Genomic DNA, 47863 nt, shown 5'->3' on the forward strand with positions numbered 1-47863 from the left:
GTGCGGAACGCTCCGGGCGAGTGACCGAGGGCCGCCCGGGCCCCGAGCCGGCGTGCGCCGGGCGGCAGGCCATGCCGTCACCACGCCCGCCCGACGGCCAACTCCCGTACGTGCCGCACGATCGCGCTGCCGGGCGGTGCCGCAAGGTGCTTCAGGCCCGTCGATCGCGCTGCCTGGCGGTACCGCAGGCGCTTCAGGCCCGTGCGGAACGCTCCGGGCGAGTGACCGAGGGCCGCCCGGGCCCCGAGCCGGCGTGCGCCGGGCGGCAGGCCATGCCGTCACCACGCCCGCCCGACAGCCAACTCCCGTACGTGCCGCACGATCGCGCTGCCGGGCGGTGCCGCAAGGCGCTTCAGGCCCGTCGATCGCGCTGCCCGGCGGTACCGCAGGCGCTTCAGGCCCGTGCGGAACGCTCCGGGCGAGTGAACGAGAGCCGCCCGGCTCCCGAGCGGGGGCACGCCGCGCGGCAGGCCATGCCGTCACCACGCCCGCCCGGCGGCCAACTCCCGTGCGTGCCGCACGATCGCGCTGCCGGGCGGTGCCGCAAGGTGCTTCAGGCGTCGCCGTAGGCGCCGGGAGCCGGCCGCGCGGACCGGCGAGACGTTCAAGCTTGAAGTAAACGCGGGTAACGACACAGGTCGGTGAAGTAAGCGCATACCGACCGCTCAGTTTGGTGAAAAGCCCACACGCCCCGGAACGCCACGAGTAGCGTGCGTCGCCACCCCCCGCTCCCTGCGGTCCGCCGCCACGGACCCGAGCCGGCAAGGAGATACGGGATGCCCGAAGCATTTCTGTCGTCGCACTCGTCGCCCGAGCACATACCGCCGAACTCCTCTTCACCGCACCACTCGTCGCCGCCGTACCCGACCTATCCCTGGCAGCCGCCGCCCGACGGGCCGGGCCGGAGGCGGATGCCACGCCACCAGCCGGTCGGGCGCCACAGCGATCTGCGCGTTCTGCGCAGCGCCTACCGCCGGCTGCGGCGCGTGGCCACGCTCACCGCGCCGGGCTACTTCACGCTCTTCCTGGTGCTTTCGGCGTTCGCACCGTCCTTCATGGCGAGGCCGGTCTCCGGCGGCCTCACCATGGGTCTGCTGCTGGGCCTGCTCCAGGTCCCCGTCACCTGTCTCGCGATCGCCGTGTACGAGTACACGGCGCGCCGCACCGTCGACCCGATCGCCGACCGCATCCGCAGACAGTCCGCGCTCGACGCCAGGCGGGAGGCCGCGCGATGACCGCGGCGAGCGCGGTCGGCGGGCTCACCGGGTTCAGCAGTTCGGCGCAGACCATGTCGCTCGTGGCGTTCACCTCCGTCGCCACCATCACACTCCTGCTGTGCGTGATGACCGGACCCGACCGCGACGACCTCGACGCGTTCTACACCGGCTACGGCTCCCTGTCCCCGATGAGCAACGGCCTCGCCATCGCCGGGGACTACATCTCCGCCGCCACCGTGCTCAGCACCAGCGGGATCATCGCGCTCACCGGGTACGACGGTGTCGTCCTCGCACTGAGCACGGTCCTGTCGCTGATGCTGCTGATGTTCCTGCTCGCCGAACCCCTGCGCAACGCCGGCCGGTTCACCATGGGCGACGCCCTCGCACGGCGCATGCCCGGGCGTGCGGTCCGCATGACCGCGTGCATCGTGACCATCGCCGCGCTGCTGCCTTTGATGCTCGTCCAACTCGCCGGGGCCGGTGACCTGCTGGCCTTCATCCTCGGTTTCGCCGGCGACTCCCTGAAGACGGGCTGCATCATCGGTCTCGGCACCCTGATGATCAGCTATGCCGCGATCGGCGGCATGAAGGGCACCGCCCTCATCCAGATCCTGAAGATCGTGATGCTGCTCGGCTCCGGCGGGGCCGTCGCCGCGCTCATCCTGTACCGCTTCGGCTGGGACCCCGGCGCGCTGCTCCAGGCCGCCGCGCAGAACAGCGGCGCCGGGAACGCCTTCCTGCACTCGGGCCTGGAGTTCGCGAGCGGCCCGGCCCCCCGGCTCGACATGATCACCTCCGAGCTGACGGTGGTGCTCGGCGGCGCCTGCCTGCCGCACATCACCATGCGCATGTACACGGCCAACAGCGCCCGGCAGGTGCGCCGCTCGCTGTCCTGGGCGGTGCCGTCGGTGACCCTGTTCGTCCCCGTCATCGCGGTCGTCGGGTTCGGCGCGACCGCCCTGATCGGGCGGGAGACCATCGCGGCCGCCGATCCGCAGGGCCGCACGGCCTATCTGCTGGGATCCCGGGCGGCGTTCGGGCCGGACCTGTCGGCCGCCGCGACGCTGCTGTTCACCGCGGTGACGACGGCGATCTTCCTCACCCTGCTGGCGTCCGTGGCCGGAATGATCCTCGCCTGCGCCAACTCCCTCGCCCACGACGTGTTCGCGTCCCACGTACGGGACCTGGCACCGCGTCGTGAGATGACGGTGGCACGGCTGTCGGCGCTGGCGGTGGGCGCCGTGGCGATCCTGCTCGCCACCCTCGTCCAGCATCTCAGCCTTCAGCCGCTGGTGACGCTGTCGTTCTGCATCGGGGCGTCCGCGATCGCGCCGGCGCTCGTGTACACGCTCTTCTGGCGCCGCTACACCCGAACCGGCCTGCTGTGGACGCTGATCGGCGGCACGGTGGCCACACTCGTCCTGATGACCGGCACCAACCTGGTCTCCGGCACCCCCGGCGCGGCCTTCCCGGAGGCGGACTTCAACTGGTTCCCGTTCACCACCACCGGTCTCGTCTCCGTCCCGCTGGGCTTCGCCTTCGGCTGGCTCGGCACGATCGCCTCCGGCCGGCGCCAGGCCGCAGAACAGCGCCGGCAGTACGAGGCGGTGGAGGGATGGATCCTCGCGGGCGCGGTGCGACGAAGCGGCTGACGAAGGGGCGCCGCGGACGGCCGGGGCCGCCTACTCCGCGGCGGCCCGGCCCATCAGCATGGCGAGGCTGTTGCGCACATGGTCCATCTGGGCCTGCACACAGTCCCATTGCTCGGCGTGCTCCCGCAGCACCCGCTCCGTCTCCCTGGCGATGCGCTCCTCCGTCAGACGCGCATCGGCGATCAGCTCGGCGGCGCGTGTCTGGGCGTCCCGCTGGAGGTGCCTGGTCGCCTCCTCGGTCTCGGCCAGCGCCCGCTTCGCCTCCGACAGGGAAGCCTCCGCGCGTGCCACCCGCTCCGCCTCCGACGCCTCGACCGCGGCGGCCCGCACCTCCGCTGCACGCTCCTCGCCCTCCAGGCGTTCGGCGTGCTCCCGCTCCTGCTCGGTGAGGAGCGTCTCGGTGCGCTGCCGTACCTCGCGCAGCGCGGCCAGCGCCTCTCCGCGCCCCTCCTTCACCTCGCGCCGCGCCGCGATCCGTACATCGTCGGCCTCGGCCCGGGCGGCCAGCAGCCGGGTGCGGATCCGCTCCTCGGCCTCGGCGCGCACCGCGTCCGCGCTCGCCTGCGCGGTCTCCCGCAACTGCCGGGCGGCGTCCTCCGCCGCGTCGACCAGGGCCTGCGTCTCCTGCCGCGTCTCCTCCCTGAGCGTGGCGGCCTGCTCCTGCGCCATGCCGAACAGCTGCCGGGCCCGGTCGCCGAGGGCCTCGTACGTCTGGGGGCCCAGTTGCGCCACCGTCTCGCGCAGCCGCTCCAGATCGCCCTCCATCTCCTTGGCCAGCACGGTGAGCCGGGCGGCTCGCTCCCAGGCGGCGTCGCGGTCCTGCGCGAGGGCCGCGGCGTACGCGTCGACCTGATCGGGACGGTAGCCGCGCCGCACGGGCAAGAAACCGCGCGGCGACCCCGATGTGCTGCTCATGGATCCCCTCTCCGCCTGACCCACACCGGTCGATCATGTGCGCACATCTTGATGGATCAGGCAGAAGTGTTCATAACGCGACACTCCTCATGCAAGCAACGGATAACGCCGAAGAGCACCTGAAAAAGGGGCTGGGCCCGATCGCTCGTGCGACCGGGCCCAGCCCCATGGCGTTGCGTCAGGAACGGGTCACAGCAATCCGTCCCACATCTGCTCCAGCAGCACCGACCACCAGCTCTCCGGCGAACCGAGCGCCGCCGGGTCCAGCGAGGCGAGCTGCGCCTGGAAGTCGACCGTCCAGCGGCCCGCCTGCTCCTGGTTGAGCCCGAACCGAAGCCGCCACATCCGGCCCAGCAGCGCCAGACAGCGCGCGAACTCCGGCAGCCCGCTGTTCACGAACTGCGGCGGCACCGAAACACCGCCGACACCCGCTTCCACGGGCACCGCGACGATGTTCGCCGTGCCGTACTGCACACAGATCGCCTTGCCGAAGTCACTGCCCATCACCAGATACGAGCCCGCGTCCTGGGCGGGCTGCACTCCGCGCTCCTGCGCCAGCTCCGCCAGCGTGGGCACCGGACGGCCCGGCTGGGCCTGCGCCCAGAAGAACGGGCCCATGTCGAACGGCAGTCCGGCCACCACCAGGGTGTGCGCAACGATCGGCGGCACACCCTGCCGGGAGACCGCGGCCTGGTCGAACCTGAAGATCCCGGGACCGAACGCACCGGCCAGCTCCTGCGCGATGCCCTCCGGCGGGATCGGCGGCGTCGGCTGCAACGGGGGCAGCGGCGCGCGCACCGGACCCGGGCGCGCCGGACCGTCCGCCACCTGATGCAACTCGCCCTGATGCGCGAGCAGTTGCTGCATGCCCTGCTGACGCGAGGCATGGTCGGTGCCGTACGGGGCGATGCTGGTGATCCGGGCCTGCGGCCAGTTCTCCCGGATCATCCGGGAGCAGTACGCACCCGGCAGCTCGCACGACTCCAGCTCCGTGTGCAGCTCCAGCACCTGGTCCGGCGGCACGTTCATCGCCCGCAGCTCGTGGAAGATCTGCCACTCAGGGTGCGGGGTGCCCGGCGCCGAACGCCGGATCACCTGCTGCTCGGAACCGTCCTGCGCGCGGTAGCGCAACACGGCCTGGTAGCCGGGGCCGACCGTCGGCTGCCCGGGAGGCGGATACCCGTACGACGGCTGCTGCCCGGGCAGCGGCTGCCCCGGAACCCCGTGGGGAGCGACGGGCGGCACACCCGGCACCCCCGGGGGCGGCGGCGGAGGCGTACCGGGCGTCCCGGCCATCATGGTCTCGGCGTGATGCACGGCACCGGGAGCACCCGGAGCGGCGGGGGCAGCCGGGGCGCTCGGCGCACCCGGAGCACCGGGCGTCGCGGGAACACCCGGGGCGCTCGGCGCACCCGGAACACCGGGCGTCGCGGGAACACCCGGGGCACCGGGGGGCGTACCGGGCGCGCCAGGAGGCCCCGGCGGCTGCGGAGCACCCGGCCCGCCCGGACCGGCCGCAGGCGGCCCGGCAAACACCGTGGCGGCGTGATGCACACCGCCGGGAGGCGTACCACCCGGCTGATGCGGAGCACCCGGCGGCTGCGGCTGAGGAGGCCCCGGCTGGTGCGGGGCACCCGGAGCGCCGGGCGCTCTCGGAGCCTGAGCCCCACCGGACTGAGGTGTACCCGGCGTCGCCGTGCCGTCCGGGCCGAGCTGCGAGACGAGTTGTGTGGGCACGTAGCCGCCCTGCGCGGCACCCGGCGGCGGAGGCGGAGGTGCGGCGCCCGGTCGCGCCCCCGGCGTGCCCGGCACACCCGGCAGCGGGGGCAGGGGCGCACCACCGGCGCGCGCGGCCCGCGGAGGCGCCGCCTTGCTGGTCGCGGCGTCGGCGATGTCCTCGGCGTTCGGCGCGAGCCGCGGGCCGGGCCCGGCCGCACCGGCCGGGGGCTGCGGCGGACGGGGCGCACCGGGAACAGGCGCACCGGGACCGCCCGCAGGACCCTGTGGATAGCCGTACGAAGGAGCACCGGGAGGCGGCGGCGTACCAGGAGCACCCGGCCCCTGCGGCCCGACCGGCGAAGTCTCACCCGGCACACCACCGGGACCCTGCGGATAGCCGTACGAAGGCCCCGCCGGAGCCGGAGCACCCGGCCCCTGCGGAGCGCCCGGAACCCCCGCTTCCGGCTCGTCCACCACCGGAGCCACCGTCGTGCGGGGCAGCCGGCTGCCGCCCTTGATCAGCGCGGTCTGCGCGTCCGGCGCGGACACCGGCGGCGTATCTGCGTCGGCATCGCTCAACTGTGGCGCGAACACCGTCGCCGGCAGCGGAACCGAACGGTCCTCGCCCGCCTCGGCGTTGGTGTCCGTCCCCGTCCACGGCGTCGCCCCCGCCGGCGCACCCTGCGCCGCGTTCCCGCCCCCGGCCGCAGGCCACGCCGAACCCGAGGACACCGGCTCCGCCGGGGTGGCGGCTGCCGCCGGACGCACCCCGGCACCCGCACCCTCGGACGCCCCGGACGAGGCCCCGTCACCACGGCGGCGATCCGGGATGCCCATCCTGTCCGCCGCCTCCTGGAGCCACTCCGGCGGACTCAACAGGAACGACGTCTGGTTCAGATCCACCCGCGCAGCACGCGCCGGCGACGGCTGCGGCACCGCGTCCCGCGCCCCGTACTCCTCCTCGTACCTGCGGATCACCTCACCCACCGGCAAGGCCGGCCACAACGTGGCCTCACCGCTGTCGCGGGCGATCACCAGCCGCTGCGCGCCCCCGTCCGACCGAGGCCCCTCGGCGCGGTCCTCCGCCCACACCACGAAGCCGAGCTCGAACTCCCGTACCCGCACCTCACGATGCTGGTACGACGGCACATCACCGTTGATCCACTCTTCAGCGCGCTCCTGCGCCTGCGCGAACGTCACCATCGGCTCGACTCACTCCCCCACCGAAGACGCCGGAGACACCGGCACCGCACGCGCGAAACCGCCGTCCACCATCAGATTCGCCACCGTCTCCAGCTCCGGCGGACTGCCCACCAACCGCGACAGGAACTGATCGAAATCGTCACCGCACGGCAGCAACAACCGCTGCACACGGTCCGCCGGAGGCCACGACGCATCCACATCACGCGCGTCGTCGTACGCACAGAACCAGACCGAACCGATCCGGTCGCCCCTCACCTTCACGGCAAGCAGACCGCCCTGCACAAAACCGACGGCCAGGTAATCCTTCGTCAGATGATCACGCAGACACTTGTTCACATACACAAGGTCGTTGACCGCCGCCTCATCACGCACCGTGAAGAACGGCTGATCCAGCAGCAGACCCAGCTCCGGATCGAACGCCACACCCACCGGCGCACAACCACCCGCCGCCTTGAGGAACGAACGGTAGGCACCCGGCAGCCGGTACCCCAAGTCCTCCTCGACGCCCTGCACCTGCTGCTCCGACACAGCGACCGACGACCTCGGCAACCCCAGGTGCGCCGGACGCGTCTCCTGCAACGGCCGCGTACCACGCTTGTTCTGATCGACGTTCGCCGTCGCGATCCCGCCGTGATGCCGCAACAGCGCCTTCACCTCGACCGGGACCAACTCCAGGCGCCGCGACCCCCGAACGTGATGCCACGTCCAGCCGTGCGGCGTCGCCACCGCCGGAATCGAGTCCCACAGATCGTGCCCCGACACCGCCAGCGCCGCGTTCGCGGACACGAAATCCGTCAGCCGCAACTCATCCACACCGAACCCCTCCGGAGGCTCGGCGATCTCCGCGGCCGCACGTGCGTACGGCGAGAAGTCCGGGTAGCCGTGCTCATCGACACGCACCCCTCCCGGGTGACGAGCAGCCCTCACCGGATCCGGAAAGTGCACCACCTGCCCGGCATAAGCCGCGTTCGGCGGCGCGACCTGTCCCCCGGCCTGGCCGCCGGGTGGTACTCCCAGCCCGAGCCGACCTGTCGTCATGACGATTGCCCCCTGCGGCGCTCTGTCCGGCCTCTACGGCCCTGTGGATCGCGGATGTCGACAGCCTAAGCGCTACGACGACACAGGTCACCGGCCTCAGGTCCGCCACCCACCGACCCCCGGCCACCCCGTGACCAGCCGTCACCCCGCCGTGACGCTACGACCAAACCCTGGCGTGTCGCAGCGCCCCAGCTTCCGCATCAGCGAGGGCATTTGGCAGTCTGTGTCCACCCAGGGGGGATGCAAGGGAGGGGAAGACGATCATGACAGCGACACAAACAGGCACTTCGGGAGACCCACGCATCGGCTGGAGCGCCACCGAGGCCACCCCCGCCCCCACCCTCCGCCACCGCCGCGACGGCATACTCCCCACCGTCGCCGCCGCCCTCTCCGTCCGCGGCACCACCCTCACCGGCACCGCCGGACGCGGCGACCAGCCACCGATCCTGCACCCACTCGTACAGGACTTCCTCGATACCCTCACGAGCGGCCAGCGCGACCGCTTCACCGGACGCTGCGCCGAAGCGATCCTCATCTCCCGGCACATCGCCGCCGCCGACGCCGCCCGCAGCAAACGCGCCGCCCGCAAACCCATGACCAACGGCGAAGCCCGCAAAGCCCTCAAACAGGCCAAGCTCACCACCCGCCGCATCCGCGAGGACGGCGACCCCCTCCACGGCAGCTTCGCCACCCCCTGCCACGCCTGCACCGCACTCAGCGACCACTTCGGCGTACGCATCGTCGACCCCACCGCACAGGACTGACCCCACAGCCCCCACCGCGACCGCACCACCACCCGCGCCGACCACGGCACACGACGAACGAAGGGCAGATGCACACCGACCGCACCTCGACCACACGCTTCCCCGTCCCCGTCGACGCCGCACTCCGCGCCGCCGGCTGGCAACCGGGCCGCTGGGACATAAAGCAAGCCGAGATCTGGGCCGACACCCTCCGCAGCCACGAATCCCCCGCAGGCCACCGCCACGCGGTCTTCCCCGCAGCCGTCGAGGCCTGGGCGGAATTCGGCGCCCTGCACATCACCGCACAGGGCCCCGGCCGCGGCCTCGCCCCCGCCGCCCTCCACCTGGACCCCCTGCACGGCCTCCACATGGCCCGCACCCTCGGCGACCTCGGCCGCGCCCTTGACACCGAGGTCTGCCCCCTCGGCGAGGAAACCGACAGCCGCACCCTGCTCGCCATAGACACCGAAGGCCGCGTCTACGCCCTCGACCACACCGGCGACTGGTACCTCGGCCCCGACATCGACCACGGCCTCACCACACTCCTGGCCGGAATCGAACCCGTACGGCTCACCGCCGGCTGACCACACCGGGCACACCCGAGAGCCACAACCCGCCCCGCGACAGCACGGCGCGGCCCCGCCTCACGCCACCTGGGCCGGAATCACCGCCGACACCCGGAACCCACCCGCATCCGTCGGCCCCGAAACAAACACCCCACCCAGCGCGCTGACCCGCTCCTTCATCCCCACCAGGCCATTGCCGCCACTCGGCAACCGGGCCGCCTCCGCCGAACCCGGCTCCGGCGGCGGCTCGTTCTCCACCTGCATCGCGATCTCCGCCGAACGATGCGCAAGCCGCACATGCGTCTTCGCACCCGCCGCATGCTTGTGCACGTTCGTCAGCGCCTCCTGCACCACGCGATACGCCGTCTGCTCCACCTCACGCGCATACGAACGCACCGCGCCCTCGACCGACAGATGGACCACCATCCCCGCCGCCGCCGACTGCCCGATCAACTCCTCGAGCTCGGCCAGCCTCGGACCGTCCGAACCCTCGTCCACAGCCCGCGACACAGCAGCCGCAACCACCGCACCCACCGAAGCCGACGGCACCACCGCCCGCGCCTGCCGGCCCACCGACCCCTCACCGCTGCGCAGCACACCGAGCATCTCGCGCAACTCCGTCAGCGCCTGCCGGCCCATGTCACCCACCAGCGCGGCGTTCCTGACGGCCTTCTCCGGATCCTTCCGCGCCACCGCCTGCAGAGCCGCCGCATGCACCACCATCAGACTCACCCGATGAGCGACGACGTCATGCATCTCCCGCGCGATCCGCGTCCGCTCCTCGTTCCGCGCCCACTCGGCCCGCTCCTCCGCCCGCTCCGCGAGCAGCATCAGCTCCCGCTCCAACGAGTCCGCCCGCTCCCGCAAGCTCTCCATCAACCGCCGCCGGGCACCCACATACAGACCCAGCAGCACCGGAGGAGCCGTCATACCGAGCGCCGTCGTCACCGACAGGAACGGAATGAACCCGCCGGCGATCGCCAGATCCCCCCGCACCATCCCCTGATGCGCCCGCACATACGTCACGATGAACATCCCGGCGAACGACATCCCCGCGAGCGCCCCGATGATCCGCCGGGGCAACTCGGACGCGGCCAGCGTGTACAGCCCCACGAGCCCCAGCAGGAACCCCATCTGAGCCGGCGTGATCGCGATCGAGACCAGCACCACGGCGATCGGCCACTTCCGCCGCAACAGCAGCGTGACCCCGGCAAACAGACCGAACACCATGCCGACAGGGACCGGCAGCCCGGCGTCCCGCGAGAACTGGATCCCCTCCACCGCACACTCCACGGCGGACACCGCCGCGAGCGAGACATCGAGCATGGCACTACGCCACCGCGCCCACCACCACGGCCCGGTGTCGGCCCCGGTGTCGACTTCCCCCGTCGTGGTCATGGCTCCCAGCCTACGGGCGCAAGGCCCGGGTTTTCCGGCGAGTTTCGACGGCTGAATCACACCACACTGCGTAATCGAACAGGAGCGAAACCGACCGCAATCCCTCGAACTGCTGAATCGCGCACCGTTCGACCCCGGACGTCCACATTCCGCCCGGACGGTATGCCCATGGCACATGCATGAAGCAGCAAGTACGCGGACTTCGAGCGACTGAGGGAACAGGCGGTGGCGCTACGGCGCGCCGGGCTCAGCCTTCGGCGGATCCGTGACGAACTGAAGATCTACAACAACGACATCCTCAACCAGCTGGTGAAGGGGGAGCCGCCACCGGAGTGGACCAAGCGCCCGCGAGCCAAGGACGACCTGCGGGAGAGGGCACGGGAGCTGAGGCTCCAGGGCTGGACATACGACCGGATCGAGGCGGAGCTGGGGTGCTCAAAGAGCTCGGTCTCGCTGTGGGTGCGGGATCTTCCAAGGCCGGAACGTCGCGACCCGACGGAGCAGGCGAAGCTCGCGGCACGCAAGCGCTGGGAACATGAATCGGCGGTACGAGACGAGAAGCGACAGCAAACCAAGACGACCGCCACGCGAGAGATCGGAGAGATGTCGAGCCGGGACCTGTTCATGGCAGGCGTGGCCCTCTACTGGGCCGAGGGGCAGAAGAGCAAGCCGTACCAGCGCCGGGAAGCCGTCGTCTTCGTCAATAGCGACCCTTCGGTGATCCAGGTCTACCTGGCATGGCTCGACCTGCTCGACCTGCTCGACGTGACGCGCGACCGACTGCGGTTCCGCGTCATGATCCACGAAACCGCCGACGTGGCCGCCGCAGAGCGACACTGGGCCGACCTCGTCGGCATCGATGTGTCCGACCTCCAGAGGACGACCCTCAAGAAGCACAACCCGAAGACCGTCCGCAAGAACACAGGAGACGACTATCACGGCTGTCTTGTCATTCGCGTTCTCCAAGCAGCCGAGTTGTACCGTCGCATCGAGGGCTGGTGGTGCGGCATAGTAGGTGCCGCGACGTCAGCGGACTAACAAAATGTCCGCTTTAGCTCGCTACGCCATCCCCTGTGGTGTAATCGGCAACACGGGTCACTTTGGATGATTTGTTCCAGGTTCGAGTCCTGGCAGGGGAGCCGCAGCGCACAAGACCCAAGTTCGGGCCCTGACAGCACCGTCAGGGCCCGCTCTCATGTCCCCCCATGAACACCCCGGTATCCTGCGGATGTCCACCCCAGCCCCCTGAAGCCGAAGGGCATCCCCGTGAGCGCCAACCGCCCGGCCGCCGTCGTTGTTCTCGCAGCGGGTGAGGGCACCCGTATGAAGTCGGCCACACCCAAGGTTCTGCACGGCATCTGCGGCCGCTCCCTTGTCGGGCATGTGCTCGCCGCCGCGCGCGAGCTGAAGCCCGAGCACCTCGTCGTCGTCGTGGGCCACGCCCGCGAGCAGGTCTCCGCACATGTCACCGGGATCGACCCGGATGTGAGGACCGCGGTCCAGGCCGAGCAGAACGGGACGGGGCACGCCGTCCGGATGGCCCTGGAGGAGCTGGGCGGGTCCGTCGACGGGACCGTCGTGGTGGTGTGCGGCGACACGCCGCTGCTCACCGGCGAAACGCTCCAGCAGCTCGCCGGCACGCACGAGGGGGACGGCAACGCGGTCACCGTGCTGACCGCGGAGGTGCCCGACGCCACCGGTTACGGCCGTATCGTCCGCGACGGCGGGACCGGCGCCGTCACCGCGATCGTGGAGCACAAGGACGCGAGCGAGTCCGTACGGGCGATCAAGGAGATCAACTCGGGGGTCTTCGCCTTCGACGGGCAGCTGCTCACCGAGGCGCTCGGGAAGGTCAGGACGGACAACAGCCAGGGTGAGGAGTACCTGACCGACGTCCTCGGGATCCTGCGTGAGGCCGGGCACCGGGTGGGGGCCTGTGTGGCCGCCGATCACCGTGAGATCGCGGGTATCAACAACCGTGTGCAGCTGGCGGAGGCGCGTCGGCTGCTCAACGACCGGCTGCTCGTCGACGCGATGCTGGCGGGTGTGACGATCGTCGATCCGGCGACGACCTGGGTCGATGTGACGGTGACGTTCGAACAGGACGCGGTGGTGCAGCCGGGGACGCAGCTGCTGGGTTCGACGCACATCGGTGAGGGTGCCGAGGTGGGGCCCAATTCGCGGCTGATGGACACCGTGGTGGGTGCGGGGGCGCGCGTGGACAACACCGTGTCCAACGGGGCGTCCGTGGGGCCGCAGGCCTCTGTGGGCCCGTACGCCTATCTCCGTCCTGGTACGCGGCTCGGCCTGAAGTCGAAGGTCGGTACGTATGTGGAGACGAAGAACGCCTCGATCGGTGAGGGTACGAAGGTGCCGCATCTGTCGTATGTGGGTGACGCGACGATCGGTGAGTACACGAACATCGGGGCGGCGAGCGTGTTCGTGAACTATGACGGCAAGGACAAGCACCACACGACGGTGGGCTCTCATTGCCGTACTGGTTCGGACAACATGTTTGTGGCGCCTGTCACGATCGGGGACGGTGCCTATACGGCCGCCGGCTCTGTGATCACGAAGGATGTGCCGCCCGGTTCGCTGGCCGTGGCCCGTGGTCAGCAGCGGAATATCGAGGGTTGGGTGGCTCGTAAGCGTCCGGGGAGCGCGGCTGCGAAGGCGGCCGAGGCGGTGTCCCGGGAGCCGGAGGGCCAGGCCTGACCGGAAACAGGTACGTCTGACACGGCGTACCGTGATAAATGCACACCGCACCCCCACCAGCCGAGACGGCCGTCCGTTTGGGAGCCCCAACGGGCTGTGGCGCCCTCTTGGTACCGAGCTGAGAACACCTCTGAGGAGACAGTGCTGTGACCGGGATCAAGACGACCGGCCAGAAGAAAATGATGTTCTTCTCCGGCCGCGCCCACCCCGAGCTTGCCGAGGAGGTCGCCCACCAGCTGGGTGTCGGGGTCGTCCCGACGAAGGCCTTCGACTTCGCCAACGGTGAGATCTATGTGCGTTACCAGGAGTCGGCGCGTGGTGCCGACTGCTTCCTGATCCAGAGCCACACGGCTCCGATCAACAAGTGGATCATGGAGCAGCTGATCATGATCGACGCGCTGAAGCGTGCGTCGGCGCGTTCCATCACGGTGATTGTGCCGTTCTACGGTTACGCGCGGCAGGACAAGAAGCACCGGGGGCGTGAACCGATTTCGGCGCGTCTGATCGCCGACCTGATGAAGACGGCGGGTGCGGATCGCATTCTGACGATCGACCTGCACACGGATCAGATCCAGGGCTTCTTCGACGGTCCGGTGGACCACCTGTTCGCGCTGCCGCTGCTGGCGGACTACGTGGGTCAGAAGGTGGACCGGGACAAGCTGACGGTCGTGTCTCCGGACGCGGGCCGGGTGCGGGTGGCGGACCGCTGGTGCGACCGTCTGGGTGCGCCGCTGGCGATCGTGCACAAGCGGCGTGACAAGGACGTCGCGAACCAGGTGACGGTGCACGAGGTCGTCGGTGATGTGAAGGGCCGTATCTGTGTCCTGGTCGACGACATGATCGACACGGCCGGCACGATCTGTGCGGCCGCGGACGCGCTGTTCGCGCACGGCGCGGAGGATGTGATCGTGACGGCGACGCACGGTGTGCTGTCGGGTCCGGCGGCGGACCGGCTGAAGAATTCGAAGGTGAGTGAGTTCGTCCTGACGAACACGCTGCCGACGCCGGGTGAGCTGCAGTTGGACAAGATCACGGTGCTGTCGATCGCGCCGACGATCGCGAGCGCGGTGCGTGAGGTGTTCGAGGACGGTTCGGTGACGAGCCTGTTCGACGAGCAGTGATGCTGCTGAGGTAGAGATCGTTTTGGGTGCGGCCTCCCGCTCCGAGTAGACTGCTGCAGTTGCTCGGCGAGGGAGGCCGTACTCATGGGTACGGCGGTCCGTAATCGACGCGCTCTTCGTAGCAGGCCGTTCGTGGCCGGGTGACCCCGTCCGTTTCTGGTTTCTACGAGGAGTGATCATGTCCGAGGTGAAGATCGCCGCTGAGACGCGCACCGAGTTCGGCAAGGGTGCCGCGCGTCGTATCCGTCGTGACAGCAAGGTTCCGGGTGTCCTGTACGGGCACGGTTCCGACCCGCTGCACCTGACCCTGCCGGGTCACGAGCTGCTGCTCGCGCTGCGTACGCCGAACGTCCTGATCTCGCTGAACATCGACGGCAAGAAGAGCGAGCTGGCGATTCCGAAGGCCGTGCAGCGTGACCCGCTGAAGGGCTTCCTGGAGCACGTGGACCTGCTGCTGGTCAAGCGCGGCGAGAAGGTCACGGTCGAGATCCCGGTCCAGACCGAGGGCGAGCTGGCCCCGGGTGGCAACCTGCTGGAGCACGTGCTGGCCGCGCTGCCGGTCGAGGCCGAGGCCACGCACATCCCCGAGGCGGTCACCGTCTCGGTCGAGGGTCTCGAGGCCGGTGCCTCGGTCCAGGCCAAGGACATCGCTCTGCCGTCGGGTGTGACCCTGGCGGTCGACGAGGACGCTGTGGTTCTGCAGGTCCTGGCCGCGCAGGTGGAGGAGGCTCCGGAGGGCGAGGAGGCCGCCGAGGGCGGAGAGGCCCCCGCCGAGGCCTGATCCTCACTGTCGTCGTTTCGTCAGCCGCTGTTCCCGCGAGGGACGGCGGCTGGCGCGTATCAAGGAGACATGGACGTGACCACCGCCGCAGGCGCTCCCTGGCTGATCGTCGGCCTGGGCAATCCGGGACCCGAGTACGCGATGAACCGGCACAACGTCGGTTTCATGGTGGCCGATCTGCTGGCCGGGCGGATCGGGGGGAAGTTCAAGCGTGCGGGAAAGGCGCAGGCGCAGGTCGTGGAGGGGCGGATCGGTCCTCCGGGGCCGGCGAACCGTCGGGTGATCCTCGCGAAGCCGATGTCTTTCATGAACCTGTCGGGTGGTCCGGTGAACGCCTTGCGGGACTTCTACAAGGTGCCGGTGGGGAACGTGGTGGCCGTGCACGACGAGCTGGACATCGATTACGGCACTCTGCGGCTGAAGCTGGGCGGGGGCGACAACGGCCACAACGGGCTGAAGTCGGTCACGAAGGCGATGGGTGCGGACTATCACCGGGTGCGGTTCGGCATCGGGCGTCCTCCGGGGCGTATGCAGGTGGCGGATTTCGTGCTGAAGGACTTCTCGTCGGCGGAGCGCAAGGAGCTGGACTACTTCGTGGACCGTGCGGCGGACGCGGTGGAGTGTCTGGTGATCGAGGGGCTGGAGCGGGCGCAGGGCACGTACAACTCCTGAGTGCGTGGGCGGGGTCCCGGGGGCGTCGATACGTGTGTACAACTCGGGACTTGTCGCCTGTGCGGCCCGGCTGGAGTTGACCGGGCGGCAAGCCATGGCCAAGGATCGCCGGCATGCCTTCTGCCGTCTCGTCCTCTCAGGGTGCGGTCGCGGTGCTGCGGTTCGGGCGGCTCGCGGCGATGGGTACGGTCGCCGCGCTGATCGTGATCGCCGGCGTCTGGGGTTCCTGGGGAACCGCGCAGTACGTGATGCTGACCAAGGGGCGCGAGCAGGGCACGATCGAGGTGACCCGGTGCGGCGCGAAGACGTGCACCGGTCCGTTCACGCCGTTGTCGGCCGGGGCGAGGCCCCGCAGGAGCGTGGTGCTCCAGAAGACGGTCGCGGTGCGGCGGGGGACGACGTACACGGTGGTCGTGAAGCCGGATTCGGACGATGTCGTGCGCTCGGGGCCGGCCGGGATTCTCTACGCGTGGGTGCCGCTGGGCGGGGCGCTGTTGCTGGCCGCGGTGGTGGTGGCGGGCGGACTGCGGCGGGCGCGGCCGGCGTGGGTGCTGGCGGGTGCGGGGATCGCTCTGCTGACGGCTGCTTTCCTGGTGCTGTGAGGGTGCTGGCGGCCCGCCTCAAGGGCCCCCCGCCTCCGCGCGTAGCCCGTCGCCGTGTGCCGCCACAGGAGGGCCGGCTGCGGCCGGCGTACGACAGGGCAGTGCCCCGGGCCCGTGCGGGTCCCGGGGCACTGCCGTCTTCGCGAGGTCCTCAGCCGGTGTTGCGCAGGCCGGCCGCGACGCCGTTCACGGTCAGCAGCAGCGCCCGGGACAGCAGCGGGTCGGGTTCCGTGTCCGCGGCGGCCGCGTCGCGCTGCCGCTTGAGCAGGGCGACCTGGAGGTAGGAGATCGGGTCCAGGTAGGCGTCGCGGATGGCGAACGTCTGCCGCAGGACCGGCTGGGAGTCCAGCAGTTCCTGTTCCCCGGTGATGCGCAGCACCTCACGGACCGTCAGCTCGTGTTCGGCCTCGATCGTGGTGAACACGTGCTTGAGCTCGTCGGGGACGAGGGTGTCGACGTAGTGGCGGGCGATCCGCAGGTCGGTCTTGGCGAGGGTCATCTCGACGTTGGAGATGAAGTTGCCGAAGAAGTGCCACTGTTCGTGCATCTCTTCGAGCACGGTGTCCAGGCCGGCCTCGCGCAGTGCCTTGAGGCCGGAGCCGACGCCGAACCAGCCGGGCACGATCTGCCGGGACTGGGTCCATCCGAAGACCCAGGGGATGGCGCGCAGTCCGTCGAGTCCGGCACCGGAGTCCGGGCGCCGTGAGGGCCGGGAGCCGAGGTGGAGGTCGGCGAGCTGGTCGACGGGGGTGGAGGCGAAGAAGTACGCGGGCAGGTCGGGGTCCTCGACGAGCCTGCGGTAGGCGGCGTGGGCGGCGTCGGAGACGACGTCCATGGCCGCGTCCCAGCGGGCGAGGGCCTCGACGGACTGGCGGGGCGCGGTGTGCAGGGCGGAGGCCTGCAGGGTGGCGGCGACGGTCAGTTCGAGGTTCTCGCGGGCCAGGGACGGGATCAGGTACTTGTCGGAGATGACCTCGCCCTGCTCGGTGACCTTGATCTCGCCTTCGAGCGTGCCCCAGGGCTGCGCGAGGATCGCGTCGTGGGTGGGGCCGCCGCCGCGGCCGACGGTGCCGCCGCGGCCGTGGAAGAGCCTGAGCCGTACGCCGTAGCGGTGGGCGACGTCGCGCAGGCGGCGCTGGGCGCGGTGGATCTCCCACTGGGAGGTGGTGATGCCGCCGAACTTGGAGGAGTCGCTGTAACCGAGCATGACCTCCTGCACGTCACCGCGCAGGGCGACGAGCCTCCGGTAGGAGGGGTCGGAGAGCATGTCCTCGAGGATCGTGTCGGCGGCCTTCAGCTCGTCCGTCGTCTCCAGCAGCGGGACGATGCCGATCTTGGCCCAGCCGGCGTGCAGGTCGATCAGGCCGGCCTCGCGGGCGAGCACGGCGGCGGCGAACACGTCGTCGGCGCCCTGGCACATGGAGATGATGTAGGACTCGATGACCTCGGGTCCGAAGACCTTCAGGGCCCGCTTGACGGTCTCGAACACGCCGAGCGTCTTGGTGCCGGCCGTGTCCAGCGGGGCGGGGGTGGGGGCGAGCGGCCGGCGGGAGCGCAGTTCCTTGGCGAGGAGCTTGTGCCGGTACTCGCGCGGCATGTCGTCGTAGCGCCAGGACTCCTCGCCGAGCCGGTCGAAGAGCTGACCGAGGGCGTGGTGGTGGGCGTCGGCGTGCTCGCGGACGTCCATGGTGGCCAGTTGGAGGCCGAAGGCGGCGAGGGTGCGGATGGTGCGGGTGAGCCGGCCGTCGGCGAACAGGCTGCCGCGGTGGGCGCGCAGCGAGGTCTGGATGATTCTGAGGTCGTGCAGCAGTTCGGCGGTGCCGAGGTAGTCGCGTCCCGGCTCGTGCTGGGTGCTCCTGGCCAGGCGCCGCTTGGTGTTGACGAGCTTCTGGCGGATGCAGGTGGCCTTGAGCCGGTAGGGCTCCTCGGCGTTGAGGCGCTTGTAGCGGGGGCTGATCTCGGGCAGCAGCTCGAGGTCGGCGCGCAGGGACTCCAGCAGGTCCTCGGTGGCGCCGGTGTAGCGAATGGACTGCGACAGCAGGCCGCGCAGTTCGTCGATCATCTCCAGCGCGTCGTTGATGCCGTGCTCGTGCTGGAGGATCAGCACCTCCCAGGTGACCTCGGGGGTCACGTTGGGGTTGCCGTCGCGGTCGCCGCCGATCCAGGTGCCGAAGGTGAGGGGGCGGGTCTCGTCGGGCAGCTTGACGCCGGCGCGCTCCAGTTCGGCGCTGAGGTCCTCCAGGACGTCGCCGACGGCGCCGGCGTGCAACTCGTCGAGGTAGTAGATGGCGTTGCGGGCCTCGTCGGCGGGTTCGGGGCGCACCACACGCAGCTCGTCGGTCTGCCAGACGAGGTCGATGTTCTCGGCCAGGCGTGTGTCGTGGCGGCGGCGGTCGGCCTCGATGACGGGGGTCTCCAGGAGCGCGGCGATGCGCCGGAGCTTGTTGAGGACGGAGCGGCGCGCGGCCTCGGTCGGGTGCGCCGTGAACACCGGGCGCACGTTGAGGTTCGTGACGGTCTCGCGCAGGTGGTCCGGGTCGGCGTCCTTGAGGCGGTCGGCCGTACGGGCGAGGAGTCCGCCCTCGGCGGCGCGGTGCGCGCGCAGTTCGCGGCCGCGGTGCACCTGCTCGGTGACGTTGGCCAGGTGGAAGTAGGTGGAGAAGGCGCGCACCAACTTGGCGGCGGTGTCCAGTTCGGTGCCACGCAGCAGTTCCGCGGCTGCCTCCCCGTCCTCTCGGGTCAGCCGGCGGACCCGCTCGACCAGCTCCAGGAGCTCGGGTCCCTCCTGTCGGACGAGGGTCTCGCCGAGCAGATCGCCCAGTCGGCGGATATCGGCGCGCAGCTCGCTGTTGGTCGTCGTGGTCTGGTCGTCGGCACTGCTCACAGGTGCGGCTCCTTGCGGTAATCAGGAGGTGCGTCGCGTCAGCGACTCCCTGGAAGGGCGGTGGTGGGCGACGGGTGGGGTCGTCTGGCAGGGGACCCGGACGAGTGCCGCGCGGCGGGTGCCGCATACGGACCGGGCATCCGGGAAGAAAACAGAGCGGACCGCGCTGTCCGACCGTCTTCAAGGATAGGTGTCCGGACGGACGCGCAGGCTCATGGGCTCTTGCCGCCGGGCAACGCACTGCCATACTTACGACGCCGTAGGTTACGGAACCGTAGGGGTGTCCCGCCGGATCGCGGGGGAACCCTGAGACCGTATCCGGGCACCTGCCTCAACCCTCGACCCCACAGGGGACGCCCCATGACCGCAAGCTCCGATGTGATGGAAGACGCCCCGAAGGCGAACGACGACACTGCGGTGCCCTCCGGCACCCTGGGCGGCGAGCAGAAGGGCTCGATCGAGCAGATCGCGCTGCTGTTGTTCATCATCGTCCCGTTCCTTGCGCTCGTCGCGGCGGTGCCGCTGGCCTGGGGCTGGGGCGTGAGCTGGCTCGACATGGCCCTGCTGGTCTTCTTCTACTACCTGGGCTGCCACGGCATCACGATCGGTTTCCACCGCCACTTCACCCACAGTTCCTTCAAGGCGAAGCGACCCTTGAAGATCGCGCTGGCGATCGCGGGTTCGATGGCCGTGGAGGGCCCCCTCGTGCGCTGGGTGGCCGACCATCGCAAGCACCACCAGTTCTCGGACGCGGAGGGCGACCCGCACTCTCCGTGGCGCTACGGTGAGACGCTTCCGGCTCTGATGAAGGGCCTGTGGTGGGCGCACATCGGCTGGCTGTTCGACGAGGAGCAGACGTCGCAGGAGAAGTACGCACCGGATCTGATCAAGGACCCGGCGCTGCGGGCGGTCTCCCGCCAGTTCGTGCTGTGGACCGGGCTGTCCCTGGCGCTGCCGCCGCTGATCGGCGGGCTGGTCACGATGTCCTGGTGGGGTGCCTTCACCGCGTTCTTCTGGGGCTCACTCGTCCGGGTGGCGCTGCTGCACCACGTGACCTGGTCGATCAACTCGATCTGTCACGCCGTGGGCAAGCGCCCGTTCAAGTCGCGCGACCGCTCCGGCAACGTGTGGTGGCTGGCGATCCTGTCCTGCGGCGAGTCCTGGCACAACCTGCACCACGCGGACCCCACGTCGGCGCGGCACGGGGTGGAGCGCGGCCAGCTCGACTCCTCGGCGCGGATCATCCGCTGGTTCGAGCAGCTCGGCTGGGCGTACGACGTGCGCTGGCCATCACGCTCGCGTATCGATTCCCGCCGCAGCACCGACGGGGACGACTCCCGGCGCCGGAAGGTCACCGCTGACGCGGCATGATTGACGGGTGGCGACCGATTCCTCCAGCACCCCCAGCAATGAAAAGCCGCGGCGCACCCGTCGTACGCGGATGACCGGTGCGGAGCGCCGCCAGCAGCTGCTGGAGATCGGTCGCACGCTGTTCGCCGCCAAAGGGTTCGAGGGCACGTCGGTGGAGGAGATCGCGGCGAAGGCCGGGGTCTCCAAGCCGGTGGTGTACGAGCACTTCGGTGGCAAGGAGGGGCTGTACGCGGTGGTGGTGGACCGCGAGATGCGGCGCCTGCTGGACATGGTGACCGGTTCGCTCACCGCCGGGCACCCCCGGGAGCTGTGCGAACAGGCGGCCTTCGCGCTCCTGGACTACATCGAGGAGTACACGGACGGTTTCCGGATCCTGGTCCGTGACTCCCCCATCCCGCAGTCGACGGGAACCTTCGCCTCGCTCATCTCGGACATCGCCACGCAGGTGGAGGACATCCTGGGCCGCGAGTTCAAGAGCCGCGGCTTCGACCCCAAGCTGGCTCCTCTCTACGCGCAGGCGCTGGTCGGCATGGTGGCACTGACCGGCCAGTGGTGGCTGGACGTACGCCGGCCGAAGAAGGCCGAGGTGGCGGCGCATCTGGTGAACCTGGCGTGGCACGGACTGGACGGTCTCGAGCCGAAGCCGCGGCTGATAGGTCATCGCAAGAACTGAGGCGCGGCCGACGCGATCACCCGATGTGATGACCTTTGTCGGTTGCGGCCGCTACCGTGGGTACACGTGCCAGGAATCCCTGGACGCCCTCAAGCGGCCGTGACCACCGGCTCCAGGAACTCCAGCCGGTTCCCCACCGGGTCCTCCGAGTAGAAGCGGTGGTGCCCCGGCAGGTTGTCGTCCCAGGTCACCGGCGCCCCGAGCGCCGCGAGCCGGTCCGCATACGCCGTGATACCGGTGACGCGGAGCCCGGGATGGGCCTTCCTCGCGGGCCGGAAGTCGCTCTCGATCCCCAGGTGCAGCTGCACGGACCCCGCCTGGAACCAGCAGCCCCCGCGCGCGGCCAGTACCGGCGGCTTCGGGATCTCGGTCATGCCGAGAACGTCGACGTAGTACGCCCGCAGCAGGTCCTCCGAGCCGGGCGGGGCGGCCAGCTGGACGTGGTCGACGGCGGTCAGCACGGGTCAGGCCTCCTTCGTGGCGACGGCGAAGATCCGGCGGAACGGGAACACCGTTCCGTGCCCGGTCGCCGGGTACGCCTCCCGCAGCGCCGTCCGGTAGCCGGTGAGGAACTCCTCCGCCTCCTCCCCCAGCTCGGTCAGGACCGGCCGCAGTCCGGTGCCCTTCACCCAGTCCAGCACCGGGTCCTCGCCCTGCAGCAGATGCAGGTACGTCGTCTCCCAGACGTCGGCGGTGCAGCCGAGGTCGGTGAGGCGCGCCAGATAGGCCTCGGGGGTGAGGACCGCGTCGTCGTGGCGCAGGATGCCTGCGAGGCGGTCCTTCCAGCGGGCCGAGCCGGCGAGTTCCCGCATCAGCTGGTGGCTCGGCGAGTCGAAGTTGCCGGGTACCTGGAAGGCGAAGGTGCCGCCCGGCTTCAGCGCTGCGACCCAGTCGGCGAAACGACCGACGTGTCCGGGTACCCATTGCAGGGTGGCGTTGCTGATGATCAGGTCGTACGGCTCCGGGGGCGCCCAGGTGCGGGCGTCGGCGTGGGCGAAGTCGATGCGGCCGCCGCCCGGGGTGGGGCCGTCGTGGTCGGTGTGCGCCTTGTCGAGCATCTCGGGCGAGTTGTCGTACCCGGTGATGTGCGCGGAGGGCCAGCGGTCCGCGAGCAGGACGGTGACATTGCCGGGTCCGCAGCCCAGGTCGGCGATGCGGGGTGCGTCGCCGGGCAGTCCGGGAACACGGGCCAGCAGATCGGCGAAGGGGCGGGCGCGATGGCCGGCATGACGCAGGTACTGGCCGGGGTCCCAGGTGGTGGCGATGGGCATGGCAGCTCTCCTCACGGCGTACGGACACGTCGTCCCGTACGGAGACGTCGCCCCCGTTCGACGCCGCCTCCGTACGGAACATCATCCTCACCCCGAAAGTATCTCGGCGTCAAGAAACTCCATGTCAAGAGACTTCATGTCGACACAACCACTACACTGATCGCCATGGAGGACGAGGTCGATCGGCTGGTCGCGGCGTGGCGCCGGGAGCGCCCGGACCTCGACGTGGAACCGCTCGAAGTGCTCAGCCGCGTGAGCAGGCTGGCACGGCATCTGGACCGCGCGCGCCGGCTGGCGTTCGCCGAGCACAGCCTGGAGCCCTGGGAGTTCGACGTCCTCACCGCGCTGAGGCGGGCCGGAGCCGCCTACCAGCTGTCCCCGGGACAGTTGCTGACGCAGACGCTGGTCACCTCCGGCACGATGACGAACCGCATCGACCGCCTGGCGAAGAAGGGCCTGGTCGAGCGGCTGCCCGACCCCAGCGACCGCCGGGGCGTGCTGGTGCGTCTCACGGACGAGGGCCGGGACCGGGCGGACCAGGCGCTCGCCGGACTGCTCGACCAGGAGCGCGCGATCCTGGCGGAGCTCAGCTCGGCCCAGCGCGGCGAACTGGCCGCGCTGCTACGCCAGCTGACCGCCCCGTTCGACAACATCCCCGGCTAGGTCGACCGGTCCGACACCGGCGCGGCGGGCCAGGGCGACGGCGGCGAGCGTCGAGTGGACGCCCAGCTTGCCCAGCACGTTCTGCATATGGGTGCGGACGGTGTGCGGGGAGAGGTACAGCCGCTCGGCGACGGCCTTGCGGCCCAGGCCCGCGACCATGCACCGCAGCACCTCCCGCTCCCGCGGCGTCAGGGACTCCACCAGCCGTTCGCTCTCGGTGCGGTGCTTGCGGGCCGCGGTCAGCTCGCGCAGCACACCGGTGAGCAGGGCCGGCGAAAGGTGCGTCTCGTCCCGCAGCACGCCCCGGATGACGGTGAGCAGCCGGGACAGCGAGCAGTCCTTGGCGACCCAGCCGGACGCCCCGGCCTGCAGGGCGAGGGCCGCGCGGCGCGGGTCGTCCTTCTCGGCGAGGACGACGGTCCGTACGCTCGGCTGCCCGGAACGGACCCCGGCGACAAGGGAGATGCCGTCGACGAGCCCGTCCTCGTTGCCCTCCTGGACGGGCACCGCGGCGCGCGAGCCGGGGACGTTGCCCCCGAGGTCCGCGTCGACGAGCATCACGTCGAATCTGCGGCCCTCCGCGGCCGCCCGATCCAGGCAGCGCAGCGCGGCCGGACCGCTGCCCGCCGCGGACACGTCGACGTCGGGCTCGGCCGCCAGCGCGGCTGCGAGCGACTCGGCGAAGATGCGATGGTCGTCGACGACCAGGACTCGGATACGAACCACTCAAACCCCCACTGCTCGGGGGACGACCCACGCGGGTACGGCGCCCTGAGTGCTCCCCGGTCATGTCACCTGGGACAGGGCGACGCAGCCGCACGGCCGCCGCCGTGCTGGAACTGCTACCCCCACTCCGGGCGTCGTACCCGGCTGTCTCGCCCCCTGATCAGCACCGGCCCCCACCGGCGCTGTTCACAGGGTAGGGCCAGGGGCCGGGAGCGGAAGGATATTTGCAGAACTGGTTGGCCAGCGCGTTTAGGGTGAGCCGCATGTTTCGTATCGAGACGGAAGTCGACAGGGAGCGGCGGGATCTGCTCCGCGCCCGGCTGCGCGAGACGAACACGGCTGCGTCCCCGGTGCTGCGCGCGCTGCGCGGAACCTCTGGTGAACGCGAAGTCCCGCTCCATGTATGGGCGTTGGACGCGACAGGGGAGCTGGCGGGCGGTCTGGTCGGACACACCTGGACGACGTGGCTGCACGTCGCCCACCTGTGGGTGGACGGCCGCCACCGTGGCGCGGGCCTCGGCACCCGCCTCCTGGCCGAGGCGGAGCACGTTGCGCACGAGGGGCGCGGATGCACGGCCGCGCGCCTGGAGACATGGGACTTCCAGGCGCCGGAGTTCTACAAGAAGCACGGCTACGACGTGGTGTGCGTGATCCCCGACTACCCGCCGGGGATCACGGAGTACACGTTGACCAAGCGGCTCAGCCGAGCCGGCGGGCTCCCGCCGACGGCGCCGCCGGGAACACCCGGGGGGCCGTGAAACCGGCGCCGGCGAACGCTTCTTCGATCGCCTTCGTGATCGTGTCCGTGTCGGATGCCTCCACGAGCACGATCGCCGAACCGCCGAAGCCGCCGCCCGTCATCCGGGCGCCGAGTGCGCCGGAGGCGTTCGCCGTCTCCACCACCAGGTCCAGTTCGGGGCAGGAGATACGCAGATCGTCCCTGAGGGAGACATGGCCCTCCGTCAGCACGGGACCGATCGCCCGGGCGTCGCCCGCGTCCAGCAGGGCGACGACCCGGTCGACGCGGCGGTCGTCCGAGACCACGTGGCGCACATAGCGCCGTACCCGCTCGTCGGACAGACGCACGAGTGCGGAGTCCAGGTCCTCGTAGGCGACGTCCCGCAGGTGCGGGACCCCGAGCTGCCGCGCACCCTCCTCGCACCCCGCGCGCCGCTCGGCGTACGCCCCGTCGCCCAGCGCGTGCTTGACGCGGGTGTCCACGACGAGCAGCGCGAGGTCCTGGGCGGCCAGGTCGAAGGGGATCTGGCGGATCGAGAGGTCACGGCAGTCGAGGTGCAGGGCGCTGCCCTCGTCGCTGCAGGCCGACGCCATCTGGTCCATGACGCCGCACGGCACGCCGACGAAGTCGTTCTCGGCGCGCTGGGCGAGCCTGGCCAGCTCGGGGCGGCTCAGGCCGAGGCCGAACAGGTCGTTGAGCGCGAGGGCGGTGACCACCTCGAGGGCCGCCGAGGACGACAGGCCGGCGCCGGTCGGCACGGTCGAGGACAGATGGAGGTCGGCGCCGGTGATCGCATGGCCCGCCTCGCGCAGCACCCAGACGACACCGGCCGGGTAGGCGGCCCAGCTGGTGTTCGTCAGCGGCCGCAGCTCGTCCACGCGCAGTTCGACGACCGGGCCCCCGATGTCCGCCGAGTGCAGCCGCAGCACCCCGTCGGTGCGGCGCGAGACCGCCGCGACCGCCGTGTGCGGCAGGGCGAACGGCATCACGAACCCCTCGTTGAAGTCCGTGTACTCACCGATCAGATTGACCCGGCCCGGAGCCGCCCAGACGCCCTCGGGGGCGCTGCCGAACAGTTCCTCGAAGCCCTCGCGTACGCCCATCTACTGCTCCCTTGCGACGTTCTGCGCGAACTCCCACGCGTCCGCGACGATCCCCGCGAGGTCCGCGCGGGACGGGTTCCAGCCGAGGCGCTCCCGGGCCGTGGCCGCGGAGGCGACCAGGACCGCCGGGTCGCCGCCCCGGCGCGGGGCCGCGACCTCGGGGATCGGGTGCCCGGTGACCTGGCGGACCGTCTCGATGACCTCGCGCACCGAGAAGCCGTTGCCGTTGCCGAGGTTGCAGATCAGGTGCTCGCCGGAGGTGGCGGCGTCGAGCGCCAGCAGGTGCGCCTCGGCCAGGTCCGCGACGTGGATGTAGTCGCGGATGCAGGTGCCGTCGGGCGTCGGGTAGTCGTCACCGAAGACCGAGATGGCCTCCCGCCGGCCCTGCGCGACCTGGAGCACGAGCGGGATCAGGTGGGACTCCGGGTTGTGGCGCTCGCCGTAGGCGCCGTAGGCGCCCGCCACGTTGAAGTAGCGCAGGGACACGGCGCCCAGGCCGTGGGCGGTCGCCTCGCCCGTGATCATGTGGTCGACGGCAAGCTTCGAGGCGCCGTAGGGGGAGGTCGGCGCGGTCGGGTCGGTCTCGGTGATCGGGGTGTTCACCGGCTCGCCGTAGGTCGCCGCGGTGGAGGAGAAGACGAGCTTGCGCACGCCCGCCTCCCGCATCGCGCCGAGCAGCGCCATGGTGCCGCCGACGTTGTTGTCCCAGTACTTCTCCGGCTTCACGACCGACTCGCCGACCTGCGAGAACGCGGCGAAGTGCAGGACCGCGTCGTAGGAGGAATCCAGCCATTTGGCCGCATCGCGGATGTCGCCCTCGACGAAGGAAGCACCGGCCGGCACACCCTCGCGAAAGCCGGTCGAGAGGTTGTCGAGGACGACGACCTCGTGGCCCGCCTCCAGCAGATGCTGGGCGACCACACTGCCCACATAGCCCGCGCCGCCCGTGACCAGGTACTTCCCACTCATGAACTCGCTACCTCTCGCATTCGCTGGGCCGCGGCTTCCGGCGGCACGTCGTTGATGAACACGTTCATGCCGGACTCGGAACCCGCGAGGAACTTCAGCTTGCCGGAAGTGCGGCGAATAGTGAAAAGCTCGAGGTGGAGCGCGAACTCGTCCCTGGTCACGCCCTCGAAGTCGGCCAGCACGCCGAACGGCGCCTGGTGCCAAGCGGCGATGTACGGCGTCGGGGACTCGACCACGGCGTTCTCCCCGACACCGCGCACGGAGCCGTACCCCTCGTCGAAGATCCGGTCGAAGCGCCTCAAGAGTTCCAGATAGACCTTGGGGAATTCTGTGCGGGCCGCCTCGTCCAGCGCGAGCAGGTCCGGGGCGCGCCGGCGGGGGTAGAGATGGACCTCGTAGGGCCAGTGCGCGGCGTACGGCACGAAGGCCACCCAGTGGTCGCTCGCCAGGACGACGCGCTGGCCGGCGAGCTCGCGTTCCAGCACGGCGTCGAACAGGTTCTCCCCGCCACTCGCCTCCTTGTGGGCGGCGAGCGATCCGAGCATCAGGGCGGTGCGGGGGGTGGTGAAGGGGTAGGCGTAGATCTGACCGTGCGGGTGACCGAGGGTCACTCCGATCTCCCGGCCGCGGTTCTCGAAGCAGAACACCTGCTCGACGGCGGGCAGATGGGACAGCCCCGCGGTGCGATCGGTCCAGGCGTCCAGGACCAGGCCGGCCTGTTCCTCGGTCAGATCGGCGAAGGAGGCGTTGTGGTCGGAGGTGAAGCAGACGACCTCGCAGCGGCCGGAGTCCCCGGCGAGCGAGGGGAAGCGGTTCTCGAAGACGACCACGTCGTACGAGGAGTCCGGGATCTCGCTCAAGTGCTCGCCTCTGGACGGACACAGGGGGCACTGGTCGGCGGGCGGGAGGTAGGTGCGGCCCTGCCGGTGGGAGGCCACGGCGACCGAGTCGCCCAGCAGCACATCCCGGCGGATCTCGGAGGTCGTGACGGTCCGCTCCAGCGGCCGGCGGTCCACCGCGTCCCGCACGGTGTCGTCGCGCAGGTCGTAGTAGATGAGCTCACGACCGTCGGCCAGCCGGGTCGAGGTCTTCTTCACGACACCTTGCCTTTCTGCAGCACTGCCGGACTCCTCGTCCGCACCGGACCGCTCATCAAACATAACCCAACACAACAAACCACAACGCACCACCAGCGTCAACATCACAATCAAACAAAGGGCATCATCAGAAGTGTTCAAATAACGAACATTGAGGCGTAGATTCCGAACTGATTGATTCACGCAACGAAGCGAGTACGCATGCAAACCCCCACATACCTCGCCACCGGGCTACGGCTCCCCACGAACGGGCTCGACTACACGATCCTCGGGATCTACTTCGCAGTGGTGCTGGGCATCGGCTTCGCTGCCCGGCGGTCGGTGAAGACCAGCCTCGACTTCTTCCTGTCCGGGCGCTCGCTGCCCGCCTGGATCACGGGACTCGCGTTCATCTCCGCCAACCTGGCCGCCACCGAGATCCTCGGCATGGCCGCCAACAGCGCGCAGTACGGCGCCTACACCGTCCACTGGTACTGGATCGGCGCCATCCCCGCCATGGTGTTCCTGGGCCTGGTGATGATGCCCTTCTACTACGGGTCCAAGGTCCGCTCGGTCCCCGAGTTCCTGCTGCTCCGCTTCGACAAGGGGGCGCACCTGCTGAGTTCGATCCTGTTCGCATTCGCAGCCATCCTGATCGCGGGTGTGAACCTCTACGCCCTCGCGATCGTGGTCGAGGCGCTGCTCGGCTGGCCGCAGTGGGTGGCGATCGTGGTCGCCGGATTCTTCGTCCTCGCGTACATCACCCTCGGCGGACTGTCGTCCGCGATCTACAACGAGGTGCTCCAGTTCTTCGTGATCCTGGCCGCCCTCATCCCGCTCACCGTGCTCGGTCTGAAGAAGGTCGGCGGCTGGGACGGCCTGACCGACAAGCTCAGCACGGCCCACGGCCACGACTTCACCACCGCCTGGGGCGGCACCGGCATCGGACACGTCAATGCGCTGGGCGCCAACTGGCTGACCATCGTCCTCGGCCTCGGCTTCGTGCTGTCCTTCGGCTACTGGACGACCAACTTCGCCGAGGTGCAGCGCGCACTGTCCGCGAAGAACCTCTCCGCCGCCCAGCGCACCCCCCTGATCGCCGCCTACCCGAAGATCTTCATCGTCTTCCTGGTGATGATCCCGGGCCTGGTCGCCGCCGCCCTGGTGCCGAAGATCGGCACCCCGGGCTCGGGCCTGCAGTACAACGACGCGATCCCGTACCTGATGCAGGAACTGCTGCCCAACGGTGTGCTCGGCATCGCGGTGACCGGTCTGCTGGCGGCATTCATGGCCGGTATGGCGGCCAATGTCTCGTCCTTCAACACGGTGTTCACCAACGACATCTGGGCCAAGTACGTGGTCCGGCACCGCGAGGACGAGTACTACGTGAGGTTCGGACGGCTGATCACCGCGATCGGTGTGCTCGCGTCGGTCGGCACGGCGTTCCTGGCCTCGTCGTTCTCCAACATCATGAGCTACCTGCAGACGCTGTTCTCCTTCTTCAACGTGCCGATGTTCGTGGTGTTCATCGTCGGCATGTTCTGGAAGCGCGCGTCCGCGAAGTCCGGCTTCTGGGGCCTGCTCGCCGGCACGGTGACCGCCATGGTCAACTACTTCGTCGTCTACAAGCAGGGCATCATCGCCATCCCCACCGACCAGGGCGCCAACTTCGTCTCCGCGATCGCCGGTTTCGTGGCCGGTGCCGTCGTCATGGTGGCGGTCTCGCTGTTCACCAAGCCGAAGCCCGAGGAGAGCCTCCAGGGCCTGGTCTACGGCACCCGCTCCCCCGGTATGGCCGAGGCGCCCGCCAAGGGCGACGACGCCTGGTACCGCAAGCCGGCCCTGCTGGGCTGGGGCGCCGTCGTCCTCGCCGCCGCCTGCTACATCCCGTTCTCGCTCTGACCGCGGGAGGATTGAGAGACCATGTCCGAGTACTCCGAGCATGACGTCCAGCGCGCGGTCACCGATCTGGAGGGCAAGTCCGCGACCGCTGCCCGGATCTTCGACCTGCGCCGCATCATCGGCGGCCTCTTCGTGATCTACGGCGTCATCGTCATGATCGCGGGCTTCACCGCCTCCGACGCCGAGATCCACAAGGCCCAGGGCGTCAACATCAACCTGTGGACCGGCCTGGGGATGCTGCTCCTCGGCCTGTTCTTCCTCGTCTGGATGAAGCTGCGCCCGGCGGCCGCACCGGTCCCGGACGAGAAGCCGACGGAGTGACGCCGAGGGCGTGCCCCGGGTCGCCCCGCCAGGGGTGATGTGCCGGGCTGCCGCGTGACCTCCCCGCGCCCGCCCTGGGCGCGGGGACCGCGCACCGGCGCTCCTGGCGGACCGCCCGAGCCCCGCACCCCGCGGACCGTCCCGGCGATCCGGCGCCGCTCACTCCGCGTGTGGCGGCGCCACGTCGCGTGGGCCCGCGCGGTCCAGCAGTCCCGTGCGGGCCGCGAGAGCGGCAGCCTCCAGACGGGAGCCCACACCGAGCTTCATCAGGACCCGCTGGACATGGGTGCGGGCCGTCGACGGGGCGATGCCCATACCGGCCGCGATCAGCCGTGTGTCCTCGCCGTCCGCGACCCGTACGAGGACCTCCACCTCGCGCGGAGTCAGCATCTGCAGCAGGCGCTGACCCTCGTCGTCGGGCTGGGCCGCCGGATTGAGCAGCTCGCTGAACGCGCCCTGCAGGAGCTGCGGTGCCACCGCCGCCTCACCGGCCCGCGCCTTCATGATCGCCCGCTCGACGCCCTCGATGCGCTCGTCGTGCCGTACATAGCCCGAGGCTCCGGCGGCGAACGCGGCTGCTATGCCGCGCGGATTCGGCACCGGCCCGAGGACCAGCACCGCCACCTGCGGACGTTCCCGCTTGATCCGCACCACCGGGTCGAAGGCCCCCGGGTCCGCGGGAGTGGCCGTCCCCATCAGGCACACCTCGGGCGCCCTGGTGATCACCAGTTCCGCCGCACCCGCCGTGGGCGCCGCCGCGGCCAGTACACGGTGTCCTCGCAGCTTCAGCGCCGAGGCCAGCGCCTCGGCGAGCAACCGGTGGTCGTCGACCACCATCAGCCGCACTCCCATCGAGCAACCCCCCAGTCCCCCTGTGGATGCCCACTATGGATGCCCACTGGGCCGCACGGACACAAGCCCCCGGTCACACCCCCCGGACTTCATGTCCCCGGAAGCTACACGCTTGTTCGACGTTGCGCTCCCCTTACCGGGGGAAAGTGCCCCGGATTACCGACATCCCGCCCATTCGCACACCGATGAGGGGTACGCGCAAGGCCCCGCCCCTGAACAGGAGCGAGGCCTTCACCGTGCGCGCCGTACGTGCTACTTCACACCGAAGCCGAGCGCGGTGTACGCCTTCGCGTCCGCCGAGTACGGCTTGCTCACCAGTGCCTTGCCGAAGAACAGCCGGCCCTCGATGTAGAGGAGTTCGGAGGACTTGGGGACCATGCTGCTGATCGCGCCGAGGACCTCCGCGGAGGCCGGCGTCTCGAGCAGCTCGGTCTGCCTCAGGTTCGTGCCGTCGACGGAGACCACCTGCGCGCCCTTGTCGAACGGACCGCTCTTGTACGCCAGCAGATTCCCGCCGTCCATGCGGATCGGGAAGATGTCGTAGCCGTCCCCCGCGTCGATCCGGTCACCGGTGGTCTTCCCGGTGGCCAGCGAGAAGGCGACGATCTCGTTGGTCCGCGCGCCCTGGGCCGTACCGTCGTGCTGCTCGGTCGGTACGTACAGCTTGTCGTTGCCGACCACGATCGCGTGGCAGTCGTGGACCTTGCCGACGCCGCACGCGTGCTCGTACTTGCCGTCCGCCAGCGTGATCTTGGTGCGCAGCTTGCCGGTGTCGTCCAGCGAGAAGACGTCCGTGGCGCCGGAGGCGGTGATGTCGCCGGAGTCCACGCCGAACACGACCGGCTTCGTGGAGACCACCTTGGCGTTGTCGATGCCCTTGGGCAGCTTGTAGGACCACCGCACGGCGCCCGTCCTCGGGTCGAGGAGCTGCACCTCGTACGCCTCGTCGCCGTAGTCGCCGCACTTGCGCACCGCGACGAGCTGCTCGCCGCCCGCGTAGCCGACGTCCGTGCAGGAGCCCGTCTTGGGCTGCCAGAGCACCTTTCCGCTGGTCGCGTCGAAGGCGGCACCACCGTAGTAGCCGGCACCGACCGCGACCGTGGTGCCGCTGATCGAGACCTCGCCGAACGCGACCGGGGTGTCACCGGTCTTGACCGACCTGGTCCACAGCTTCTTCCCGGTGGCGACCTCGAACGCCGTGATGTCGCTGCACGGCTTGCGGTCCCGCGCGTTGGCCCGCTTGCCCGACTCGCTGACCACCGCGGCCACGCCGGACGAGCTGATCTCGGGCGAGCCCGCACAGGTCTGGCCGTTCAGCGGAAGCGTCCACTTGGTGGTGCCGGAGTCCGGGTCGTAGCCGACGATCTTGTTGACGCCGGCCTTGGCGTAGACGGAGCCGGTGAGCCAGGAGCCGGTGACGCTGTCGATCTCCTGCTTGTCCTTGACCTCGGGCGCGGGCACCTGGAAGAGGACCTTCGCGGCGGTGTCGGCCGGCGCCTTCTCCTTGGACCCGGCGCCCGGACCGCCGGTTCCGCCCTTGTCCCGACCCCTGTCGTCGGACGCGGAGTTGTCGCTCTTGCCGCTGCCGGACGAGCTCTTGGCGTACCAGACTCCGCCGCCGACGATCAGCGCGATGGCCACGACCGCCGAGACGATGATCCACACCTGGGCACTCGGTCCCTTGCGGCCGCCGCCCTGCGGGGGCTGCGGGTAGCCGTAACCGGGCTGCTGCGGGTAGCCGTAGCCGGGCTGCGGAGACGGGTAACCGTAGCCGGGCTGCTGTGGGTTGCCGTAGGGCTGCTGCTGTGGCGGGGCCGGCGGCTGCGGATAGCCGTAACCCGGGCCCTGAGCGGGCGGCGGGGGCGTCTGGGGCGGGGTCTGCGGGGGCACCGGCGGGGTCTGGGGCGCTCCGAAGCCGCCCGGCGGCGGGTTCTGCGGGGCTCCGAAGCCGCCCGGCGGCGGGTTCTGCGGGGCGCCGAAGCCGCCCGGCGGCGGCTGGTTCGGAGGCGGGGGCGGCTGGCTCATGACGTGAGTACCTCGAAGAACGGATGAGTGGTGGGCGGGGACGCGGGAGCGGGCAGCCGGATCACTTGCCGTAGGCCAGCATCAGCTTCTCCTTCGACTGGTTGCCGCCGCTCAGCCGGGTGCTGGAGACGTAGAAGCGCCCGGCCACGTAGTCGATCGCCTTGGCGTAGAAACCGCCCTCGACCGGCGCGGCGCCCGACGGATTCCGCAGCAGCCCGGTGACGGTGTGGCTGCCGCCCGTCGTGGGGAGGGAGACCACCTGGCCGCCGGCGCTGTAGGAGGGCTGGACGTAGGCGATCAGACGGGTGCCGTCCGACTTCAGCGGGAGCATCGACTCGTCGCCCGGGGACTTCACCCGCCACTTCTCCTTGCCGGTATCGAGGTTGACGGCGACGATCTCGTTCGGACCGGTCTTCGCCTCGGTCGGCAGGTACAGGGTGTCCGCGTCGGCCACCACACCCGTGCAGCCCTGCAGGTCACGCTCGAGGACGGCCCAGCCGCACTGGGGGGCGAAGGACTCCTTGGAATGGACGTCGGAGCGGGGGGTGCCGTCGTTCTTCAGCGTGGAGATGGCCGCGGACTTCTTGTCGTCGTTGGTGAGATACAGGACGACGGGGTCGACCGAGAAGGCCCGCGAGACCGTCCAGCCCTTCGGGATCGGCCTGGTCCACCTGGCCTTGCCGGTCGCGGGGTCGAGCTCCTGCACCTCGTCGTGCTCGTTCGGCCCTCCCGCGCCGCAGGAGGCGACGGAGATCAGCTTCGTGCCGCCCGCGAACGCGCTCGGGAAGCAGGCCGCGCCGTAGCGCTGCTTGTCCCAGAGCTTCTTGCCCGTGCCGACGTCGTACGCCGTGCCGGACTGGGAGCGGCCGACCATCAAGGTCTTCCCGGTGACGGTGAGTTCGAGGCTGAGGGTGCTGTCGAAGAGGGCACCGTCGGCGACCTCGGCGCTCCAGCCCTTCTTGCCGGTGCCGAGGTCGATCTCCTGGAGCCGGTTGCACTTGGCGTTGCTGCTGATCCCGCTCATGTAGGCCACGACGATCTTGTCGTCGGCCGTCTTCCGCGGGGTGACCGCGCAGATCTTCTGCGGGAAGGAGATCGGGTCCCAACTGGGGGCGCCGTCGGCCACGTTGTAGGCGAAGACCTGCTTGTACGCGGCTTTCACGGCCGACTTGGCGGTGATCCACATACCGGGGGCGTCGGCACCGGAACCGGGCGCGTCGGGCGCCTCCTTGTACCAGAGGACCTTCGACTCGCCTGCCTTGCGGCCCTCGTTGAGGTTCTCCGGATCCGCGCCGCCGTCACCGCTGCCGTCGCCGGGGTTGACCGGTGCGGAGGCTCCCGTGGACGGCGTGGCCTTCGGGCTCCCGCCCGCAGTGGGCTTCTTGCCTCCGTCACCGTCGCCGCTGACCGCGTACACGGTGCCGCCTATGACGAGCAGCACGGCGATCGCGGCGCCTACGGCCAGCGCGGGCCTGCCCTTGAAGGGGTTCTTGGAGCCGCCACCGGGAGGCGGGGTGGGCGCGCCGGGGAACTGGTGCGGCTGCTGCGGGTATCCATAGCCGGGCTGGGGCCGGGCGTAGGGGCCGGACTGCTGGGGGTAGCCGTACCCGGGCTGACCGTACGGGCCCGGTTGCGGAGGCTGGGCGTAGGGGCCGGACTGCTGCGGGGCCTGGGCGTAGGGGCCGGACTGCTGCGGAGGGCCGTACCCCGGCTGCGGCGGGACCGGGGGCTGGGCGGGCGGCGGAGGTACGGCCTGCCGCGGATCCTGCGGTGGTCCGAATCCGCCCTGCGGCGACTGCGGATCCTGCGGCGCTCCGAAGCCGCCGCCCGTCGGCGGCTGACCGGGCGGCTGAGTCATCAGCGCTTCCCCCCTTTTTCTGATGTGTTCCCCACGCCCGTGGTGTCGTTTCCGCCACGCCGTCGGTACTCAGAGTGTTCTCAGTCGGCCTTTTCTATCACCGCGCCGCCCATGAACACGGGGCCACTGCCGGCCCTGTTCCCAAGGGAGGACCGGCCCGTGATGCCCCCGTTACGCGTACCGGTCCCCAGAGCCCCACCACCCTTCAAACCGGCACGCGTTCTTCACGTGATGTCCGCGGCCGCCCGCCGAACGGCTATGCCTCGTCCGCGAGTTCCAGCCAGCGCAGCTCCAGTTCCTCGCGCTCGCCGACGAGTTCACGCAGTTCGGCGTCCAGTCCTGCCACCTTCGCGAAGTCCGTGGCGTTCTCGGCGATCTGCTGGTGGAGCTTGGCCTCACGCTCGGAGATCTTGTCCAACTGCCGCTCGATCCGCTGGAGTTCCTTCTTCGCGGCGCGGGCGTCGGCGGCGGAGGCGGCGGCGGACTTCCGCTCGACGGCCGCCGGGGTGGCGGCGGCCGCCGCCGTCTCCTCCATACGATGGCGCCGCTCCAGGTACTCGTCGATACCGCGGGGCAGCATGCGCAGTGTGGCGTCGCCGAGGAGCGCGTACACCTTGTCGGTGGTCCGCTCGACGAAGAACCGGTCGTGCGAGATCACGATCATCGAGCCGGGCCAGCCGTCGAGGAGGTCCTCGAGCTGGGTGAGGGTCTCGATGTCGAGATCGTTGGTGGGCTCGTCGAGGAAGAGGACGTTCGGCTCGTCCATGAGGAGACGCAGCAGCTGGAGGCGCCGCCGCTCACCACCGGACAGGTCGCCGACGGGCGTCCACTGCTTCTCCTTGGTGAAGCCGAAGGTCTCGCACAGCTGGCCCGCGGTCATCTCGCGTCCCTTGCCGAGGTCGACCCGCTCGCGTACCCGCTGCACGGCCTCCAGGACCCGCCAGGTGGGGTCGAGCTCGGCGACCTCCTGCGACAGATAGGCGAGCCTGACGGTCTTGCCTACGGCGATCCGGCCCCCGGCGGGCTGCGTCTCCCCGTCGCTGCGCGCGGCGTCGGCCATGGCACGCAGGAGGGAGGTCTTGCCCGCGCCGTTGATACCGACGAGGCCGATGCGGTCGCCCGGGCCGAGCTGCCAGGTGACGTGCTTGAGCAGCAGCTTGGGGCCCGCCTGGACGGTGATGTCCTCGAGGTCGAAGACGGTCCTGCCGAGCCGCGACGAGGCGAACTTCATCAGTTCGCTGCTGTCCCGGGGCGGCGGCACGTCCTGGATCAGCTCGTTGGCGGCCTCCACGCGGAAGCGCGGCTTGGAGGTCCGGGCGGGCGCGCCGCGGCGCAGCCAGGCCAGTTCCTTCCTGATCAGGTTCTGCCGCTTGACCTCCTCGGAGGCGGCGATCCGCTCGCGCTCGGCACGGGCGAAGACGTAGTCGGAGTAGCCGCCCTCGTACTCGTGGACCGTCCCCCGCTGCACGTCCCACATCCGGGTGCACACCTGGTCCAGGAACCAGCGGTCGTGGGTGACGCAGACGAGCGCCGAGCGGCGCTCACGCAGATGGTTCGCCAGCCAGGCGATGCCCTCGACGTCGAGGTGGTTGGTGGGCTCGTCCAGCACGATCAGGTCCTGCTCGGCGATGAGCAGCTTGGCCAGCGCGATCCGGCGCCGCTCGCCACCGGACAAGGGGCCGATGACGGTGTCGAGTCCCTGCGGGAAGCCGGGCAGGTCCAGCCCGCCGAACAGCCCGGTGAGCACGTCGCGGATCTTGGCGTTGCCCGCCCACTCGTGGTCGGCCATGTCCCGGATGACCTCGTGGCGGACGGTGGCGGCCGGGTCGAGGGAGTCGTGCTGGGTGAGCACGCCGAGGTGCAGCCCGCCGGAGTGGGTGACACGGCCTGAGTCGGCCTCCTCCAGCTTGGCGAGCATCCGGATCAGGGTGGTCTTGCCGTCGCCGTTGCGGCCGACGATCCCGATCCGGTCCCCTTCGGACACGCCGAGCGAGACTCCGTCGAGCAGGGCGCGGGTACCGTACACCTTGCTGACGTTCTCGACATTGACCAGGTTGACGGCCATTTCTCTCCTGACGCGGGGATCGATCAGCCTTCAAGCCTAGGGCCTGCGGACGAGGTGGCGGAACGCGACCGTCTCGCCACTCTTCGTAGTGACGAGATCCGTGATCGACGACCACCAACGGCAGGCCCCTCGTCCACCTGTACGAGCTCGATCCGCTCACCCGGGCGTATGTGCACATGGGTGTGCATCGCGACCGGATCAAGGTTGCCGAGCCGTACGACATCGGCATCGACCTGACCGCCGTCGACGACCTCTGAGCCGGGCCAGACGGCCACTTCGCGCCCCCGGCCCGCCCGCTCCACCAGCAGCCACCCGGAGAGAGTCATCACCACGGCCGCGGGAGCGGTGACGTGCACGGCTGTCAGCAGCGCCGTACGTCCTTGAAGAAGTCCCCCGAAGCCGACCATCGACAGGCCCAGGACCCCGAAGAGGCAGAGGGTGACGCCGAGCGCGGCGGCGGGTCCCGCCCAGGCGCGCGGCGCACTCGGCTCCCGTGCGCCCGAGGGTTTTTCGAAGACACGGAAGACGGCCACCAGGACACCGGTGAGCGTCACGGCAGCCACGATCCGCAATGGTACCTGTACCCACCACCCACCCGAGCCGGGCTCCGGCGTCCGGGCACCCGCCGCGAGCAGCGCACCGTAGACGCCGAGCATCGCCGTCAGGTGCCACAGGAAGGCGGTCATCGAGATGCCGTTGGCCGCGACGACCGTGCGCCACACGCGCGGGCGGTTCAGCCACCGTCCTACGGGTCCGCGCAGCAGTTCCACCGCACCGACCAGCCACAGCCCGTGGCAGAGCAGGGCGAGCGTGGGCGGCGCCATGTTGGAGACCTTCTCGCCCGGCATACCCACCATCGACAGCGGATACGGGCCGTAGGCCACCAGCAGCGCGGCGCCCGCGAGTCCCGCGGCGGCGAGGAGGTACGGCCGGCCGAGCCTGCCGTCCGCGCGCAGGAACCCGAGCTGGTGGATCGCCAGCCAGACGAAGGCGAAGTTGAGGAACTCGGCGTAAGGCACACCGAGGCCGAAGCGGAGCAGGTCGACGAGGACGGCCGCGGCGACGAGCCCGCCGAACGCGCCCCACCCGTACCTCTCGTGGAGTCTCAGCAGCGGTGGGGTGAAGGCGACCATCGCCAGATAGATCCCCACGAACCACAGGGGCTGCGCGACCAGTCGCAGGCTGACGTCGAGCAACCCACCGCCGATCTCGGCCAGTTGGAGGGTCAGTGCCGCCGCGCCCCACACCGCGATGAACACGACGGTCGGCCGCAGCAGTCGCTGGAGGCGGGCGCGCAGGAAGACCGAGTAGGCCTTGGAGGTACCGCGACGGGTCGACCGGTAGGAGAGGGCGTGCGAGAAGCCGCCGACGAAGAAGAACACCGGCATCACCTGGAACACCCAGGTCAGTGGCTGGAGCCCGGGCTCAAGGGCGAGCAGGTTGCCGACCTGCACCCGTCCGTTCCCGCCGACGGACACGGCGGCCATCAGCCAGTGCCCGAGCACGACGGTACCGAGCGAGGCGACGCGCAACAGGTCGACGAAACGGTCGCGCGAGGCCGGCGTGGCAGCGGCGAGGTCGCTGGGTCCCATGGAAAGTACGGTCGCGCGGGCGCCGGGGGACCCATCACCGCACTCGTACTCAAGTGCGGTCTGAGTACGCGGACTCGGTCTTGTTCGGGCACGACCCCGGCACCCGCATCTGTGCGTAGGTCGGGGTGCGGTGGCCCACGGCACTTGCGCCGGCTCGGGCGAGCGCCCGCACCACGGCAGGAGACAGCAACGGTCGGGCCTCGGCCTTGAGCGCACCGCTCAAGGCCGGAACAACCCGGTCAGACCACGATCGCCCCGACCGCCGGGGACACGGCCACCCGGGCCGACCGGCACGTGCGCGACGCCGTCAACGCCTCTGCGATCTTCTGCGCGGCGGAGGCGTCCGGGGCGAGAAACGCCGTCGTCGGCCCGGACCCGGACACCAGCCCGGCCAGTGCGCCCGCCGCCCGCCCCGCGGCCAGCGTGTCCGCCAGTTCCGGGAACAGCGACAGCGCGGCCGGCTGGAGGTCGTTGGAGACCGCCGCCGCGAGCGCCTCGGCGTCGCCCTTCGCGAGCGCGTCGAGCAGATCCTGCGAGGCGACGGGCTCGGGAATCCGCACGCCCTCGTTGAGCCGGTCGAACTCCCTGAAGACGGCCGGAGTCGAGAGCCCGCGGTCCGCCATGGCGAACACCCAGTGGAAGACCCCGCCGACATCGAGCGCGCTGAGCCGCTCGCCCCGCCCGGTGCCCAGCGCCGCCCCGCCCACCAGGCTGAACGGCACATCACTGCCCAACTCGGCGCAGATCTCCAGCAATTCGGCACGCGGCGCCCCTGTACCCCACAGCGCGTCACACGCCACCAGGGCCCCGGCCCCGTCCGCGCTGCCGCCCGCCATACCGCCGGCGACCGGGATGTCCTTGGCGATGTGGATGTGCACGGCCGCCTCGAGCCCGTGGCGTTCGGCGAGCGCCAGCGCCGCCCGAGCCGCCAGGTTCGTGAGGTCCAGCGGCACCTGCGCGGCGTCCGGCCCCGAACAGGTGACGCGCAGTTCGTCGGCCGACGTCACGGTGATCTCGTCGTACAGGCCGACGGCGAGGAAGACGTTCGCCAGGTCGTGGAAGCCGTCGGGGCGGGCGGCGCCCACCGCGAGCTGCACATTGACCTTGGCCGGTACGCGTACGGTCACGCTCACTGCTCGGACTGCTCCTCGTTCTCGGCGGGGCGGTTCTCGGTGATGCGATTCTCGGCGGTGCGGTTCTCGGCGATGCGGTTCTCGGCGATGCGGGCGAACTCCTCCACCGTCAGCGACTCCCCGCGCGCCTGCGGCGAGATCCCGGCGGCGACGAGTGCGGCCTCGGCCGCGGGGGCCGACCCCGCCCAGCCGGCGAGCGCGGCCCGCAGCGTCTTGCGCCGCTGTGCGAAGGCCGCGTCCACGACCGCGAAGACCTCGGCCTTCGACGCGGTGGTCTTGACCGGCTCGGTGCGGCGGACCAGCGAGACGAGCCCGCTGTCGACATTGGGCGCGGGCCAGAAGACGCTGCGCCCGATGGCTCCGGCGCGCTTGACGTCGGCGTACCAGTTGGCCTTCACGGACGGCACCCCGTACACCTTCGAGCCCGGGGCGGCGGCCAGCCGGTCGGCGACCTCGGACTGCACCATCACCAGGGTCCGCTCGATGCTCGGAAAGGTGTCGAGCATGTGCAGGAGCACGGGCACCGCGACGTTGTACGGCAGGTTCGCGACGAGCGCGGTGGGTGCCGGAGCCGGGAGCTCCCTCACGTGCAGGGCGTCGGAGTGCACCAGCGCGAACCGCTCTGCGCGCTCGGGCATCCGCGCGGCGATGGTCGAGGGCAGCGCGGATGCCAGCACGTCGTCGATCTCGACGGCGGTGACGCGCTCGGCGACCTCGAGCAGCGCCAGCGTCAGCGATCCGAGCCCGGGTCCCACCTCCACGACGACGTCGTCGGGCCGCACTCCGGCGGTGCGCACGATGCGCCGTACGGTGTTGGCGTCGATGACGAAGTTCTGGCCACGTTGCTTGGTGGGACGTACGCCGAGGGCGGCCGCCAGTTCACGGACGTCGGCGGGGCCCAGGAGGGCGTCGGGGGTGGGGCTGCTCACGGACCAAGGGTACGGGGCGGCGCCGTACGGCCGTGCATGCCTGGCCACGGGCGGCGCCGCGCCTCCCCCGGCGCCTCGCGGGCCGGGGGAGGCGCGGGCGGCGAGGCGGTCGCCGAGGCAGCGCCCCGGCCCCCGGTGCCCCGAAGCCCCGGGGCGAGGCGGTCGCCGCCCGGCCCAGGCGGCGGGGCCCGCCTCCCGGACGACGAGACGGGTGCCGGGGAGGCTCGGCACCTCGCGGACACCGCCTCGGCGCGAGCAGGCCCCGTACCGGCGCCATCCCCGGAGCGAGACGGTCGCCGCCCGGCCCAGACGGCTGGGCCGCCTCCCGGGACGACGAGACGGGTGCCGGGGGAGGCTCGGCACCTCGCGGACACCGCCTCGGCGCGAGCGGGCCCCCGTACCGGCGCCATCCCCGAGGCGAGGCGGTCGCCGCCCGGCCCAGCCTCCCGGGACGGCGAGGCGGGTGCCGGGGGTCCGGTCCGGACGGACTGGCGAGGGCCCCGGGCGGAACCCCCGGCCGCACCCGTCCGGCGCACCGGCTCGGCTTCGGCGGACCGGCCCGGCTGGACCGCCGCGCCGACGCCACCCCCGGGGGCCCTCGCCAGTCCGCCGCTCACCGGTACAGATGCGATCCGCAGTGCGGCCAGGGACTGGTGCCGTGATGCACGTACAGCTTCTTCGCGCGATACGTCTGCTCCTCGGCCGGAGCGTCCTGAGGCCGGCCCGAACCGCCGAGACTGCGCCAGGTACGCCGGTCGAACTGGTAGAGGCCGCCATACGTGCCCGACGCGTCCACCGCGCGGGTCCGGCCGCCCGACTCGCACCTCGCGAGCCCGTGCCAGTTGAGGTGCTCCGCGCCGTTCACCGAGTCCGGGTGCGGCTTGGTGCCCACCCTCACCAGCTCGGCCTTCGGCTTGCGCACCACCTCGGCCCCGATCCGCCTGGGCTTCTGCGCGATACCGTTGACGGTGCGCAGAACGTACGTCACCCGGCGCGTGCCCGGCCGCCCGGCGCTCGCCACGATCTCCGTGCCCTTGAAGAGGGTCGGATCGTGGGTGCGCCGCACAGCGAACGGGATCGGCTCCTCGCGGACCTCCCTGTGGCCTTTGACCCGGAGCACGATGACCGTCTCCCCGTCGCGCGGGAAGCTCCCCGGCGTCACGGAGGTCGTGTCCTGCCCGCGCAGGGTGATCCCGGCCTGCTCCACGGCCTCGCGGACGGTCGCGGCGTTCGTCCGGATCGTACGGGTCGCTCCGTCCGCCATGACCGTCACCGAGCGTTCGGTGCGGACGTCCAGCGCGAGCCCCTGACGGCCGATCGCGCGGGAGCGCGAGGCCGACATATACGCGCCCTCCGGGCGCACCCCGAGCTGCTGGAGCGCGTCGTCCACGTTCTGCGCCGTCGTCCACACCCGGCGCCGGCGTCCGTCGACGGTGAGGAGCAGGAGGCGTCCGTGGTGCACCGCGACCTCGTCGCCGCTGGCGAGCGGCGTACCGGGCGCGGGAGCGACGACGTCGTGCTCGCCCACGCGGACGCCCTGCTGGGCGAGCAGTTCGCCCACGTCGCCCGCGAAGGTGTGCAGCACCTGCGCCCTGCCGTCCACGGTGAGCTCGATCGCCTTGTCGTTGGCGACGAAGGCGGTGGTTCCACCGGCGAGGAAGGCGACGACCAGCGCCTGCGGAAGCAGACGACGCATGGAGTCCGAACGCGCGCCGCCCCTTCTGCGCCGCGCGGCGTGCCGCGCCTGAGCGCGGCCCCCGGTGCGCACCGCGCCGTAGGGCTCCCGGCTCGGCATAGGTCCGGTTATGCCCTCGGCACGCCCCGCACGGGGCCGCGCCTCGTACGCGGGCCGGTAGGTGTCCGGGTACGCCCGCACACGCGGCCCGCGGTCCTCGTACGCCTGGGCCGGTACCGGGGCGTCGTACGTCCCGTATGGCGAGTACTGCCGTTCGCTCACGACGACACGCTCCAGAGAGGGTCCGAAACGGGAGACCCAGAACCTAGCGCCTGCCCGTCACTCACCAAAGCAACGCCATTACACGGTGTGGCGACACGCCGCCACTCGAGACTCAGGCGCCCCAGAGAGCTCCTGCCGACCCGCGATTGATGTCGCTCAGTAACCGAAGGCGCGCGCCGTGTTACGCCCCAGAGCCGTCGCCAGCACGTCCTCCTCCACGCCCTTCACGGCGGCCATCGCACGGACCGTGAGGGGAATGAGATACGGGGCGTTGGGGCGGCCGCGGTACGGCGCGGGCGTCAGGAAGGGCGCGTCCGTCTCCACCAGGACGAGGTCGAGCGGCGCCACGGCGAGCGCGTCGCGCAACGGCTGCGCGTTCTTGAAGGTCACATTGCCGGCGAACGACATGAAGTACCCCGCACGCGCGCAGACCTCGGCCATCGCGGCGTCACCCGAATAGCAATGGAAAACCGTCCGCTCGGGCGCGCCCTCCTCCTCGAGGACGCGCAGCACATCGGCATGGGCGTCGCGGTCGTGGATGACCAGCGCCTTGCCGTGCCGCTTGGCGATCTCGATGTGCGCACGGAACGACCGCTCCTGGGCGGCCTTGCCCTCGGGCCCGGTGCGGAAGTAGTCGAGCCCCGTCTCGCCGACGCCCTTGACGTACGGAAGGGCGGCGAGGCGGTCGATCTCGGCGAGCGCGTCGTCCAGGGCCGTGTCGCCGCCCGGCTCGCGCGCCCCCTGCCGGGACCAGCCGTCGGGATCGCCGAGGACGATGCGCGGGGCCTCGTTCGGGTGGAGTGCCACGGCCGCGTGCACGTTGTCGTACGCCGCGGCCGTCTCGGCGGCCCAGCGCGAGCTCTTCACGTCACAGCCGACCTGCACGACCGTGGTCACGCCGACGGACGCGGCCTTGGCGAGGCCCTCCTCCACCGTGCCGGACTGCATGTCGAGATGGGTGTGCGAGTCGGCGACTGCCACGCCGAGAGGCTCGGGCAGCGGCGGCGGCGCGTTCTTGTCGGACGCTTGGGAAGGCATGCCCCGATCCTACGAAAGGGGCAAGCCGTCCCTCGTACGGAGGATCGGTCACCCGGCCTTGCGGTGGAGGAACGGGGAGAGCAGGTCCGAGAGGTGCCAGTGGTGTCCTTCGGACTTCGCCGGCTGCGCGGACGGCTCGTCGAGGCTCGTGTCGGTGGTCTGCCGCGCCGGGGCGTGGTGCCGGTGCAGGGAGTTCTGCACGGAGGACACCTGGCCGGGGCGCATGATGCGCACCACATGGCCGCCGCAGTTCACGCAGGAGGGCCGGCTCAGCGGCGACGGCACGACACGTCCGCCCGCCACGTACATCACGAACTCGTTGCCGTCTCCGTCGAGGTGGTGCTCGATCTCGTACGACTGCTCCCAGCCGTGCCCGCATCGCATGCAGGCGAACGAGTAGGACTCGTGGACGACGGCGGTCGCCGCGCCTCGATCGGACTGCCCGGTGACGGGACCGGCCGACGCGTTCTGACCGGTCCGCCCTGCGATCTCACTCATGCCAGCTCCTCTTGTCCGTCGGACAAGCGCCCCGGTGGGGCGGGCACCTGAATCCCGCACGGTCCCACGGTGGGCGGGGACGAGAACGCCCCTCGACCCAGTGGACGCCTTCGCCGACGCGAAGGCACCGGGGCCTGTCGAGTGTTGGAGGCGATTTGGACTCTGCTTGCCAAAGTCACCCGATCGCACCGTTAGGGCTTTGCCTTGCACAACAGCGCTTTGCCCAGCCATGGGGCGGCCGCTCATGGGAGATGCGCCCTGCTCAGAGGCCGAATGAGCCGGTCGGAGACCCCGCCGCGGACCGCGCGCCCCGCGCCGCCGGGGCGACTGACCGGCGGGAGCGAGCGGGGTGCGCGCACCGGCCAGGACGCGTGCTCAGCCCTGTCCGACGGCGTTCTTCGCGGCCACCACCGCGTCGAACACCTCTCGCTTCGGCAAGCCCGCATCCGCGGCCACCGCGGCGATGGCCTCCTTGCGGCGCTCCCCCGCCTCCTCGCGCACCCGTACCCGGCGTACCAGCTCGGCCGCGTCCAGCTCCTCGGGGCCCTTCTCGCCCGCGCCCTCCACGACGACGGTGATCTCACCTCGCACGCCCTCGGCGGCCCACTCCGCCAGTTCGCCCAGCGGACCGCGTCTGACCTCCTCGTAGGTCTTGGTCAACTCACGGCAGACGGCCGCCCGGCGACCGGACCCGAACGCCTCGGCCATGGCGGCGAGGGTGGCGTGCAGCCGGTGCGGGGCCTCGAAGTAGACGAGGGTGCGCCGCTCCCCGGCGGCCTCCTGCAGCCGCGACAGCCGTTCACCCGCCTTGCGCGGCAGGAACCCCTCGAAGCAGAAACGGTCGACGGGCAGCCCGGACAGCGCGAGCGCGGTGAGCACGGCGGAGGGACCCGGCACGGCGGTGACCCGGACGTCCTTCTCGACGGCGGCGGCGACCAGCCGGTAGCCGGGGTCGGACACCGACGGCATCCCCGCGTCCGTGACCAAGAGCACACGTGCCCCGCCCGTCAGCGCCTCGACCAGCTCAGGAGTGCGGGCGGACTCGTTGCCCTCGAAGTAGGACACGACACGCCCGGCCGGCTGCACGCCCAGCGCCTGGGTGAGCCGACGGAGCCGCCGTGTGTCCTCGGCGGCGATCACATCGGCCATGGCCAGCTCCTGCGCGAGCCGGGGCGGCGCGTCCTCGATGTCCCCGATGGGAGTACCGGCGAGGACCAGGGTTCCGGGCGCAACTGTCACCTCTCCATCCTCCCAGAGCGCGGGCCCTACCCGATCGAGTAGGGCCCAAGCGCGGGACTCACACAGATGGGTTCCCTACGATGGCGCGGTGACCAGTACCGCGTCCTCCACGGACACCCGGCAGGGCCAGGCCACCGAAGAGCAGCAGCCGTCGTGGCAGCAGCGACTGCGCCGTTTCGGATACACCGAGCGGCCGAGAAACGATGTCCGCGACCGGCTGGTGCCGCCGTACAGCGAGCCCAGCCCGCGCATCTGGGCGGCGATCGGTATGGGCAAGGAGGCCGCCGATCGCATCACTCGCTGGTCCGCCTGGGGCGGCCCGCTGCTCGTGACCCTCATGGCGGGGCTGATGCGGTTCTGGAACCTGGGCAGCCCGAGGGCGGTGATATTCGACGAGACGTACTACGCCAAGGACGCCTGGGCGCTCATTCACAACGGGTACGAGGCGAACTGGGCCAAGGACGCCAACGACCTGATCCTCAAGAACCACGGCCATGTGGCGATCCCGACGGACGCCGCCTATGTGGTGCATCCGCCGATCGGCAAGTACGTCATCGGGCTCGGCGAGCTGATCTTCGGTTTCAACCCGGTCGGCTGGCGCTTCATGACCGCCCTGCTCGGCACCCTGGCGGTCCTGCTGCTGTGCCGCATCGGCCGGCGACTGTTCCGCTCGACGTTCCTGGGCTGCCTCGCCGGTGCGCTGATGGCGGTGGACGGTCTGCAGTTCGTGATGAGCCGCACCTCGCTGCTGGACGGCGTCCTGGAGTTCTTCGTGCTGGCGGCCTTCGGCTGTCTGCTCATCGACCGGGACAAGACGCGCGAGAAACTGGCGGCAGCGCTACCGGTGGACGCGGACGGCCGGGTGCGCCCCGACCCGTACACCGCGGAGACGACCCGCTTCGGCTGGCGCCCCTGGCGGTGGATGGCGGGCCTGATGCTCGGCCTCGCCATCGGCACCAAGTGGAACGGCCTCTACATCCTGGCGGCCTTCTGCGTGATGGCCCTGCTGTGGGATGTGGGCGCGCGCCGGGTCGCGGGCGCCGGCCGCCCCTTCGCGACCGTCCTCAAGCGCGACACGGGCATCACGTTCCTGGCCACGGTCCCGGTCGCGGTGGCCGTGTACCTGATCTCCTGGATCGGCTGGATCCTCTCCCCCGCCGACGGCTCCGGCGGCTACTTCCGCAACTGGGCGGCCACCGACGGCAAGGGCGGCAACTGGACCTTCCTGCCCGACTGGGTGCGCAGCCTGTGGCACTACGAGCACGAGGTGTACCGGTTCCACGTCGGGCTGTCGTCCCCGCACACCTACCAGTCCAACCCGTGGAGCTGGCTCGTCGTGGGCCGCCCGGTCTCGTACTTCTACGAGTCCCCGTCCCCGGGCCAGGCCGGCTGCCCGGCGGACGCGGGCGACAAGTGCGCCCGCGAGGTCCTGGCGCTCGGCACCCCGCTGCTGTGGTGGGCGGCCTGCTTCGCGATCCTGTACATCCTGTGGCGCTGGGCGTTCCGCCGCGACTGGCGGGCCGGCGCGATCGCCTGCGGCATCGCGGCCGGCTATCTGCCCTGGTTCATGTACCAGGAGCGCACGATCTTCTACTTCTACGCGGTCGTCTTCGTCCCGTTCCTGTGCCTGGCGGTCGCCATGATGATCGGCGCCATCATCGGCCCACCAGACCGCGACGAACGCCGCCGGATCCTGGGCGCGGCGGGCGCGGGCGTCCTGGTCCTGCTGATCGCCTGGAACTTCATCTACTTCTGGCCCCTGTACACGGGCACGGCGATCCCGATCGACTCGTGGCGGTCGCGGATGTGGCTGGACACCTGGGTCTAGCTGGGAAGACACACGACGAGGGCGCGGCCGCTGGCCGCGCCCTCGTGGTCGTCGTCGGTCGTTAGCGGTTGCTGCTGGCCGCCCTCGGACGGCCCAGAGACGGCCCAGAGACGATCACTCGTCAGCTGCCCGCCACTCATCGAGCCACGGACCCTCACCAGGTCATCGGGTCTGATCACGGGCGCACGGCCCTACCGCTGGTATCTCGACGGACCTCAGAACACCCAACAAGTGCATCACCGGGTTCGCGGTCTGATCAGCAGGCTCGCGACAATGGGAACGCATGAGCGGAGTGGGTGTCTTGACTGATTGCTCTCGGGTACGCACAGTCAACTCACGCGTGTCGTGGGGTGACATCGGAGTCGCTTGTGGGGGCGCAGAGCGCGCGGCAGTTGTTCTTCTCCGTGCCGCAGCTCGACGACTCGGGTGCAGACACCCTGGACCGGTATAACTGGCAGGCCTCCATGGCGGCCGCAGACGGGCTTCGCCTGTACCTCGATGCGCTCAACGACGGGCGCCCGTCTCAGGACATCGACGGCCGGATCGTCTGTGAGTACCACGAGGACTGGGCAGCGGTCGATGGAGATGCAGTTGAACTGGTCTCCGCCAAACACCGGGACGTGACAACCGGGCCCTTCACGACCATCAACAGCCTCGCGGATGCGGGTGGCGTGGCGCACCTCTTCGGCCGCTGGCACGCCCTCAACGAGACTCCTAGCCTCGCGCTTTCACGAGGTGGGCTGTCCGATGACTGATCAAATAAGCGAGGAGTACCTCTGACCTGCGACGATGGGACTTGTCTAGGGTCC

General features: G+C 70.6%; 39 protein-coding genes, 1 tRNA gene and 1 pseudogene. 19 read left to right on the plus strand and 22 right to left on the minus strand.

What is annotated here, in order from left to right:
• Positions 1 to 776 precede the first annotated feature (776 nt).
• Both ABZ904_RS26935 and ABZ904_RS26940 read left to right on the plus strand, forming a co-directional pair.
• Entirely contained in the window at positions 777 to 1235 is a 459-nt protein-coding gene (locus ABZ904_RS26935) for a DUF485 domain-containing protein (protein WP_360997908.1), read from the plus strand.
• Positions 1232 to 2869: a cation acetate symporter gene (locus tag ABZ904_RS26940; RefSeq protein ID WP_360997910.1), complete on the plus strand. Its 1638-nt coding sequence runs from the start codon at positions 1232 to 1234 to the stop codon at positions 2867 to 2869. Before ABZ904_RS26935 ends, ABZ904_RS26940 begins: the two co-directional genes overlap by 4 nt.
• A 30-nt stretch (positions 2870 to 2899) precedes the next feature.
• On the opposite strand, the gene ABZ904_RS26945 is transcribed toward ABZ904_RS26940, so the two are convergent.
• The 3 genes from ABZ904_RS26945 to ABZ904_RS26955 all read right to left on the minus strand — a co-directional run bounded on the left by ABZ904_RS26945 (position 2900) and on the right by ABZ904_RS26955 (position 7744).
• Positions 2900 to 3784: a cellulose-binding protein gene (locus tag ABZ904_RS26945; protein WP_360997912.1), complete on the minus strand. Its 885-nt coding sequence runs from the start codon at positions 3782 to 3784 to the stop codon at positions 2900 to 2902.
• Between the two features lie 189 nt (positions 3785 to 3973).
• Entirely contained in the window at positions 3974 to 6706 is a 2733-nt protein-coding gene (locus ABZ904_RS26950; RefSeq protein ID WP_360997914.1) for an SUKH-4 family immunity protein, read from the minus strand.
• A gap of 9 nt (positions 6707 to 6715) precedes the next feature.
• Positions 6716 to 7744, minus strand: a complete 1029-nt coding sequence (locus ABZ904_RS26955; protein ID WP_360997916.1) for an SMI1/KNR4 family protein — start codon at positions 7742 to 7744, stop codon at positions 6716 to 6718.
• A gap of 263 nt (positions 7745 to 8007) precedes the next feature.
• On the opposite strand from ABZ904_RS26955, the gene ABZ904_RS26960 reads away from it, so the two are divergent.
• Together ABZ904_RS26960 and ABZ904_RS26965 are read left to right on the plus strand one after the other, a co-directional pair.
• Positions 8008 to 8508 carry a YwqJ-related putative deaminase gene (locus ABZ904_RS26960; protein ID WP_359400355.1) on the plus strand — a complete coding sequence of 167 codons (501 nt, stop codon included), beginning with the start codon at positions 8008 to 8010 and terminating at the stop codon, positions 8506 to 8508.
• 68 nt (positions 8509 to 8576) lie between these two features.
• The gene (locus ABZ904_RS26965) at positions 8577 to 9071 is read left to right on the plus strand and encodes an SUKH-3 domain-containing protein (protein WP_359400358.1); all 495 of its coding nucleotides are present in this window, start codon (positions 8577 to 8579) and stop codon (positions 9069 to 9071) included.
• 60 nt (positions 9072 to 9131) lie between these two features.
• Here the strand turns inward: ABZ904_RS26965 and ABZ904_RS26970 are convergent, their stop codons facing one another.
• Positions 9132 to 10451, minus strand: coding sequence for a histidine kinase (locus ABZ904_RS26970; protein ID WP_359400361.1), 1320 nt, complete (start codon positions 10449 to 10451; stop codon positions 9132 to 9134).
• 210 nt (positions 10452 to 10661) lie between these two features.
• Here ABZ904_RS26970 and ABZ904_RS26975 point away from each other — a divergent pair, with 210 nt between their 5' ends.
• The 7 genes from ABZ904_RS26975 (at position 10662) to ABZ904_RS27005 (ending at position 16342) form a co-directional block, all read left to right on the plus strand.
• On the plus strand, positions 10662 to 11489 hold the full coding sequence (locus ABZ904_RS26975) for a hypothetical protein (protein ID WP_359400436.1): 828 nt from the start codon (positions 10662 to 10664) through the stop codon (positions 11487 to 11489).
• A 29-nt stretch (positions 11490 to 11518) separates the two neighbouring features.
• Positions 11519 to 11590: transfer RNA gene (locus ABZ904_RS26980), tRNA-Gln, on the plus strand.
• A gap of 127 nt (positions 11591 to 11717) precedes the next feature.
• Positions 11718 to 13166, plus strand: a complete 1449-nt coding sequence (glmU, locus tag ABZ904_RS26985) for a bifunctional UDP-N-acetylglucosamine diphosphorylase/glucosamine-1-phosphate N-acetyltransferase GlmU (RefSeq protein ID WP_359400364.1) — start codon at positions 11718 to 11720, stop codon at positions 13164 to 13166.
• Between the two features lie 146 nt (positions 13167 to 13312).
• Entirely contained in the window at positions 13313 to 14287 is a 975-nt protein-coding gene (locus tag ABZ904_RS26990; RefSeq protein WP_359400367.1) for a ribose-phosphate diphosphokinase, read from the plus strand.
• Between the two features lie 178 nt (positions 14288 to 14465).
• Positions 14466 to 15068: a 50S ribosomal protein L25/general stress protein Ctc gene (locus ABZ904_RS26995; protein ID WP_359400370.1), complete on the plus strand. Its 603-nt coding sequence runs from the start codon at positions 14466 to 14468 to the stop codon at positions 15066 to 15068.
• Positions 15069 to 15137: 69 nt separating this feature from the next.
• On the plus strand, positions 15138 to 15740 hold the full coding sequence (gene pth, locus ABZ904_RS27000) for an aminoacyl-tRNA hydrolase (RefSeq protein ID WP_360997920.1): 603 nt from the start codon (positions 15138 to 15140) through the stop codon (positions 15738 to 15740).
• 113 nt (positions 15741 to 15853) lie between these two features.
• Positions 15854 to 16342, plus strand: a complete 489-nt coding sequence (locus ABZ904_RS27005; protein WP_360997922.1) for a hypothetical protein — start codon at positions 15854 to 15856, stop codon at positions 16340 to 16342.
• A gap of 151 nt (positions 16343 to 16493) precedes the next feature.
• Here the strand turns inward: ABZ904_RS27005 and ppc are convergent, their stop codons facing one another.
• Positions 16494 to 19226 (minus strand): phosphoenolpyruvate carboxylase, encoded by a 2733-nt coding sequence (gene ppc, locus ABZ904_RS27010; RefSeq protein ID WP_360997924.1) that lies wholly within the window; start codon positions 19224 to 19226, stop codon positions 16494 to 16496.
• A gap of 360 nt (positions 19227 to 19586) precedes the next feature.
• On the opposite strand from ppc, the gene ABZ904_RS27015 reads away from it, so the two are divergent.
• Both ABZ904_RS27015 and ABZ904_RS27020 read left to right on the plus strand, forming a co-directional pair.
• Positions 19587 to 20597: a fatty acid desaturase gene (locus ABZ904_RS27015; RefSeq protein ID WP_361825940.1), complete on the plus strand. Its 1011-nt coding sequence runs from the start codon at positions 19587 to 19589 to the stop codon at positions 20595 to 20597.
• Positions 20598 to 20604: 7 nt separating this feature from the next.
• The gene (locus ABZ904_RS27020) at positions 20605 to 21270 is read left to right on the plus strand and encodes a TetR/AcrR family transcriptional regulator (RefSeq protein WP_359400385.1); all 666 of its coding nucleotides are present in this window, start codon (positions 20605 to 20607) and stop codon (positions 21268 to 21270) included.
• Positions 21271 to 21359: 89 nt separating this feature from the next.
• On the opposite strand, the gene ABZ904_RS27025 is transcribed toward ABZ904_RS27020, so the two are convergent.
• Together ABZ904_RS27025 and ABZ904_RS27030 are read right to left on the minus strand one after the other, a co-directional pair.
• On the minus strand, positions 21360 to 21731 hold the full coding sequence (locus tag ABZ904_RS27025) for a glyoxalase (RefSeq protein WP_359400388.1): 372 nt from the start codon (positions 21729 to 21731) through the stop codon (positions 21360 to 21362).
• Positions 21732 to 21734: 3 nt separating this feature from the next.
• Positions 21735 to 22541, minus strand: a complete 807-nt coding sequence (locus ABZ904_RS27030; RefSeq protein ID WP_359400391.1) for a trans-aconitate 2-methyltransferase — start codon at positions 22539 to 22541, stop codon at positions 21735 to 21737.
• A gap of 165 nt (positions 22542 to 22706) precedes the next feature.
• Here ABZ904_RS27030 and tamR point away from each other — a divergent pair, with 165 nt between their 5' ends.
• Entirely contained in the window at positions 22707 to 23204 is a 498-nt protein-coding gene (gene tamR, locus ABZ904_RS27035) for a MarR family transcriptional regulator TamR (protein WP_359400394.1), read from the plus strand.
• On the opposite strand, the gene ABZ904_RS27040 is transcribed toward tamR, so the two are convergent.
• On the minus strand, positions 23163 to 23930 hold the full coding sequence (locus tag ABZ904_RS27040; RefSeq protein ID WP_360997929.1) for a response regulator transcription factor: 768 nt from the start codon (positions 23928 to 23930) through the stop codon (positions 23163 to 23165). The two genes, tamR and ABZ904_RS27040, sit on opposite strands and share 42 nt — an antisense overlap.
• A gap of 263 nt (positions 23931 to 24193) precedes the next feature.
• Between ABZ904_RS27040 and ABZ904_RS27045 the strand changes: the two genes are divergently transcribed.
• On the plus strand, positions 24194 to 24688 hold the full coding sequence (locus ABZ904_RS27045; protein ID WP_360997931.1) for an N-acetyltransferase: 495 nt from the start codon (positions 24194 to 24196) through the stop codon (positions 24686 to 24688).
• Here the strand turns inward: ABZ904_RS27045 and galK are convergent.
• The 3 genes from galK to ABZ904_RS27060 are packed head-to-tail and all read right to left on the minus strand — an operon-like array spanning position 24630 to position 27838.
• The gene (gene galK, locus ABZ904_RS27050) at positions 24630 to 25772 is read right to left on the minus strand and encodes a galactokinase (RefSeq protein ID WP_359400403.1); all 1143 of its coding nucleotides are present in this window, start codon (positions 25770 to 25772) and stop codon (positions 24630 to 24632) included. The two genes, ABZ904_RS27045 and galK, sit on opposite strands and share 59 nt — an antisense overlap.
• Positions 25773 to 26741, minus strand: a complete 969-nt coding sequence (gene galE / locus ABZ904_RS27055) for a UDP-glucose 4-epimerase GalE (RefSeq protein ID WP_360997933.1) — start codon at positions 26739 to 26741, stop codon at positions 25773 to 25775.
• Complete coding sequence (locus tag ABZ904_RS27060; RefSeq protein WP_360997935.1) at positions 26738 to 27838, minus strand: galactose-1-phosphate uridylyltransferase; 1101 nt, start codon at positions 27836 to 27838, stop codon at positions 26738 to 26740. The genes galE and ABZ904_RS27060 overlap by 4 nt, the downstream gene beginning before the upstream one ends.
• Positions 27839 to 28039: 201 nt before the next feature.
• Between ABZ904_RS27060 and ABZ904_RS27065 the strand changes: the two genes are divergently transcribed.
• Complete coding sequence (locus ABZ904_RS27065) at positions 28040 to 29719, plus strand: sodium:solute symporter family protein (protein WP_359400412.1); 1680 nt, start codon at positions 28040 to 28042, stop codon at positions 29717 to 29719.
• Between the two features lie 21 nt (positions 29720 to 29740).
• A complete protein-coding gene (locus tag ABZ904_RS27070; protein ID WP_359400415.1) occupies positions 29741 to 30040 on the plus strand; it encodes a hypothetical protein in 300 nt (99 codons plus the stop codon).
• 159 nt (positions 30041 to 30199) lie between these two features.
• Here the strand turns inward: ABZ904_RS27070 and ABZ904_RS27075 are convergent, their stop codons facing one another.
• The 11 genes and pseudogenes from ABZ904_RS27075 to rsmI all read right to left on the minus strand — a co-directional run bounded on the left by ABZ904_RS27075 (position 30200) and on the right by rsmI (position 45226).
• Positions 30200 to 30892, minus strand: a complete 693-nt coding sequence (locus ABZ904_RS27075; protein WP_360997938.1) for a response regulator transcription factor — start codon at positions 30890 to 30892, stop codon at positions 30200 to 30202.
• 252 nt (positions 30893 to 31144) lie between these two features.
• Positions 31145 to 32917, minus strand: a complete 1773-nt coding sequence (locus ABZ904_RS27080) for a PQQ-binding-like beta-propeller repeat protein (RefSeq protein ID WP_360997940.1) — start codon at positions 32915 to 32917, stop codon at positions 31145 to 31147.
• 61 nt (positions 32918 to 32978) lie between these two features.
• Positions 32979 to 34775, minus strand: a complete 1797-nt coding sequence (locus ABZ904_RS27085) for a PQQ-binding-like beta-propeller repeat protein (RefSeq protein ID WP_360997942.1) — start codon at positions 34773 to 34775, stop codon at positions 32979 to 32981.
• Between the two features lie 256 nt (positions 34776 to 35031).
• Complete coding sequence (locus ABZ904_RS27090) at positions 35032 to 36840, minus strand: ABC-F family ATP-binding cassette domain-containing protein (RefSeq protein ID WP_360997944.1); 1809 nt, start codon at positions 36838 to 36840, stop codon at positions 35032 to 35034.
• A 281-nt stretch (positions 36841 to 37121) separates the two neighbouring features.
• A pseudogene (locus tag ABZ904_RS27095) lies at positions 37122 to 38432 on the minus strand (acyltransferase); the annotation flags it as partial.
• Positions 38433 to 38671: 239 nt separating this feature from the next.
• Positions 38672 to 39565, minus strand: a complete 894-nt coding sequence (locus ABZ904_RS27100) for a 4-(cytidine 5'-diphospho)-2-C-methyl-D-erythritol kinase (RefSeq protein WP_359400429.1) — start codon at positions 39563 to 39565, stop codon at positions 38672 to 38674.
• Positions 39562 to 40494 carry a 16S rRNA (adenine(1518)-N(6)/adenine(1519)-N(6))-dimethyltransferase RsmA gene (gene rsmA, locus ABZ904_RS27105; protein WP_361825946.1) on the minus strand — a complete coding sequence of 311 codons (933 nt, stop codon included), beginning with the start codon at positions 40492 to 40494 and terminating at the stop codon, positions 39562 to 39564. The genes ABZ904_RS27100 and rsmA overlap by 4 nt, the downstream gene beginning before the upstream one ends.
• 613 nt (positions 40495 to 41107) lie before the next feature.
• Positions 41108 to 42451, minus strand: a complete 1344-nt coding sequence (locus tag ABZ904_RS27110; RefSeq protein WP_361825948.1) for a ubiquitin-like domain-containing protein — start codon at positions 42449 to 42451, stop codon at positions 41108 to 41110.
• Positions 42452 to 42607: 156 nt separating this feature from the next.
• Complete coding sequence (locus ABZ904_RS27115) at positions 42608 to 43489, minus strand: TatD family hydrolase (protein ID WP_359411065.1); 882 nt, start codon at positions 43487 to 43489, stop codon at positions 42608 to 42610.
• Between the two features lie 48 nt (positions 43490 to 43537).
• Positions 43538 to 43987, minus strand: coding sequence for a hypothetical protein (locus tag ABZ904_RS27120; RefSeq protein ID WP_361825950.1), 450 nt, complete (start codon positions 43985 to 43987; stop codon positions 43538 to 43540).
• Positions 43988 to 44362: 375 nt separating this feature from the next.
• Entirely contained in the window at positions 44363 to 45226 is an 864-nt protein-coding gene (gene rsmI / locus ABZ904_RS27125) for a 16S rRNA (cytidine(1402)-2'-O)-methyltransferase (RefSeq protein WP_359411061.1), read from the minus strand.
• 88 nt (positions 45227 to 45314) lie between these two features.
• On the opposite strand from rsmI, the gene ABZ904_RS27130 reads away from it, so the two are divergent.
• Complete coding sequence (locus tag ABZ904_RS27130; protein ID WP_359411059.1) at positions 45315 to 47054, plus strand: phospholipid carrier-dependent glycosyltransferase; 1740 nt, start codon at positions 45315 to 45317, stop codon at positions 47052 to 47054.
• A gap of 368 nt (positions 47055 to 47422) precedes the next feature.
• The gene (locus ABZ904_RS27135) at positions 47423 to 47809 is read left to right on the plus strand and encodes a hypothetical protein (protein ID WP_361825953.1); all 387 of its coding nucleotides are present in this window, start codon (positions 47423 to 47425) and stop codon (positions 47807 to 47809) included.
• The last annotated feature ends 54 nt before the right edge of the window (positions 47810 to 47863 follow it).

The sequence above is a fragment of the Streptomyces sp. NPDC046900 genome (assembly GCF_040644975.1).
In the GTDB taxonomy this organism is placed as follows: domain Bacteria; phylum Actinomycetota; class Actinomycetes; order Streptomycetales; family Streptomycetaceae; genus Streptomyces.

What these genes read in the sequence shown, in the direction of transcription:
- ABZ904_RS26960 (WP_359400355.1), top strand. Translation starts at nt 8,008, where the DNA reads ATGACAGCGACACAAACAGGCACTTCGGGAGACCCACGCATCGGCTGG.
- ABZ904_RS27005 (WP_360997922.1), top strand. Translation starts at nt 15,854, where the DNA reads ATGCCTTCTGCCGTCTCGTCCTCTCAGGGTGCGGTCGCGGTGCTGCGG.
- ABZ904_RS27085 (WP_360997942.1), bottom strand. Translation starts at nt 34,775, where the DNA reads ATGACTCAGCCGCCCGGTCAGCCGCCGACGGGCGGCGGCTTCGGAGCG.
- ABZ904_RS26940 (WP_360997910.1), top strand. Translation starts at nt 1,232, where the DNA reads ATGACCGCGGCGAGCGCGGTCGGCGGGCTCACCGGGTTCAGCAGTTCG.
- ABZ904_RS26955 (WP_360997916.1), bottom strand. Translation starts at nt 7,744, where the DNA reads ATGACGACAGGTCGGCTCGGGCTGGGAGTACCACCCGGCGGCCAGGCC.
- ABZ904_RS26935 (WP_360997908.1), top strand. Translation starts at nt 777, where the DNA reads ATGCCCGAAGCATTTCTGTCGTCGCACTCGTCGCCCGAGCACATACCG.
- ABZ904_RS27070 (WP_359400415.1), top strand. Translation starts at nt 29,741, where the DNA reads ATGTCCGAGTACTCCGAGCATGACGTCCAGCGCGCGGTCACCGATCTG.
- ABZ904_RS27090 (WP_360997944.1), bottom strand. Translation starts at nt 36,840, where the DNA reads ATGGCCGTCAACCTGGTCAATGTCGAGAACGTCAGCAAGGTGTACGGT.
- ABZ904_RS27030 (WP_359400391.1), bottom strand. Translation starts at nt 22,541, where the DNA reads ATGCCCATCGCCACCACCTGGGACCCCGGCCAGTACCTGCGTCATGCC.
- ABZ904_RS27080 (WP_360997940.1), bottom strand. Translation starts at nt 32,917, where the DNA reads ATGAGCCAGCCGCCCCCGCCTCCGAACCAGCCGCCGCCGGGCGGCTTC.
- pth (WP_360997920.1), top strand. Translation starts at nt 15,138, where the DNA reads ATGGACGTGACCACCGCCGCAGGCGCTCCCTGGCTGATCGTCGGCCTG.
- galE (WP_360997933.1), bottom strand. Translation starts at nt 26,741, where the DNA reads ATGAGTGGGAAGTACCTGGTCACGGGCGGCGCGGGCTATGTGGGCAGT.
- ABZ904_RS27075 (WP_360997938.1), bottom strand. Translation starts at nt 30,892, where the DNA reads ATGGGAGTGCGGCTGATGGTGGTCGACGACCACCGGTTGCTCGCCGAG.
- ABZ904_RS27115 (WP_359411065.1), bottom strand. Translation starts at nt 43,489, where the DNA reads ATGCCTTCCCAAGCGTCCGACAAGAACGCGCCGCCGCCGCTGCCCGAG.
- galK (WP_359400403.1), bottom strand. Translation starts at nt 25,772, where the DNA reads ATGGGCGTACGCGAGGGCTTCGAGGAACTGTTCGGCAGCGCCCCCGAG.
- ABZ904_RS27120 (WP_361825950.1), bottom strand. Translation starts at nt 43,987, where the DNA reads ATGAGTGAGATCGCAGGGCGGACCGGTCAGAACGCGTCGGCCGGTCCC.
- tamR (WP_359400394.1), top strand. Translation starts at nt 22,707, where the DNA reads ATGGAGGACGAGGTCGATCGGCTGGTCGCGGCGTGGCGCCGGGAGCGC.
- ABZ904_RS27065 (WP_359400412.1), top strand. Translation starts at nt 28,040, where the DNA reads ATGCAAACCCCCACATACCTCGCCACCGGGCTACGGCTCCCCACGAAC.
- ABZ904_RS26950 (WP_360997914.1), bottom strand. Translation starts at nt 6,706, where the DNA reads ATGGTGACGTTCGCGCAGGCGCAGGAGCGCGCTGAAGAGTGGATCAAC.
- ABZ904_RS26970 (WP_359400361.1), bottom strand. Translation starts at nt 10,451, where the DNA reads ATGACCACGACGGGGGAAGTCGACACCGGGGCCGACACCGGGCCGTGG.
- ABZ904_RS26995 (WP_359400370.1), top strand. Translation starts at nt 14,466, where the DNA reads ATGTCCGAGGTGAAGATCGCCGCTGAGACGCGCACCGAGTTCGGCAAG.
- ABZ904_RS26945 (WP_360997912.1), bottom strand. Translation starts at nt 3,784, where the DNA reads ATGAGCAGCACATCGGGGTCGCCGCGCGGTTTCTTGCCCGTGCGGCGC.
- ABZ904_RS27045 (WP_360997931.1), top strand. Translation starts at nt 24,194, where the DNA reads ATGTTTCGTATCGAGACGGAAGTCGACAGGGAGCGGCGGGATCTGCTC.
- ABZ904_RS26965 (WP_359400358.1), top strand. Translation starts at nt 8,577, where the DNA reads ATGCACACCGACCGCACCTCGACCACACGCTTCCCCGTCCCCGTCGAC.
- ABZ904_RS27015 (WP_361825940.1), top strand. Translation starts at nt 19,587, where the DNA reads ATGACCGCAAGCTCCGATGTGATGGAAGACGCCCCGAAGGCGAACGAC.